Here is a 56,814-nt window from a genome sequence, read left to right on the forward strand (position 1 = left end):
GGCGCAGCAGCTCTTTGATGGTCATGCGCGTGCGACCCAGCTCCACGGTCAGCTTGACCGGAATATCCATGATTAAATCGATATCCTGTAGGTTTCCACTGACGTCGCCGCCGCCCAACTGCTGGAAGACGGCATCGGCCGCGCTTTTGCTGGTCGTTGTTTTTTGCTCGTTTAACGCGTCAGCCCACAGATCGTCCAATGCGCCGGTATTCTCATCGGACGGATTATTCATGTCACTCATTTGGGCTGTTCCTCATTCAGCGAATTCAAAATCGGGTTGATCAAATGCTCTACGCGCAACGCATACTGACCGTTCACGGTGCCATACTGGCTGGTCAGTACAGGTACGCCGTCCACATGAGCAATAATGCGGTCGGGTTTTTCAATCGGCAGCACGTCGCCGGGTTTCAGCTTTAATATCTGGGAAAGGCGCAGCGGGATGTCCGCAAAGTTCGCCACCAGCTCCAGCTCTGAATGCTGAACCTGACGCACCAGATTGTCGCGCCAGTTCTGATCTTCATGACGCGAGTTTTCCAGCGGCGGGTTCACCAACAGCTCCCGCAGCGGCTCAATCATGCTGAAAGGCAGGCAGATGTTGAACTCGCCTGTCAGGTTGCCAATTTCGACGTGGAACGGCGTGTTCACCACAATGTCGTTCGGAGAGGTGGTGATATTGGTGAATTTCACCTGCATCTCAGAGCGAACGTACTCCACTTCCAGCGGGTTGATCGCTTTCCACGCGTCGCTGTAGCTTTCAAGCGCCAGCTTCAGCATGCGGTTGATAACGCGCTGTTCGGTATGCGTAAACTCACGACCTTCCACTTTGGTCGGAAAACGCCCGTCGCCGCCAAACAGGTTATCCACGGCGATAAACACCAGACTCGGCGAGAACACCACCAGACCCGTACCGCGCAGCGGCTTCAGATGGATCAGGTTCAGGTTGGTCGGTACGGGTAAATTACGCGCAAATTCGTGATATGGCTGAATGCGGATCGCGCCCACGGTAATATCCGGGCTGCGACGCAGCAGGTTAAACAGCCCCATACGGAATTGACGCGCGAAACGTTCGTTAATGATCTCCAGCGCCTGTAGGCGCTCGCGCACCACGCGACGCTGTGTATTGGGATCATAAGGACGAATATCATTGTCGCCCACGCCGCCAGGGGTGGGTTCGTCTTTGGCCTCGCTGTCGCCGTTGAGCAGCGCATCGATTTCAGCCTGAGAAAGAATACTATCGCCCATGTCTTTACCGCAGAATGAAAGCTGTATAAAGAACGTCGGTGACTTCCTGTTTCGGTTGTCCAGCAACGAGCGGAGTAGAGAGCGTTTCTTTGATTGCCGCGATCAGCGTCTGCTTCCCGGCTTCCGTCGAAAGCACAGTGGCATCCTGACGCGAAAACAGCAGCAACAGACGGCTGCGCACTTCTGGCAGGTATTCGCTCAGACGCGCGCGCGTCACTTCGTCCTTCAGGCGCAGCGTAATCCCGATATACAGCACGCGATCGGCATCGCCCAGATTGACGGTAAACGTATCCAGCGCGAAAAATACGGGCGCTGGCGGCGGTGGCGGGGCCGCGCTAGCGCTGGCGGTCGGGTGCTCCTGCATCCGCCAGTAGCTATAGCCAGCGGTTGCGCAGGCGGCAAGAGTAATCAACACCAGCAAAGGGATCCAAATTGAGCGTTTGCTCTTTCTGTTAATCGCGGAGTCAGTCATCAGATACGGGCTTCCTGTTTCGGTACAGCTTATTGGCTGATTATCCCGTGTCCTGTCCACGGCAAAGCGTGGAAAAGACGCGGATAATCATGCTACCTCTGGCGTTAGGCGAAGATATCCACCGCGCCATCGCCACGAGCGGCAGCCTGGAGCGAGCCCGGCGTCGTCAGTGCGATGTCATCTTCGGCGGCAAAAGCCTCTTGTCCCTGTGCGCGGGAAGCGTGCTGTTGTTGGGATGACGACTGCTGCTGTCCGGCGAAACTTTCACTGCTGATACTGCTTTGTCCCAGCTGGATGCCGTTTTCCGCCAGTTGGGTACGCAGTACGGGTAACGCGGCTTCCAGCGCGGCGCGAACGTGGCTATGCGCTGACACCATTTGCAGTTGCGCCTGGTTATCATCCATTTTGAGGGAGATTTGAATCTGCCCCAGTTCCTCCGGGTGCAGACGCAGTTCCGCGCTCTGCTGCCCCTGGCGGGTAAACAGCGTCACATGCTGGCTTAATGACTGCTGCCACTCATGGCTGCCCAGCGGCGCGCTGAGCACCGGGGCGGCTGCGACAGGCGCGGGTTGCGTCTGCGTCGTCATACCGCCAGGCGTGGTCATGGCGCCAATGGTCGTGACCGGAGAAGGCGTGCTTTCCATGTCGGCTTTAGCGGCAGCGGCGGCGACCAGCGGCGTTACCGGCTGGTTGCTTGCTGAGTTTGCGGTGACGTCAGGCGCGGCATCGACTTTCCCTTTTTTCAGCTCGCCCGTCGTCAGCCCGGCAACCGCATCCTGCATAGCGGCGCGCGTATCGCCACGCAGCGATGCCGGGGCGGAGAGTGCGCCTTCAGCCGACGCGGTTCGCGTGGTTGGCGTCAGCGCCGGCTGGCCCGGTAACATGGCGAAGAGCGCGCTCAGATTCGCGAGGTCTTCATCGCTCAGCGCCGGTGCGTTGTCGTCCTGCCGGGCAGTCTTACTTAACGCGTTCAGGGCGTTGCTTTTCAGCGAAGGCGTCAGCGTGGACAGCAACTGCTGTGCCTCGGTCAGGTCTGCTGTGGCGTCATCCGTCAGCAGATCCTGGCGCGCCAGAAGATCGGCCAGCGCTGTCGTCTGCGGCGTATCGCCATTTTTTTGCAGCAATCCTTTTTGCAGTTTGCCGCCTGCCGCCTGGAGATCGGCAAGCGAAAGCGGGGCATCTTTACCCTGCGCGTCGCCTGCGCCCAAAGCACCGGCTAACAGCGCCAGAAAATCCTGGGCTGAATCGGCTGTTTTACTAGCCTGAAGGCCTGTCGTTACGTCTGTGTCGGTCGTGATCAGTTGGGGCAAGGTGATCATTCGGTTTTCCTCATTGCAGCACGCTGAGCAAATTCATCCATTTTTTTCTGATCCAGGCGGTTTTCAGCCAATAACGCTGCCGCACTTTGTCTGTCCTGTAAGGTCTGCCAGGCCTGAAGCCGTTGTTTCTTTTCACGCCAGCTGTTCAGCGCCACGTCCACTTTTTGTGTCCACTGCGTCAGCTGCTGGCGATGCTGCTCAATGGCCTTCTCCAGCGTCTGAATAAATTGCTGATAGTTAATCCAGCGGTTGCTGGCAATCCCCTGGCCCATATCGGCATTGAGATTGTTGCGATACTCATGCTGATAATCGATCAGCATTTTCAGTTGTTCTTCCGCCTGCTGGAATCCGCGTCGCATTTCCCCTAATAAGAGAGCGGCATCATCCACTTCTTTCTCGGCCAGATCTTTTAATGTTGCCAGCGCACCATGTTGTGCCATGACCTATGCCCTCCTGCTTCATCACACCGTCGGGAAAATCAGTTCCAGCGCCTGGAGAGAATCTTCCCAGTCGGCTCGTTCGAAAATACCTTGTTGCAAAAATGCCTCCAGTTGCGGCCACAGCGCGATGGCTTTATCCAGCATGGGATCGCTGCCTTTGGCATACGCGCCGACGCTCACCAAATCGCGGTTACGCTGGAAACTGGATAGCAACTGTTTGAAATTCCGTACGCGTGCATAGTGTTGCTCGGTGATCAGCGACGTCATTGCACGGCTGATCGACGCTTCAATATCAATGGCCGGGTAGTGACCGGCTTCGGCCAGACGACGGGATAACACAATGTGTCCATCCAGGATCGCACGCGCCGAGTCGGCGATTGGGTCCTGCTGATCGTCGCCTTCGGTCAATACCGTATAAAACGCGGTGATGGAGCCGCCGCCGTGAATGCCGTTCCCCGCACGTTCCACCAGCGCAGGTAATTTTGCGAAGACCGAAGGCGGATACCCCTTGGTCGCAGGCGGTTCGCCGATCGCCAGCGCAATCTCACGCTGCGCCATCGCGTAGCGGGTCAGGGAGTCCATGATCAGCAGTACGTGCTGCCCGCGATCGCGGAAATCCTCGGCAATACGCGTGGCATAGGCCGCTCCCTGCATTCGCAGCAGTGGCGAGACGTCCGCAGGCGCGGCAATCACTACCGAACGCGCGCGCCCGTCAGCGCCCAGAATGTTTTCGATAAAATCTTTAACTTCGCGGCCACGTTCGCCAATCAGCCCGACGACGATAACGTCCGCGCGGGTATAGCGCGCCATCATGCCGAGCAGAACGCTTTTACCCACGCCGGAACCGGCAAACAGCCCCATACGCTGTCCGCGTCCGACGGTAAGCAGCGCGTTGATGGGGCGGACGCCGGTATCCAGCACATGCTCAATAGGCGTTCGCTGCAAGGGGTTGAATGGTTGAGTGATTAACGCGCCGGTTTCCGTGGTGTCTGGCGCGGGAAGACCATCCAGCGGCTTGCCGCCGCCGTCCAGCACGCGCCCCAGCAGGGCAGGGCCGAGCGGCAGCTGTTTTCCGCTTTGCAGACCTTCCCCGGCAATATTTTTTGCGTAAACGCGTGCGCCGGGAAGAATGCCTTCGACCTCTTCCAGCGGCATTAAAAACAGACGCTGGCCATTAAAGCCGACGACTTCGCTTTCCACTTCGCGTGTTTCCGTCCCGTCCTGCCGTTCAATGACGCAGGTCGCGCCGAGCGGTAGCTGCAAGCCGGTGGCTTCCAGCACCAGACCGGTGGCGCGGGTCAGTCGCCCGTAGCGACGTACCGCCGGGAGCTGCGCCATTTTGGCTTCGAAGTTATCCAGCGTATTCAGCCAGCGGGTCAGGCGCGTAGTCATCAGACGACTCCGGGAGCCGCCAGGCGGCAGAGTTCTTGCCAACGCGTGGCGACGCTGGCGTCCAGATCGCCTTCATCGGCGGACACTTTACAGCCGCCATGATGCAGCGTGGGATCGCCGCGCAAACGCCAGCCGTGCAGGCTGAGCGTGGCCCCGAGCATCTCTTCGACGCGCTGTAAATCATCCGGGTGAACGCGCAATTGCGGTTTCCCGCTGAACAGCGGCTCCTGTTGCAACAATTGCTGGATCTGTTTAATGAGCGCGGAGTTGTCCACCGCTGGCGTCTGGCCGATCACCTGGCGAGCGGCTTCCAGCGCCATTTGCATCAGGCGCGAGGCAATCACGCTGTCCAGCGCGTCCAGCGTATTCTGAAACTCGCTGACCAGTTGCTGCATTCGGGCATTCAGCGGCGCCTGTTGAGCGCGCGCCTGCGTCTGGCCTTGCTCCAGCCCTTGCGCTAATCCTTCCTGATAGCCCTGTTCGTGGCCTTTCTGGCGACCTTCGGCGAGGCCCGCGTTATACCCTTGCTCGTGCGCCTGCATTTTCAACTGCGCCAGTTGCTGCTCAAGCTGCTGTTCGGCACTCAGCTCCGGTTCGTCATCGATGGCTATCGGTTCGTCGCGGTGCTCCATTGGCACAAACTCGGCCAGGGGAGGGACGAGATCGTCCGGTGTCCAGATCTGCCACGGCAATTCGTTAGACATAGGTATCCTCGCCGCTGCCGATTACCATTTCGCCGGTTTCCGCCAGACGACGCACAATAAGCAGAATGGCTTTCTGTTCGTTCTCCACCTGAGACAGACGTACCGGGCCACGGTTGGCGAGGTCGTCGCGCAGAATATCGGCAGCGCGCTGCGACATGTTGCGCAGGAATTTCTCGCGTAGCGGCGGCTCGGCGCCTTTCAGGGCGATCAGCAACGACTCGGAATCCACTTCCTGCAACAGACGCTGGATGCTGCGATCGTCGACTTCCACCAGATTTTCGAACAGGAACATTTCGTCGATAATTTTCTGCGCCAGCTCGCCGTCGAATTCGCGTACGGCGCTGATAACCGCCTCTTCCTGCTGGGTTTTCATCAGGTTGATGATTTCTGCCGCGGTTCTCACGCCGCCCATTTTGCTGCGCTTGAGGTTCTGACCGTCGAGCAGACCATTCAACACTTCGGTCAGTTCCGCCAGTGCGGCTGGCTGTACGCCGCCGAAGGTCGCGATACGCAGCATGACATCGTGGCGCAGACGTTCGTCGAACAGCGCCAGAATATCGGCGGCCTGGCCGCGTTTGAGATGCACCAGGATGGTGGCGATAATCTGCGGGTGTTCGTCGCGGATAAGGTCGGCGGCGCTTTGCGGCTCCATAAAGTTGAGCGTTTCAATACCGCTGGCGGTATCCCGCGTTTCGAGGATATCTTCCAGCAGACTGGCGGCACGTTCTTCACCCAGCGCTTTAACCAGCACGGACCGCAGGTATTCGTTGGCGTTGATGTTGAGTGCGGCAAACTGTTCGGCCTCTTGCTCAAATTCCGCCAGCACATCGGTCAGCTGTTTGTTGGAAATCTGGCGCACGTTCGCCATTGCCGAACTCAGGGTTTGCACTTCACGCGTGGAGAGGTGCTTAAACACCTCTGCCGCACGGTCTTCGCCAATGGTCATCAGCAGGATGACGCTTTTATCGGTGCCGGTAAGTTTATTGCTCATGATCGTTATTCATCCACTGGCGAATGACCAGCGCCACGACGCGCGGATCGTTATCTGACATTTCGCGAATACGCTGGCTCATCACTTCTGCGCCCAGACGCTGGTTCGCCCGGCGCTGCTGGGTCTGTTCGTCTTTGCTGAGGCGAACTTCTACCGCTTCTTCGGTTTCCTGACGAACCTGCGCCTGTTCCTGCGCGACTTTCGTCTCTTCAGCGCGGCGAGCAAGCTGCGGTCGAACCGCTTTGCGCCACAGAATCCAGGCAACCAGCAGAACCAGGAGCCAGCGACCTGCGGAGATCAACTGCTCAATAAAGGCTTGCTGTTTCCAGAATGGCAGCTCGCCGCCCAGGTCGTCCGTTGCGGTAAATGGTGAGTTCACCACGTTAAGGGTATCGCCGCGTTTGTCGGAGAAACCCATTGCTTCGCGGGTCAGATCTTCGATCTGCTTCATCTGTTCCGTGGTTAACGGTAGCGGTTTGCCGTCCGGCAGGGCGCGGTAGTTCACCACGACCGCCACGGAGAGTCGCTGCACATCGCCCACGTTCAGTTTGGTGTGGCGAATGGTGCGATCCACTTCATAGTTACTGGTTTCGTTGCGCTGCGTATTGCGCGGCACATTGCTGTTCGCATTGTTGGTCGTCTGCGTGTTCTGCGCGTTTTGCTGATTAGCAGGCGGTGTGCTGATCGGCGCAGCATTTGCCGGCGCAGGCTGATTCGACAGCGCACCCGGTACGCCGCCCGGATAGCCGGAGCCGATTTGCTCGCTTTCATTAAGCTGGCGTGAGCGCAGCACGGCCTGCGATGCGTCGCCGTTCGGACGGTATTGTTCTTCCGTTTGCTCTTTGTTGGCAAAATCCAGCTGCGCAGTAACCTGAGCATGGACGTTGCCGTTGCCGACGATTGGCGAAAGAATCGATTCGATACGGCGCTGAATGCGTCCTTCCACATCGCTGGCATATTTCAACTGCGCGTCGTTCAGATCGCGGCTGCTGGTATTGGACTGAGTCAACAGATGACCGCCCTGATCGACCAGCGTGACGTTACCTGGCGGCAGACCCGCAACGGCGCTGGATACCAGATGCACCACCGCGCTGATTTGCCCTTCATCCAGCGCGCGGCCTGGTTCAAGATTGACCGTCACGGAAGCGGAAGGGGATTTCTGCTCGCGCACGAACAGAGAAGGTTTCGGCATCGCCAGGTGGACACGGGCGCGTTTTACCGGCCCCAGGGTTTCGATAGTGCGGGCCAGCTCGCCTTCCAGCGCGCGCTGGTAATTGACCTGCTCACTGAACTGGCTAATGCCGAATTTTTCCTGGTCTAACAACTCGAAGCCGACAGCGCCGCCTTTTGGCAATCCCTGTTGCGCCAGGCGCAGGCGAAGCTCATGCACTTTATCGGCAGGCACTTCAATCGCACCGCTTCCTTCGGTGAAGCGGTAAGGGATGTTCATCTGGGTCAGCTGCGTGACAATGGCCCCGCCATCCTGATCGGAAAGGTTGCTGAACAGCGTGCGATAATCTGGCGCTTTCGCCCACAAAACCATAGCAACGATGATGGCAACGGCGGCTGATCCCGCCACAATCAGAGGAATTCTGGGATTCGCGCGCAGGCGATTAAGCCACTCGAGAGGTTTAGGTTGGGTTGCAGTCGATGCAGTCGCACTCATCTCGCACCTCGTGACTGATCGTGGACGGCGTTTTTTGCAAAGTGGAACAAGACTCACTCCCGGGTCAGCAAACTCGAAAAATTGACGGTCTCATTATTTGCGGTTTCGAATTTTTCTATGCGCCAAAAACCGAGGTTTTTTATCGCTATTTAGCGCCTTTATCTTATTGACAAACTGGTAATCTCTGCTGTGTAAAAAATCATCCAGGGGATTAGCATGTCAGCAATACAGGGGATTGAAGGGGTCATCAGCCAGCTACAGGCAACGGCGATGTCCGCACGGGCGCAAGACGCGCTGCCGCAACCAACCGTAAGTTTTGCCGGTCAACTGCATGCGGCACTGAATCGCATCAGTGACACGCAAACCACCGCGCGCGTACAGGCAGAAAAATTTACTCTGGGTGAGCCAGGCATTGCGCTTAATGATGTGATGACCGATATGCAAAAAGCGTCTGTCTCAATGCAGATGGGTATTCAGGTACGCAACAAACTGATGTCGGCGTACCAGGAAGTGATGTCCATGCAGGTGTAGCCAGACCTGCTGAATGCATCATACAGGCCGGATAAGGCGCTTGCGCCGTCATCCGGCAAATGATTACTTCTGAATCAGATAGCGAATCGTTGGGCCATCCTGCTGAATATCCAGCACCGTATAGCCGTGATTGCGCGCATCCAGCGGAATATTATTGATGGATTGCGGGCAGTCGCTCACCACTTCCAGAATTTCTCCCTTTTTTAACTGCGGCATCGCTTCCAGCGTGGCGACGGCCGGGTAAGGGCAGGGCTCGCCGACCATATCAAGACGGTAATCAGGAACGATATTTTTCATGCGGATTCCTTAGCAGGGGTTAACCCGGAGCGACGGAAGAAACGTTTTTCCCAACCGATTATCAGCATCAGCGCGGCAAACAGCAGCAGATAAGTGACCAGCAGGCCGCCCAGCGGGCCGAAGGTGTCGAGCAGATTCACTTTGTCCCAACGGGTTGCCAGCGCCGGGGCAAAATCATCCCAGTAATATGCCAGAATAGTGGAGCCGATAACGTTGCCGAGGCCCACCCACCAGTAGTGCACCTGACCTTCCACGGCGCGGTACATCCAGCCGGTTTCACACCCGCCCGCCAGCACGATGCCAAAACCAAACAGCAGACCGCCGATAACGGCGTTCGGGCCAGCCCACATAATCTTCGCTTCCACGCCTAACTGCACGTAGCTGAAAATTCCTATAGCGCTCACCGCCATCCCGAAGATGATGGCTTTCGCCATATGGGTGCGACCGGTGATCCACAGGTCACGGAAGGCCGAGGTGAAACAAATTTGCGCACGTTCAATCAGCAGACCAAAACCCACGCCGAACAGCATGGCCAGCCCCAGTTTTGGCTGGTTCATCGCCGTCAGCAGCGCCCAGCCGATCATGCCGATAAAGACCAGCATCCCCAGACGGAAACGGCGGCGCGCCTGATCCGGCTTCTGCGTCAGCGGCGAGGCAGCGGAGACTTTCTGCATTTTGACCGGGATACGGAATATGGGCAGTAGCGTGAAGCGTGCGCCGAACCAGGAGCCGATGGCGGTTGCCAGCGCAAAGAACCAGGCATGAAGAGAAAACTGCGGAATACCGGTGAAGAAGGCTGCCAGATTGCAGCCCATCGCCATGCGCGCGCCAAAACCGGCAATCATCCCGCCGATAATCGCCTGCATAATGCGGATACGGCTGCGCGGCATACGTAATTTAACGTTGTTGGCCCACAGTGCCGCGGCAAAGCAGCCGCCGAACATGCCGAGGATCATCATCCCGTCGATGCGGGTAAGAGGGGAACCTTCCAGATGGATCAGCTTGTAGTAACCCCACTCTTCAGCATGAACGCCAAACAGCTGGAGGATTTGTCCACCCCAGCGGGTGAATTCGCCCGTAACAGCCCAGAACGTACCGGTGATACCGAAATAATAAGTGGAGAGAATACCTGCTGCGATGACCGCAGGAACAGGCGCCCAGAATTTAACTAACCAGGCTTGTTTGAATTGTTGCCATGACATGCTTTCTTAGCCTCTGAACTCAGAAGGAAAATAAAAGAAGAGCGGATAGTACACCGATCAGATTTTTTGCCTACTACTAATAAGAAGTAATATCGACTGGATCAATATTACTTGTTGGCCCTGAAAGGCTGGCGACATCAGGGCTTTAATGCCACAATCCTGTTTTCTTCGCATGCAGGATGAATGATGAAAAAAATAGCGATCGTTGGCGCATTTCTGGTCCTTACTGGGTGTGCAGAGGTACAGAATTATAACGATGTGGTGAAGACGCCAGCGCCAGCCGGTCTGGAAGGATACTGGCAGTCAAAAGGCCCTCAGCGCAAACTGGTGAGCCCTGAGGCGATAGCCAGTCTGGTGGTGACCAAAGAGGGGGATACCCTGGATTGCCGTCAGTGGCAGCGGGTGATTGCCTTGCCGGGTAAACTGACGCTGCTTTCCGGTGATTTAACCAACGTTACGGTGAAGCGCGAACTCTATGAGATTGAGCGCGAAGGGAACACGCTGGAATATGATGGTATGACGCTGCAACGCGTGGACCGACCCACGACCGAATGCGCCGACTATTTATCGAAACATCCGCTCGCGAGTCAGTTACCGTAAACATTTTCGGTAAACGCTGGCGGTAATCATGTTGATGCCGGGGGCGCTAACGCTTACCCGGCCGGTGTTCTCTCCTGTACTTACAGTGCATCTTCAATGACCCATACGCTGACGCAGCCACCGTTGCAGGTAAACGTGGCCTCACCCTGTTCATCGGTGGTTACGCGCTCTTCCCGATTGCCTAAAAAATCACGCCAGGTCTTGTTGGCGTAATTTTCACCTAGCGTAATGGTCTTCTCGCCGTCATCGCCGTTGGAAAGTACGACCACGCAGCCAGGATCGTCGTCTGTACCGCTACGGCTAAAGGCAACGCAGTTGGGGTGGTCGAAAAAGAGCGTCTGGATGCCGTGGGCAAAACGCTGGCGCGCGAGAATCAGTTGATCGAGCTGTTCGATAACGGGCATATCAATGGTGTAGGTTTCGCCGTCGCCACCCGTATCTTCGTAATGTGCGCCGTAGAGATCAGGGTAGAACACTGACGGTACGCCGTTCTCACGCAACAGGATCAACGCATAGGCCAGCGGCTTAAACCAGGCTTCAACGGGCGCTTCAAGCGCCTGTAACGGTTGGGTATCGTGATTTGCCACGAGCGTTACGGCATGGAAAGGATCGGCTTCCACCAGCGTGTCGGTGAAAATCTGGCTCATATCGTAATCACGCCCCTGACGAGAGGCTTCGTGGAAGTTCATCTGTAGCGGCGCGTCGAACAGCATGGTTTTTCCATCCACCTGATCGATATAGGCTTGTAGCTTGTCCACTTCATGAGACCAGTACTCCGCCACAATGAACAGCGGCTTTGGCGCAACCTCCTGGACGTGTTCTATCCACTCTTTATAAAACCAGGCCGGAATGTGTTTGACCGCATCCAGGCGGAAGCCGTCGCAATGGGTTTGCGCCATTACCCAACGCGCCCAGTATTTGATCTCCTCGGTGACCGCATGGTTGCGAAAGTCGATGTTTTCGCCCATCAGATAGTCGAAATTACCCATCTCATCATCGACCTGGTCGTTCCAGCCGTCGCCAGTGTAGTCGTTGACGATCTTAAAGATGCCGTCTTCGTCCGGGTTTTCGATGTGATCAATACCGCTGAAACATTTGAAATCCCAGATAAACTGCGAATATTGACCGGCGCGGGCAGGGAAGATGTAACGCGTCCAGCCTTCACATTCGATGATCTCGTCATCGATTTGCGTGCGATTATCTTCATTGACCCGCTGTACGCGAATGGCCTCTTTTTCATCCGCGCCCATTTTGTGGTTGACGACCACGTCGAGCAAAACCGCAATGTCATTTTGCTTTAGCGCCTCAATGGCGGCCAGCAGCTGCGCCTTGTCGCCATATTTTGTGGCGACAGATCCTTTCTGATCAAACTCACCCAGATCAAACAGGTCATACGAGTCATAACCTACGGAATACCCGCCGGACGCGCCTTTATAGGCGGGCGGTAACCAGACCATATTAATGCCGATATCATTGAGGCCGCCAGCGCGCTCAGCCAGTTCTGGCCAGAGCTTGCCGCCGTCAGGGTAATACCAGTGGAAGTACTGCAATAGCGTGGGGTTTTTCATCTTCCGTGCTCCAGAAGCCGTCAGGCCAACTTCTGGAGTATGGATGATTTTTCACAGGTGGATAAAAATTATTGATTCAGGTTACTGGGGAACAGAATATTTCCCGCCAGGTTCCCGTATGTCGTGGAGACGGACTGCTGTTTTCCGGTCTGGTCTATAAGCTGACGTAGCTCTTCCATACGATGCTGCAACAGCGTTTTTAACTCAGCCTCGTTACGGAGTACGGCATTCAGGATCTCTTTTGCCTGGTTTATCAGAAATGTATTGCCGGGAGAGATGGGGTTACGTGCAATACCTTCTACCAGTTGCACATAATTCATCTCCTGCTCAATCAGTTCATCCCATTTCCCTGAATGAGCGAGATCCAACATTGTGATACTAAGGGCATGCAGGGCATGCCAGTCGGTAAGTGACGGGATGAAGTTAGTCATCAAAGGGTATCCTGAACGGGTGAAACCGGTGAGCCAATCTGTTTCCAGGCATCAGCGATATTGGTTAGCAATCCCTCTACTTCAATGATAGCTTCGACGTCGTTATGTAAGTTGGCCAGTAACAAACGACGTATCATGTAATCGTAAAGTGATGCCAGATTGCGGGAAAGGTCTCCTTCAACGTCCATGTTGAGTCCCGCCTTGAGGCCGTTATCAATAATATTGATCGCTTTTGACAGCGCTTCACCTTTCGATAACAGTTCTCCCTGCTCCAGGAATAGTCGTGCCCTGACGAGAGCGCTTAGTGCTCCGTCAAAAAGCATAACAATCAGTTGGTGTGGGTCGGCACTCATTACCGCACTTTCCACCCCGACTTTTTGGTAGGAAAGAACACCACTTTTACTATACATATCAGTTCCTTAACTGCTGGATGAGCTAAACTGCTGTGTCAGGTAGTTTGCAGTATTGTTCATCTGACTGATCAACTTATCCAGTGAGGTGAACTGTGCTTTGTAGCGCGCCATAGTTGCTTCTATGGAGGCTTCCATCGCGTCATAGCGCTGTTCTAATGTCTTGAGCGTTTTGTTGATGCCATCCTGCGCGTTTTTAATAACCCCAGATTGATCGATGGAGGTATCCAGCATTTTGGTCAACATATTGTTCATTTCTGTAGCAAAACCTGTCGTTTTGCCATCGCCGATAAAGTATTCCTGAACCGCCTGTGGGTTATCAGTTAATGCTTTCGTCAGCTTAGTGCTGTCTATTTTCAGGTTACCTGTCGAACCGTCGGCGCCGGTCACCGGATCCTGAGTAATACCCAGTTGAGATATAATGGCGTAAGCGCCGCCTTGTACATCCGTCAGCAGACTGCGTAATTGCGATTGAATGGAACGCACGTTGGTGTCGCCCATTAACGCACCGTTAGTTGCTGACTGATCTTTGCCCTGCTCAACTTTGACGTACTTCGTCACGCTGGCGATGGTTGACTGTAGCGCATTATAGGCTGTTACCCAGTCATTTATTGCTTTGCTGTTCTCTTCTGTTGCACGGGTTAATTCCAGCGTTTCGTCGGCGGTGCTTTTATTCTTCAACGTCAACGTGACGCCTGGCAGCGCATCAGAAATGATATTACTTGAACGTTCAAGTTCGACGCCGTTCACTGTCAGTTTTGCGTTCTGCGATGCGGTCTGCTCGGTTAGCGCATTTGTTGAAGCATCGTGACCGATAATCTGCTGGAGCGTGTCGTCACCGGTTACCGTTACGGTCATGTCTGAGTCCGTACCCGTCGTTTTTGATGTCAGCATCAGACGATAGTCGCCGTCAGAAGCCTTCATTACCGTGGCGGAGACGTTACCATTGGAATTATTAATGGCTTTCGCAATACCGTTCAGGCTGGTGTCGGAATCCGATAATGTAATTTCTAAAGGATCTTTGGTTCCCGGCTGCGTAATCGTAATCGTGCGCGTACCGTTCGTCGTTGTTTCGCCCAGTTTTGTTGTGTTGCTGTCAATCTTGCCGGACATCAATACCTGTGCTTTGGCAACCTGACTCACGTTGACTGTGTAGCTTCCGGCAGTAGCTTCACTGGTTGTTGTGGCAGTGAATGCCGTGTTAGTGCTGCTAACGGTTGTCGAGTTCCAGGTTGTTGTTTTACCCAATGCCGCAGTAGCAGTCTGCAGATTGGTTAATGCGCTTTGTAACTTACCGTACGCGCTCAACTGGGCGTTATAGTTTGTCTGCTGAGTTGTAATTGATGTTAATTTTGTTTTTTCAGCAGCTTCCAATTGGTTGTAGAGCGTCGTCAGATCCAGATTAGAGCCAACCCCCAGGTTACTAATAGTAGGCATGTCTTTTTTCCTTAAAGTCTTGGGTGTACAGCTCTCTGTATCGGCAACTTTTGGTGAAAGTTTACATTGACCGTAAAAAAATAATCGGCAGAAAAGGGCGGGGTGAGAAGGGCATATAGAGGGATTGTTTTTGTTTTATTTTTATACAAAACAATCGTGTTCTTGATTCTAAAAAATGTGAAAACTGCATTTAATTACCTTTAAAAATAATTAGTTAAAAGTTTTTGTCGTTTATTTCTAAAGTACTGTGAAGTTGCGCCGATACCCTTGTTGACGGTGAGAGACGCCGTGAGTGTTCGGCACCGAACTTAGAACCCATTTTTGAAGGAATTAAATTATGGCAGTTATCAATACTAACCTGATGTCACTGACCACTCAGAACAACCTGAACAAATCTCAGTCTGCTCTGGGCACGGCTATCGAGCGTCTGTCCTCTGGTCTGCGCATCAACAGCGCTAAAGACGATGCTGCTGGTCAGGCGATTTCTAACCGTTTCACTTCTAACATCAAAGGCCTGACTCAGGCTGCGCGTAACGCTAACGACGGTATCTCCATTGCTCAGACTGCTGAAGGTTCTCTGAACGAAATCAACAACAACCTGCAGCGTATCCGTGAGCTGGCTGTTCAGGCTCAGAACGGCACCAACTCTGGTTCTGACATCGACTCCATTCAGTCTGAAGTTAACCAGCGTCTGGACGAAATCAACCGTGTTGCCAGCCAGAGCCAGTTCAACGGCATTAAAATCCTGGCAGGTACTGACTCTGCTACAACTATCTCTATCCAGGTTGGCGCTAACGACACTCAGAAAATCGACATCACCATTAATGGCAACAGCGGTTGGAACAAATTTGATTCAACCGGTACTGCTGGTGTTACTACGGGTCTGGCTTCTGGTGAAACGCGTAGCGTTACCACCAAAGGTTTCGACGTTCTGGCTACTGACGTGCTGTCCTCTATCGATACTGCACTGAAAGCTGTTGATACTCAGCGTTCTGACCTGGGTGCGATTCAGAACCGTTTCGAATCCACCATCTCTAACCTGAACAACACCGTAACCAACCTGTCTGCTGCACAGTCTCGTATTCAGGATGCTGACTACGCCACTGAAGTTTCCAATATGAGCCGCGCGCAGATCCTGCAGCAGGCTGGTACTTCTGTACTGTCTCAGGCAAACCAGGTTCCGCAGACTGTTCTGTCCCTGCTGCGTTAATCGCACGGACCAGCCTCTTTATAAAACCAGTCTTCGGACTGGTTTTTTTATTCCCGCACAGATACCACGAATAAAGCAAAAATTAAGTCTCTTCTTACGCCATTAAAAATATCCCACTCCTGTACTGTAAATCTGGTCATTACTGTAAAGAGATTACCGGCGGGAGCATTAATTTTGGGATTGCCTACAGAGTCAGATAAGAGCTACAGCATTTGCTATTCCACCCCGGGCCATATCAGGGCTGTTAACCATTTGTATGGCGTGACAACGCCTGTCCTTGATACCGCCAGAGTGCTTGAACTGGGCGCAGGGGAAGGTTATACACTGTATTCGCAGGCGCTGATGTATCCCAACTCGCGCTTTGTCGGCGTGGAGCTTGAGAGCGAAAACTCTCTTTCGTCGCAACAGGCTCTACTGGGCAGTGCGCCGGATAACCTGGCACTTTTTTCACTTTCTCTTGATGACTTACTCAGCCAGGATATCGGTGAATATGATTATATTATTATTCATGGCAGCTTTAGTTGGTTGAGTAATGATATTCGCGACCAACTCCTTGCGTTTTGCCAACAGCATTTAAGCCCTCAGGGTTGTATTGCCATTGAATGGGAATGCCATCCTGGTGCAAAAATAAACGAGATTATTCGCGACGCGGTACAAATTCATAGCAGTCTGGCGAATGATATCGAAACGCAAATCGCCAGTTCCCGGGCAATGTTAAGCTGGTTAAAGCTAAACGGCGTCACCGGAGAGGCTGCGTTTTTAAAAAATAGCGATACATTATCAGATTTGCTGATTAGCCATAGCCTTTTGCAAACACCAAACGAGTACCGTTACTTGCTTGAGTTTGCGGGTGTGATCGAGACTTTTGGCCTGGCTTATGTCGGCGACTTACTACCATGGACAGAGCTTGCGGCGCATTATGATGAAAAGATCCAACATCTACACAATGTGCTCAGTCCACTCAATAACAAAATTCTGATCCAACAGTATCTTGATTTTGCAGTGAATCGCGGCACGCGTTTTAGCCTGTTGACCCATAGCGACAATGCGCAAACGGTGTCTGTGTTGCCGGACCTGACGAAACTGAAAGATCTGCGTTGGGCAGGAAGTTTTCGCCGTCAGTCTCTGCAAGGAAGGATTCTCAACACGTTAACCGCAAATAGCGAAACGCCTGTCTCTACGGATGATATCGCTACGCTGGCTCTCCTTGATGCTCTCGGCGACGGCTGGCCCTCAAGCCTCACTTTCGAACAGCTCGTTTATAACGTTCGTCAGCCCGACTTAGAGGATAAAGCATGGCGGGAGGATATCAGCCAGTCACTGTCGGCTCTTTTTTTGAAAGGGTTACCTGACTTACATTTCTCTCTGGATAAGAGCGTTTACGATACCTGCCAGGCGGCGCCGGCACAGTGGGTGGCGGCGACAAGAGGTAAATATGCCATTAACCGCTGGCATGAAACTGTAGAACTGAATGACGAAGAGCTGTCGGCGATGTCTGCTCCGACGCCGGTGGTAACGGCGCAGAATGCGCAAATCTTGTTTAGTCTGGTTAAGAAGGGGATGGTGGCGGCTGCTCCGAAAGCCTGGCGGGCTTTTTTGCAGCAGCTTATCGGCCATTTTCCGGCTGAAGAAACCTGGCCCCTTGTTTTCTCGCTGATTCTTTATTCCGGTACGGAGGCCAACGGCGGCTTTTTACCTTCCGCTATAGCAACGCCGGGCAAGAAAAAGACATCCATGCCGGCTTTGGCCCCGGTGGAAGAGGCTTTTCATCGACAGTTAGAAAAGTTAATGCAGGAAGGCAGATTCCAGCAGGCGCGTGCGAGCATTGAGCGGTTGGTTGCACAGAGACCAGATAATGTCCATGTGCACTATCTTCTGGCGAATTTTTATTTGCGTACTTCCGATTATGACGCCGGGCTGAAAGCCAGTATGTCGTTGCTTTCGTTGCAGTCGAGTAGCTGGCGTATTTTTTATGAGCTCTCCGCTATTTTTTATCGTAAAAACTGGCGTTGGCAAGCCGGGCGCCTGGCACGGGCGATCTTGCGCGCCGAACCTGGATATGCTGCGGCATGGGATCTTCTCAGTTCTCTTCATCGTGAAATGATGGAATATACGCTGGCGGAAATGTGTTCGCGTAAAGCAATAGAGATAGAACCGCGTTCTGCGGGCATTATTGAGAATCTGGGAACGATCCTTGGTGATCAGTCAAAAATGAGCGAGGCGATCCCTTATTTACGCCGTGTGGTCGAGCTGGAGCCGGGTAATTTTAATGCCTTCACCAACTTACTGTTTGGACTGACGCACAGCACAGAGCTTACAGCGCAGGATCTGCTGGAAGAACATAAGCAGTTTGGCCTGGCCGCTGAACGTTGGGCGAGTAAACAGCCGTTTACTATCACTCATACGCGCGAAGAGAAATCTCGCTTACGTATCGGATTTGTTTCTGGAGATTTTGGCCGCCACCCGGTGACGAATTTTCTCGCGCCGGTCTGGTATTCGCTGGATCGCGATCGCTTTGAAATATACGGTTACCAGAACTCTTCACTACAGGATGAGGTAACCGAGCGACTGATGGAGAGTGCCTGCGTATGGTCAAAAGTCACACATCTAAGCCACCTCGAATTTGCTGAGCAGGTTAAAAGGGATGGAATTGATATCCTTGTCGATCTCTCCGGGCACACTGGTTATAACCGTTTGCCGGCTTTTGCGTTAAAACCAGCACCTGTCCAACTTTCCTGGATCGGTTATCCCGGAACCACGGGAATGGCGACGGTAGATTATTACCTTATTGATAGTCGTTTTGCGGAACCGGGCGTTCTGGATCCTGCCTTTGTTGAAAAATTAATTTATCTTCCAGCGGTTCAGCAGTTCCATCCGAATAAAGAGAGCCCTGATGTTGGTCCATTGCCTGCGCTGAAAAATGGCTTTATCACTTTTGCCAGCTTTAACCGCCCGAAAAAAATCAATGATGAGGTTGTTCGCGTCTGGAGCAAGATCTTGCACAGCATACCTGAGGCTCGTTTGCTTATTGGCTATATGTCTGACAGCAATATGGTTAACCATTTCAGAATGTTGTTTAAGGAGCAGGGCATTAATGAGGAACGGTTGCTATTCAGGCAAAAGATGTCGCTGCATGAGTATCTGGCATTACATAACGACATTGATGTTTTGCTGGATACCTTTCCTTATACCGGGGGGACGACGACCTGGCATGCGATCTGGATGGGTGTTCCTACATTAACTATTGCCGGGGACACCATCGCTTCCAGGCAGTGCAGTGCCGGGCTGAATTTTTGTGGGCTGCAGGATTTTGTGGCCGTTGACAAAGAACAGTACATCGCTAAGGCGGTTTTGTTGTCTGAACAAACCCATGCGTTGGCTGAGTTGCGCCAGTCGCTGCGCTCTCGCCTGAAAGAGAAGAGTGTATCTCAGGTGCGAGAAGCCATTTATTTCGAGCGGGCGCTGGAGATTATCTGGCAGCGTTATTGTCAGGGGTTGCCGCCTGCGCCAGTGGTGATTAATAGCGATACATAATGGGCGAACTGGTGTGAGTGAGGCATTTACGGCGAAGAGGTTATGTAGGGCTGGTGGGGGAAGAGAGTGAATAACACATTGACTGATGCTATAGGTGGATATTTCCCCCTCGAAACGGCGTTAATAAGCCAGACGTTGTATTCTGATGCACAGTGTTTCAGTTCTGCGCGTGCGGCCTTTTATGCTCTATTGAAAAAAGGGCAACCTTCAGCACTCTGGATGCCGCGCTGGATCTGCAATGCAATGTTATCGCCTGCCGAAACGTTAGGTATTCCCGTACGTTTTTATTCTCTGGACGCCGCGTTTGCTCCTGCGGACGATCTTCAGCCAGAAAACGGTGACTGGGTGCTTGCGGTTAACTATTTTGGCCTCGTCGATAACCTGGCTCAGTCGCTCATGGAACGGTTTAATCCACAGCAGATCGTCTGGGATCACTCTCAGGCCTTTTTCTCCGCGCCGCAACCCGGTCTGGCAACGATCTACTCACCCAGGAAATTTTTCGGCGTTCCCGATGGCGGGATGCTGGCTGGTGCAATACCGGTGGATATCCCTCCGACAGGGGAATCAGGTTCTCTTCAGCGCACTGAGCATCTTCTTATTCGCCTGGCGCAGGGCGCAGAGGCTGGCTACACCGCCTACCGACAGGCAGAGCAAACGCTGGAGGAACTACCGGGGGAAGGCATGTCTATGCTGACTCATCGTTTATTAGCTGGGATCGATTATCAAGCCTGTGAGCAGCGACGCCTTGAAAATTACCAGTACCTGTATCAGCGTCTTGCCTGTATCAATGCGCTAAATTTACCTGCCAGGCCAGAATGCGGCCCGCTTTGCTACCCACTACTGACTGAAAATGAAAATCTGCGCGAAGCGCTTCGTCAGCGCCGAATTTTTATTCCTGTTTACTGGCTTGATGCCTTGCAAAGAGTGAGTGTCGATTCGATTGAACACCGTTACATCAGACACATCCTACCGTTGCCTGTGGACCATCGTTATGGGCTGGATGAAATGCAATCTCTTGCAGATTTTGTGATTGCGTATCTCTCATATACCGGGGAAGGTTCTGATGAAAAAAATTAATGTCCTTATTTTCCCTTGCGGTGCAGAGAATGCGGGTGAGATTTATAGCGCGCTGCGCTATTCCGTCCATATTGGTCTGCTGCTGGGGGCATCGAGCGTAAGCGATCACGGGGAGTTTCGTTTTCCCGATTATGCCGGTGATATGCCCAATATTCATGCTGACGACTTCGACGCGCAATTTCTGCGACTGGTGAAAGAGAAGCAGATTGATGTCGTTTTCGCTACGCATGATTCTGTCGCGTTAAAACTTGCACAACTTAATGAACCCCGGCAGCACTACTTTTTGGTTAATGGCGATCGTCAGGTAACGGAGACGCTACGTTATAAAAGCGCTACCTATGCCCTATTTGACGATTGCCACTGGGTCCCTCATCGATACTGCGATCTTGCAACAATTGACGACTGGCCGGCGATCGTAAAACCAGACTGTGGACAGGGGGGAAATGGTGTACAGCGAGTAAATAACCGCCTGTCTCTGGAACAGGCGATTGAATCCGTCGCGCAGGCGATCGTGGTGGAATATCTGCCGGGAGAGGAGATCACCGTCGACTGTTTCACTGACCGAAACCGCCGTTTGATTTGGGCTGGGCCTCGTACCCGTGAACGTGTTCGGGCGGGTATCAGCATGCGTTCACGAGAGGTCGTTCTTGACGATGAAATAACCGACATTGTCGAAACGATAAATGCGCGACTGGCGCTTCGTGGCCCTTGGTTTGTACAGCTAAAACGCGACAGAACAGGGAAATGGAAACTGCTGGAGGTGGCCTGCAGGATTGCTGGCGCAATGGTTTTTCAGCGTGCCAGAGGGGTGAATTTACCGCTTATGGCTATCCATGACTTTATGGGACGCGATGTTGTCGCTCTCCCGGAAATGAGTGTCGGTATCGTTGATCGGACCATTGTGTCCCGAACGCGAAGTGAACTCAACTATCAGCGAATCTATGTCGATCTTGACGACACCCTCATTATCGATGGTTTTGCGGTACCTGCCGTCATGGCGTTTTTATACCAGAGTCGGGCGCAGGGAAAAGTCATTACGCTGATTACTCGCCATGCGCAAAAACCTGAAGAAACCCTTATGTGCGCAGGGGTTGCGTTGAACCTTTTCGATGAGGTCATCCATCTGACTTCTGGAGAGCGAAAGTCAGAATATATACAGCCAAACAGTTTGTTTATTGATAACTATTTTCCTGAGCGGATGGATGTCCGAACGCTGAAAGATGTGCTCGTTCTGGATGTTGATGCCGTTGAGTTTTATTTGCGCTAAGAGAGCCTGTTATGTTGACTGACGAGCAAATTGCCGATTTTTGCCATGCGTTTATCGAGAAAGCCTCACCTCGTTATATCTTTGGACTGACGAGTTATGGTATTGAAATGGCAAAGGTATTCAACGTTGAGGGCATCATTGATAATAAAACAACGCAAACTCAGATTGACGGGTTTCCGATTATCTCTCTAAGTCAGGTTCCTTCGGACGCGTTGATTGTTTCTTCGATTATGGATGGCCGCCCGGTATCGGCATGGCGAACGCTGTCGGCAGCGGGACATAAACAGATCGATTACTTCAGCTTTTATCGCTATTTCAGCCACCTGTTAAGCAAGCCGACCTGGTATCATCAACCCGAATTTGTGCGCGACTACGCCGAGAACCGTGAAGCCTATGAGCGTATCCGTACGCTCCTTGCGGATGATATTTCAAAGCGCACTTTTGACGATATCATCAACTTCAGGCTTACCAACAAGCTACAGTTTCTTGCGCAGTATAATATTTGCCTGAACGATCAGTACTTCGATCTGCCATTTATTGGCGAATATGCCGAACATTTTATTGATTGCGGTAGTTTTGACGGCGCCACTTCCGTTGAGTTTATGCGTCGATTCCCCAGCTATAACACAGTATGTATCTTTGAACCAGAACCGCGCCAGGCGCAGAGTATTCAACAGGCGATGCAGGGCAGGGAAAATGTTTATGTTTATCCCTGTGGCGTCTCGCACAGCCAGCAGAAGCTGAGTTTTTCTTCCTCGGGGTCGACTTCGCATGCGAGCGAAGACGGGGGGATCGATGTTGAAATGGTGGCCCTTGACGATGTGTTAAAAGGGCGAGTGACGTTCATCAAAATGGATATCGAAGGTTTTGAGTCACAGGCTCTGGAGGGAGCAAAACGGATTATTCGTCAACAGCATCCACTGCTTGCCGTCTGTTGCTATCACAAACCTGATGATTTCAGAACCTTGCCTGAGCAGGTATTGGGTTATCGTGAGGACTACGACATCTACCTGCGTCACTATACGGAAGGGCTACTGGAAACCGTTTACTATTTTGTCCCCAGAAAAGGTGCACAATGAAAATCGGCATTATGCAGCCCTATTTATTCCCTTACCTGGGATATTTTCAACTGATTAATGCGGTCGATCAGTTTGTAATTTATGATGACGTAAATTATATCCGTCAGGGCTACATTAATCGTAATACCATTTTGATGGGGAACTCTCCTCAGCGCTTTACCGTTGCTGTGCCGGGCGCTTCATCTTTCAAAAAAATAAATACGTTAAGCTTTGACGTTAATGTTGCTAAGGTGCTGAAAACAGTTCATCAGGCTTATCATAAAAGGCCATATTTTGAACCAGTTTTTAGTATTGTTGAGAAGGTGTTGACCGCCGAGCAGCGCCAGATTCCCACGCTTTGCCAGTATGCGTTTAAAGAAATATTTGCCTGGCTTGGCATTGAAGTGTCACTTCACATGGCTAGTGATTTGAATTATTCATGTGATGAAACTGCAAGCGGGAAGGTGATGAACATTTGCCGAACTCTCGGTGGAGACCATTACATCAATAGTCCTGGTGGGCAACATCTTTATCATTCTGATGAATTTGTCGCTCAGGGGATGAAACTGTCATTTATTAAAATGGATGATGTCCATTACCCTCAGGGTGGGGGTAAATTCCATGCCGGATTGTCAATTATTGATGTGCTAATGAACTGCTCCCCCTCTGAGGTGAAAGTGTTATTGGGGCAGTATCAGTTAATTTAATGCGGTGCGATGCGCTTTCGTTTATCGGTGCGGGCGGAGAAATTATGGATAAGAACATTTTTGTTACCAGTCCTTTATTGCCACCTCTTGATGAGTTTATTCCTTATCTGGAAGAAATATGGCAAAACAAACAATTAACCAATGCAGGTCCATTTCACCAGCAACTTGAAGAGGCGCTGGCGGAATATCTCGGCGTTGAACATTTGTGCCTGTTTGCAAACGGTACGCTGGCGTTGCTAACTGCATTTCAGGCGTTACGCATCACAGGTGAAGTGATTACCACGCCGTATTCCTTTGTGGCAACGTCGCATTCGCTACTGTGGAATGGCTTAAAACCGGTTTTTGTCGATATTGACCCTGTCACCTGTAATATGGACCCACGGAAAATTGAAGAGGCAATCACGCCGCAAACTACCGCTATTTTGCCTGTCCATTGTTATGGCATCCCCTGTGACACAGCGCATATTCAGCAGATTGCTGATATTTATGGTCTGAAAGTGATTTACGATGCAGCGCACGCTTTTGGTGTTAAGCGGGAAGGGACAACTATTTTGCGCGAAGGCGACTTATCTGTCTTGAGTTTCCATGCCACAAAAGTATTCAATACGATAGAAGGCGGAGCGATTATCTGCCATGATAAAAAAACGAAACAACGCATTGATTATTTGAAAAACTTTGGTTTTGCCGGGGAAACCACCGTTGTGGCGCCTGGCATAAATGGCAAAATGAATGAAGTTCAGTCAGCGTTTGGTTTATTGCAACTTCGCCATATCGATAAAGCATTAGCTGAGCGCGCGGCGCTGTTTGATAACTATAAAACACTCCTGGCTGATATTCCTGGTATCTCACTGCTGATCCCGCCGGATAATATTGCATGGAATCATGCTTATTGCCCAATTATGGTTTCGGATGCGTTTCCTGTTTCGCGAGATGGGGTCTATGATTTATTAAAGTCCCACAATATTATGCCCCGCCGTTATTTCTACCCATTAATTAGTAGCTTCCCAATGTATCGTGCGCTGGAGAGCGCCAGACAAGATAAACTTAAAATTGCGCAATTACGTGCAGATGAAGTCCTTTGTTTGCCTCTCTATCCTGGCCTTGAGAAAGAGGTACAGGTAGAAATTGCTTCATTGTTAAAAGGAGTGAGCGAAAATGTGAGTAGTGACTCATCAGCGTTGAAAACTGATGAGATTTTTGCCGAGCGCGTTGCCTGATTTTTAGATCCCCTGGGGGGAATTGGGGGTTATAAATAACGGTAACCCCCAAATAACCCCTCATTTCACCCACTATTCACCCGATTAAAACCCCTGCAGAATCGGATAATCATGCCGATAACTCAACTAACGCAGGGCTGTTTATCGTGAATTCACTGTATACCGCTGAAGGTGTAATGGATAAACACTCGCTGTGGCAGCGTTATGTACCGCTGGTGCGTCACGAAGCATTGCGCCTGCAGGTGCGTTTGCCGGCGAGCGTGGAACTGGACGATCTGCTACAAGCGGGCGGTATCGGGTTATTGAATGCAGTTGACCGATATGACGCTCTGCAAGGAACGGCATTTACCACTTACGCAGTGCAGCGTATTCGTGGAGCGATGCTGGATGAACTACGCAGCCGTGACTGGGTGCCGCGTAGCGTCCGGCGCAATGCTCGCGAAGTGGCGCAGGCGATGGGGCAGCTGGAGCAGGAATTAGGGCGCAACGCGACGGAAACTGAGGTGGCGGAGCGGCTGGCTATTCCTGTGGAAGAGTATCGTCAGATGTTGCTTGATACCAATAACAGCCAACTCTTCTCTTATGACGAGTGGCGGGAAGAGCATGGCGATAGCATTGAGCTGGTGACGGAAGAACACCAGCAGGAAAACCCGTTACAACAGCTCCTTGAGAGCAATTTACGCCAGCGTGTGATGGATGCGATTGAATCGTTGCCAGAACGCGAACAGCTGGTGTTGACGCTGTATTACCAGGAAGAGCTCAATCTGAAGGAGATTGGCGCGGTGCTGGAAGTCGGCGAGTCACGGGTAAGCCAGTTGCACAGCCAGGCCATCAAGCGTCTACGCACCAAGCTGGGTAAGTTATAAAGGGCGATCGTCGTCGCCCCTTAATAGTGCCGCACAACGTATTGACTACCAGGAGTTCTCATGACGGTGCAGCAATCTAAAAGACGGCCACTAAGCCGCTACCTCAAAGACTTTAAACACAGCCAGACGCATTGCGCTCATTGCCATAAATTGCTCGACAGGATCACGTTGGTTCGCCGGGGGCAGATTGTCAATAAAATCGCGATTTCCCGCCTGGATACGCTGATGGACGACGTACAATGGCAGGAGGAGCAGAAGGAGTGGTCGGCGCTGTGCCGTTTCTGCGGCGATCTGCACTGCAAAGAGCAGAGTGACTTCTTTGACATCATCGGTTTTAAACAATTCTTGTTTGAGCAAACCGAAATGAGCCACGGCACCGTGCGTGAATATGTCGTGCGCCTGCGTCGCCTGGGCAACCATCTCACCGAACAGAACATTTCTCACGACCTGCTACAGGAAGGTTTTCTTGATGAAAACCTGGCCCCGTGGTTACCCGAAACCAGCACCAATAACTATCGGATCGCGCTGCGTAAGTACGAACAGTATAAAACGCATACGCATGCCGGACAGATGCAGAAATCATCCCGGATGGCTACTTCTGATATATATTAAAAATGAATAACATGTAGCGGAGTCGTGTTTGTGATTAGCAGCAAACCCTCTACACTACGGTCATTAATGACAACATTCGGGGTAACTATGAAATTAGCACTTCTGGGACGTCAGGCTCTGATGGGTGTGATGGCAGTTGCACTTGTCGCCGGGATGAGCGTGAAGAGTTATGCAGATGAAGGTCTGTTAAACAAAGTAAAAGAGCGCGGCACGCTGCTGGTAGGCCTGGAAGGGACTTACCCGCCGTTCAGTTTTCAGGGTGATGACGGCAAACTGACCGGGTTTGAAGTGGAGTTCGCAGAAGAACTGGCGAAACACCTCGGCGTAAAAGCCTCGCTGAAACCGACCAAATGGGACGGTATGCTGGCGTCGCTGGATTCCAAACGTATTGATGTGGTTATCAACCAGGTCACCATCTCCGACGAACGTAAGAAAAAATACGATTTCTCAACACCTTATACCATTTCTGGTATTCAGGCGCTGGTGAAAAAAGGCAATGAAGGCAGCATCAACACGGCGGCTGACCTGAAAGGTAAGAAGGTCGGCGTCGGTCTGGGAACAAACTACGAAGAGTGGTTGCGCCAGAACGTACAGGGTGTAGACATTCGCACCTATGATGACGATCCGACGAAATACCAGGATCTGCGCGTAGGCCGTATTGACGCTATTCTGGTGGATCGCCTGGCCGCATTGGATCTGGTGAAGAAAACCAAAGACACGCTGGCCGTTACCGGCGAAGCGTTCTCCCGTCAGGAAGCCGGTGTGGCGCTGCGTAAAGGCAATGAAGATCTGCTGAAAGCGGTAGATGGCGCCATTGCCGATATGCAGAAAGACGGCACGCTGAAAGCGCTGTCTGAGAAATGGTTTGGCGCAGATGTGACTAAATAATCGTCATAATTGCAAAAAAAGGCGCTTTAATACGGCGCCTTTTTTATTTCATCCGTTTGAACGTGCATAATAAAAAGAACATCACAACAATGAATACCGGAGGCTTTATGCCACTGCATAATTTAACGCGGTTCCCACGCCTGGAATTTATTGGCGCGCCAACGCCACTCGAATACCTGCCGCGTTTATCTGATTATCTGGGTCGCGACATTTTCATTAAACGCGATGACGTAACGCCGATGGCGATGGGCGGGAATAAACTGCGCAAGCTTGAATTTCTGGCTGCCGATGCGCTGCGTGAAGGCGCGGATACGCTGATTACGGCGGGCGCCATCCAGTCGAACCATGTTCGCCAGACGGCGGCGGTAGCGGCAAAACTGGGATTACACTGCGTTGCGTTACTGGAAAATCCCATCGGTACGACGGCGGAAAACTACCTGACCAACGGCAATCGTCTGCTGCTGGATCTTTTTAACACGCAAATTGAGATGTGCAACGCGCTGACCGATCCTGACGCCCAGCTACAGGAACTGGCGACCCGTATTGAGGCGCAGGGGTTCAGGCCGTATGTGATTCCGGTCGGCGGCTCCAGCCCATTAGGCGCGATGGGATATGTGGAAAGCGCGCTGGAAATCGCCCAGCAGTGCGAGGGCGCGGTACAGCTGTCCTCCGTGGTGGTGGCGTCGGGAAGCGCCGGTACGCACGCCGGGCTGGCGGTAGGTCTGGAACAACTGATGCCAGATGTTGAGTTGATCGGCGTGACCGTGTCGCGCAAGGTTATCGATCAGAAGCCCAAAGTGGTTACGCTGCAACAAGCGATTGCTAAAGAGCTGGAACTGACCGCCTCGGCGGACATCCTGCTGTGGGACGACTATTTCGCGCCGGGATACGGAACGCCGAATGAAGAGGGGATGGAGGCCGTGAAGCTGCTGGCGCGCCTGGAAGGCATTCTGCTTGACCCGGTCTATACGGGGAAAGCGATGGCGGGCCTGATCGATGGCATCAGCCAGAAGCGCTTCAAAGATGAAGGCCCGATTCTCTTTATTCATACCGGTGGGGCGCCAGCGCTGTTTGCCTACCATCCTCACGTGTAACTTCCGGGTAGAAAAACACTCATGCAAGAAAGTATCCAACTGGTGATTGACTCGCTGCCGTATCTGCTTAAAGGTGCGGTGTTTACGCTACAGCTGAGTATTGGCGGGATGTTTTTCGGCCTGCTGCTGGGCTTCATTCTCGCGCTGATGCGTATGTCGCCCCTGCTGCCTGTCCGCTGGCTGGCGCGTTTTTATATCTCCATTTTTCGCGGTACGCCGCTGATTGCCCAGCTTTTTATGATCTACTACGGCCTGCCGCAGTTTGGCATTGAGCTGGACCCGATCCCGGCGGCGATGATTGGCCTGTCGCTGAATACCGCGGCCTACACTTCGGAAACGCTGCGTGCGGCGATCTCTTTTATCGACAGAGGTCAGTGGGAAGCCGCGGCAAGTATCGGTATGACGCCGTGGCAGACGCTGCGTCGCGCGATTTTGCCGCAGGCCGCCCGCGTGGCGTTGCCGCCGCTGAGCAACAGTTTCATCAGCCTGGTGAAAGATACCTCCCTGGCCGCGACGATTCAGGTGCCGGAACTGTTCCGTCAGGCGCAGCTGATTACCTCGCGTACGCTGGAAGTCTTCACCATGTATCTGGCGGCATCGCTGATCTACTGGGTGATGGCGACGGTACTTTCCGCGCTGCAAAACTATTTTGAAGAGCAGCTTAACCGCCAGGAGAGAGATCCAAAATGAGTGCGATTGAAGTTAAAAACCTGGTGAAAAAGTTCCACGGTCAGACGGTGTTGCACGGCATCGACCTGGAGGTGAAACCTGGTGAGGTGGTGGCGATTATCGGCCCCAGCGGTTCCGGTAAAACAACGCTGCTGCGCAGCATTAATTTGCTGGAGCAGCCTGAGGCGGGCACCATCAAAGTGGGCGACATTACCATTGATACCGCAAGCTCGTTAAACAAGCAAAAAGGGCTAATTCGCCAGTTGCGTCAGCATGTGGGGTTCGTATTCCAGAACTTTAATCTGTTTCCGCACCGTACCGTACTGGAGAACATCATTGAAGGGCCGGTGATTGTGAAAGGCGAGCCCAAAGCCGAAGCAACGGCATTAGCGCGGGAACTGCTGGCGAAGGTAGGACTGGCCGGGAAAGAGACCAGCTATCCGCGTCGCCTGTCCGGCGGGCAGCAGCAGCGTGTGGCGATAGCCCGCGCGCTGGCGATGCGCCCGGAGGTGATTTTGTTTGATGAACCGACTTCCGCGCTCGACCCTGAGCTGGTGGGGGAGGTGCTTAGTACGATACGCCAGCTGGCGCAGGAAAAGCGCACGATGGTCATCGTGACGCATGAAATGAGCTTTGCGCGCGACGTGGCTGACCGGGTGATATTTATGGATCAGGGGCGCATTGTGGAGCAGGGCGCGGCCAAACCGTTATTTGCCAATCCTCAGCAACCACGTACGCGTCAGTTTCTTGAGAAGTTCCTGATGCAATAAATGTTTTCGCGCACTTGCCTGAAATAATCTCGTTTCAGGCGAGTGCATTTGAATAAATATCAATAATACCCGCCTGATTATAGCCGTAATCCCTTTGTGTTCTCCCGCCGGGTGAAACACACCTCAAGTAATTCGCCATCTGACCGATATTTTCTACATATAAACTTCATTTATGTGTTAGCTTGTTTTAAACATTATAATGATTATCAATCTCAGGGGTGTTACCGTTTAGTATGCAGGAAAATGATTTCTTCACCTGGCGACGGAGTATGCTGGTACGCTTTCAGGAAATGGCGACGGCAGAAGATGTCTACACTGAATTACAACATCAGACACAGCAGCTTGAATATGATTATTATGCGCTGTGCGTTCGCCATCCCGTCCCGTTTACGCGGCCAAAAATCTCCGTTCACACCACGTACCCGCAAGCGTGGGTGGCGCATTATCAGTCTGAAAACTATTTCTCTATTGATCCGGTATTAAAGCCGGAAAATTTCCGCCAGGGGCATCTGGCATGGAATGATGCCTTATTTAGCGAAGCGCAGTCGCTATGGGACGCGGCGCGCGCGCACGGTCTACGCCGGGGGGCGACGCAATGCCTGATGCTGCCGAATCGGGCGCTGGGCTTCCTCTCTGTCTCCCGGGCGAGCGCCCGCCATGCGCCGTTTGCACATGATGAAATTGAACTCCGGTTGCAACTGCTGGTGCGTGAGAGCCTGTCGGCGCTGACGCGGCTGGAGGATGAAATGGTGATGACGCCAGAAATGCGCTTCAGTAAGCGAGAGAAAGAGATCCTGAAGTGGACGGCGGAAGGAAAGACGTCATCAGAGATCGCGATGATTCTGTCCATCTCAGAGAACACCGTTAACTTTCATCAGAAAAACATGCAGAAAAAGTTTAACGCGCCGAATAAAACGCAGATTGCCTGCTATGCGGCCGCGACGGGCCTGATCTGAAAAAACGAATGTTCTGCGTGCCAGACGCAAAACCGGCTGAAAGTTTCACTCTCAGCCGGTTTCCTGTTACTGGCGGTAAGCTTGTTTAATTTGCTTAACAGTGCTGGAAAATACCGCGGCCTGCGTTTCATCTTCAATCTGCGCGATCTGTTTTTCCATCTTAAGAATCACGCGCCCTGCGTCGGCTTGCCCCATTGCCTGTAGCATCAGGGTCAACATGGCTTTCAGGCAGGTGACTTCATTGGCCAGTTCTTGATTATTCTCGGCAGTGGAAAAATCAGGCGTACTCATTTATTTTCCTCGTTATGTTTCAGTGAAAAAGTGCGATGGCAAATGTTAAGGCGGCGGAGTATACCATAAGCTGCGCCAAAAATAGCAGTGGTTGTTTTTTGATCGCAAATCAAACCAGCGCCATTAAAATAAACAACGCCTTGCGAGGCATATATTTTCCTCATTTTTTTGTTTACCTCGCGTATTTCGCGCGTTAATTATTGTTACAAACTTGCTTGCCTATTTAGCATTTCGACGGAAGTGAGTGAATTTTTTGTCACTATTCTGAAACTATTATGCAGAAATAGAGGGTAAAAAAAGGCCGTTAGCTGTGGGAGTTTCCACGAAGCGTACAATCTAATTTCCAAAAACGAGAGCAAAATCGAATGCCCCACGTTTTTTACGTTTCAAAGTTGAGATAAAACCCGCTAATATAGGGTCGATTAACTATCAGTAGCGTTATCCCTATTCTGGAGATATTCCTTTGATCAACGTTCTTCTTGTTGATGACCACGAACTGGTGCGCGCAGGGATACGACGCATTCTGGAAGATATAAAGGGCATAAAGGTTGTCGGTGAAGCCTGTTGTGGCGAGGACGCCGTAAAGTGGTGCCGCGCGAACGCCGTCGACGTTGTGCTGATGGACATGAACATGCCCGGAATCGGCGGTCTTGAGGCGACGCGCAAAATTGCCCGCTCAAGCGCTGATATTAAAGTGATCATGCTGACGATCCATACGGAAAACCCGCTACCGGCGAAAGTCATGCAGGCCGGAGCCGCAGGGTATCTGAGTAAAGGCGCTGCGCCTCAGGAAGTGGTCAGCGCGATTCGTTCGGTTTTTTCCGGGCAGCGTTATATTGCTTCAGATATCGCTCAACAGATGGCGCTGAGCCAGATTGAGCCTGAGAAAACAGAAACGCCTTTTGCCAGTTTGTCTGAACGCGAGTTGCAGATTATGCTGATGATCACCAGGGGCCAGAAGGTTAATGAGATCTCAGAACAACTGAATCTCAGTCCTAAAACGGTGAACAGCTATCGCTACAGAATGTTCAGTAAACTAAACATTCATGGTGATGTTGAGTTGACTCACCTGGCAATTCGCCACGGCCTGTGTAATGCGGAGACGTTAACAAGCTAGTGAGTGTTCTGTTTGATGCGAAAGCATTTTTAAAAACCGTGACCAGCCAACCCGGCGTTTATCGTATGTATGATGCCGGTGGTACGGTTATTTATGTCGGTAAAGCGAAAGACCTGAAAAAACGGCTTTCCAGCTATTTCCGCAGCAACCTTGCTTCGCGAAAAACCGAAGCATTGGTTGCGCAAATTCAGCAAATTGATGTCACGGTGACGCATACCGAGACCGAAGCGCTATTGCTCGAACACAACTACATCAAATTGTATCAACCGCGCTATAACGTGTTATTGCGCGATGATAAATCCTATCCTTTCATCTTTCTCAGCGGTGACACCCATCCACGCCTGGCAATGCATCGCGGGGCGAAACATGCCAAAGGTGAATACTTTGGCCCGTTCCCGAACGGGTATGCCGTGCGTGAAACCCTGGCCCTGCTGCAAAAAGTCTTTCCCATTCGTCAGTGCGAAAACAGCGTCTACCGCAACCGCTCGCGTCCTTGTCTGCAATATCAGATTGGCCGCTGCCTCGGGCCGTGCGTAGAAGGACTGGTGAGTGAAGATGAGTATGCGCAGCAGGTGGAGTACGTTCGGCTGTTTTTATCCGGGAAAGACGATCAGGTTCTGACCCAATTGATCGCCCGAATGGAAAAAGCCAGCCAGAATCTGGAATTTGAAGAGGCCGCGCGCATACGCGACCAAATTCAGGCTGTGCGCCGCGTTACTGAGAAACAGTTTGTCTCCAATACTGGCGACGATCTGGACGTTATCGGCGTGGCGTTCGATGCGGGTATGGCCTGTGTGCATGTGCTTTTTATCCGCCAGGGCAAGGTGCTGGGCAGCCGTAGCTATTTCCCGAAAGTGCCGAACGGGACGGAACTGGGCGAAGTGGTGGAAACGTTCGTCGGCCAGTTCTATCTGCAAGGCAGCCAGATGCGCACGCTGCCAGGAGAGATCCTGCTGGATTTCAACCTGAGCGATAAAACGCTGCTGGCGGATTCTTTGTCCGAACTGGCCGGGCGGCGCATTAATGTGCAGACCAAACCGCGCGGCGATCGCGCTCGTTACCTGAAGCTGGCGCGAACCAATGCCGCGACGGCGCTGATCAGCAAACTGTCGCAGCAATCGACGATCACACAGCGTCTGACCGCGCTGGCAAGCGTGCTGAAGCTGCCTGCGGTGAAGCGGATGGAGTGTTTTGACATCAGCCACACGATGGGAGAACAGACGGTGGCCTCCTGCGTGGTTTTTGACGCTAACGGGCCGCTGCGTGCGGAGTATCGTCGCTACAACATTACCGGAATTACGCCGGGCGATGATTATGCGGCGATGAATCAGGTTCTGCGCCGACGCTATGGCAAGGCGATTGAAGAAAGTAAGATTCCTGACGTTATTCTGATTGATGGCGGTAAAGGCCAGCTTGGTCAGGCGAAGACCGTTTTTGCTGAACTGGATGTGCCGTGGGATAAAAATCATCCTTTATTGCTGGGCGTTGCTAAAGGCGCCGATCGTAAAGCCGGTCTGGAGACGTTGTTCTTTGAACCCGAAGGGGAGGGCTTTAGCCTGCCGCCGGATTCGCCTGCGCTGCACGTTATTCAGCATATCCGCGATGAATCGCACGATCACGCCATCAGCGGGCACCGCAAAAAACGGGCGAAGGTGAAAAACACCAGCACGCTGGAAACTATCGAAGGCGTCGGGCCAAAACGTCGACAAATGCTGTTGAAATATATGGGCGGTTTGCAAGGACTACGTAACGCGAGTGTTGAGGAAATTGCAAAAGTGCCGGGTATTTCGCAAGGTCTGGCAGAAAAGATCTTCTACTCGTTGAAACATTGAGGTCTCTGTAGCAACATAGGGGTAATTTCTCTGACAACAGATAGTTACCCGTCACTATGCAATTTAATATCCCTACGTTGCTCACGCTGTTTCGCGTCATTCTGATCCCATTCTTTGTATTGGTGTTTTATCTGCCATTTACATGGGCTCCCTTCGTTACCGCGCTAATCTTCTGTATCGCCGCCGTGACCGACTGGTTCGACGGTTTCCTGGCGCGTCGCTGGAACCAGAGTACGCGTTTTGGCGCGTTCCTTGATCCGGTGGCGGATAAGGTGCTGGTGGCGATCGCCATGGTGCTGGTGACGGAGCATTATCACAGCTGGTGGGTGACGCTGCCTGCCGCGACCATGATTGCGCGTGAAATTATTATTTCCGCGCTGCGTGAATGGATGGCCGAGCTGGGCAAACGCAGCAGCGTGGCGGTCTCCTGGATCGGCAAAGTGAAAACCACCTCGCAAATGGCGGCGCTGGCGTGGCTGCTGTGGCGTCCAAACATTTGGGTGGAATATGCCGGGATCGCGCTTTTCTTCGTTGCTGCCGTGCTGACGCTGTGGTCTATGTTCCAGTATTTGAGCGCTGCTCGCGGGGATTTGCTTGATCAGTGATCGTTTCGCCGCAAATTTCAGCAAACGATCGTGGGTGGCGAAAAATATCGTTGACTCGTTGCGTCAGGTAAGTAGAATGCAACGCATCGAACGGCGGCGCAGGTTGCCAGACGATAACAAAATCAAGTGATTAACAAAGTTACTTGATGATGCGGGAATAGCTCAGTTGGTAGAGCACGACCTTGCCAAGGTCGGGGTCGCGAGTTCGAGTCTCGTTTCCCGCTCCAGTTTAAAGACATCGGCAATAGCGGGTGTCCGGCTGAAAAGCCTGAAGAATATGGCGCGTTAGCAAAGCGGTTATGTAGCGGATTGCAAATCCGTCTAGTCCGGTTCGACTCCGGAACGCGCCTCCACTTTCTTCCCGAGCCCGGATGGTGGAATCGGTAGACACAAGGGATTTAAAATCCCTCGGCGTTCGCGCTGTGTGGGTTCAAGTCCCACTCCGGGTACCATGGGAAAGACAAGAATAATCAAAGCAATAAGCAGTGTCGTAAAACCACCTCCGGGTGGTTTTTTTGTGTCTGTCATCTGTTCGCTGATGATCTTGTCTGCCATTCCTTCCCCAATAAGTATCCCTTACTTCGTCAGCCATGTAAGATAATTGCGGGCGAGAGTATTTCACTGAGGAAAAGCGTTATGAAAACAGGACCGTTAAACGAAAGCGAGCTGGAATGGCTGGATGATGTACTGACAAAGTACAATACCGATCACGCGATTCTGGATGTGTCAGAGTTGGATGGTTTACTGACGGCTGTACTCAGTTCGCCGTATGAGATTGAGCCAGAGCAATGGCTGGTCGCGGTATGGGGTGGGGCGCAGTATGTTCCGCGCTGGTCCTCTGAAAAGGAGATGACGCGTTTTATGGAACTGGCGTTTCAGCATATGGCGGATACGGCAGACAGGCTTAATGAGTTCCCGGAACAGTTTGAACCGCTGTTCGGTCTGCGTGAAGTCGAAGGTCATGAGCTGACCATCGTGGAAGAGTGGTGCTTTGGCTATATGCGCGGGGTCACACTCTCTGACTGGTCCACCTTACCGGATACGCTACAACCCGCGCTGAAAGCCATTGCGCTGCACGGTACGGAAGAGAACTTCGCCGTGGTTGAAAAAATGTCACCAGAAGCGTTTGAAGAGAGCGTTAACGCGATTCGTCTGGCGGCCCTGGATTTACACGCGTACTGGATGGCGCACCCGCAGGAAACGCCGGTGCAGGTGCCGGTAAGAGCGGAAGTAAAGGTAGGGCGCAACGATCCTTGCCCCTGCGGCAGCGGTAAAAAATATAAACAGTGCTGTCTGCACTAAACACAAAAAAGGGGCTTAGGCCCCTTTTGTTTTATCCCACTTCAGGCAGTAGCCCGGCGGCGATACAGAACTGTACGCCGATCACCACTATCCCACAGGTGAAGACGAGGGCTAATGCCGGAACGCCGCCCGCGACGCGATACGTTGCCTGCGGATTATGCTTCCTGCTTTGCCACGCGAGCAGGGAAGGGATCAGCAACGCCAGCACCGCCAGCGCGACGCCAGCGTACCCCAGCGCCATCACAAAGCCGCGTGGGTAAAAGAGTGCGAACGCCAGTGGCGGCAGGAAGGTAATCGCGCCGGTTTGCAGACGCCCGGCAACGGTGTTACGTCGCTGGAACAGGTCTGCCAGATAATCAAACAATCCCAGCGCCACACCCAAAAACGATGTCGCCAGCGCCAGGTCGGCAAACAGATGCACCGCCAGTTCAACGTGCGGCGAGGCAACCACCTCACGCAAGGCCTGCAACAGGCCATTTAACCCGGCATGATCGGCCAGCAAGCCCATAAAGGTAGAGGAGTTGATACTGCCGAGCGTGGCAAGCTGCCAGAAAATGTATGCCACCAGCGGGATTGCGCTACCGGTGATAAATACCCATCGCAGTTTGCGAATATTACCGTTCATATAGCTGACGATGCTGGGTACGCTGCCGTGAAAACCGAACGACGTAAAAATGACCGGAATTGCTGATAACGCCAGACCCTGTTGCAGCGGCAGCGTAAGCAGATTCACTTTATGAATATGCGGCATCAGCAGCGCCAGCATGGCGATCAGGAAGATAATTTTGGCGCTGAAGAGAAAGCGGTTGAACAGATCGACCAGCGAGGTTCCGACGCACACGACGCCGCCGGCAACCACGGTGAACAGCAAAACGCCCATCGCCGGAGACATATCGGCGCCCGTCCAGTCGCTGATGCTTGAGGCCAGCAGTTCGCCGGCCCCGCTGATATAGGCCGCTGTGAGCGCATACATCAGAAACATCATGCTAAAGCCGGTGATCCATTGCCCATAACGTCCGAGGTAGCGTTTTGCCAACGTTCCTAACCCGGTATCTGCCGGAACGTGCTGATATACTTCCAGAAGCAACAGCGCGGTGTAGCACATCAATGCCCATAACCCAATCAATAACGCCAGTGTGACGCTGAAACCAACGCCAGCGGCGGCCAACGGCATCGCCAGCATACCGGCGCCGATAGTGGTGCCCGCCACGATAAAAACACTACCCAGAGTTCTATTTTTCACGCTTTCCTCTGTCCCAGAGATAATCAACGGTTATATCTGCGGCGCAGGGTAAGGCATAACATTATTTTCGTCAAATGACCGTTACAACATGTGTATACCATTGTTTACGAAAATTGGCATGAAGGCGTGCGCCACCACGATTGCATCGGCTGTGCATGTAAACCTGCGTTAGCGCAAAGCGCTATTCACTGGCTCCCGGTAGGCTACAGGCTTTATTGAGGAGGATGTATGGATTCTATTCACGGCCACGAAGTGCTGAATATGATGATTGAGTCAGGCGAGCAGTATTCGAATGCCAGCCTGGAAGCGGCGATTACGGCGCGTTTTGGTGAACAGGCGCGTTTTCATACCTGTTCGGCTGCTGATATGACGGCGGCGGAGCTGGTGGCGTTTCTGGCGGCGAAGGGTAAGTTTATTGCGAAGGATGACGGCTTCTCTACGCATGAAAGCAAGATCTGCCGCCATTGAGCCTAAACGGTGAGGGGGCCTCACCGTTTAATTTTAGTTTTGGGTATCAAGCGTAGACAGTTCTTTATCGATGAAGTACAGACCTTCACCGCTTTTCCCTGCCAGCGTTAATTTATCAATAATAGATTTAAATAACTTCTCTTCTTCATGCTGTTCAGCGACATACCATTGCAGGAAGTTGAATGTCGGATAATCCTGGTTGGTCATCGCGGCATGCGCCAGTTCATTAATTTTCTGCGTAATTAATTGTTCGTGTTCGTAGGTGGCGCGGAACAGTTCATCCAGTGAAGCATATTCGGCAGCAGGCGAAGAGATCGTATTGATGCACGGTAAGCTACCGGTATCGGTCAGATAATCGAACAGGCGCTGCATATGCGTCATCTCTTCCTGCGCGTGACGACGCAGGAACGCTGCCGCCCCTTCAAAGCTATGGTAGCTGCACCATGCGCTCATCTGTTGGTAGAGCAGAGAAGAATATAATTCAAGGTTCATTTGCTCATTCAGTTTGTCGATCATTTCTGTTTTCAGCATGGTTCCGCTCCACAAAGAATCATTATACGTTGATGTGGCGTCACTATAATTTGTTATTTAATTATTTGCAAAAGGTAAAATAATAAATTTAATTATTAAAAATGCGAATGGGAATAAAACGCATTAACGCTATTAAATATAAAAATATGCAATGAGAATAATTAAAGCCAGCAGCGTCATGCTGGCTAAAGATATTAATACCCGCCAGCGGATATTGGCTGGATGGCTACGCCCTGACACTGATAAGACAGCGTGATTCTGGTGTTCATGCACAGCGAACCGGCATAAACGCTACAGGTTGACACTGGCTGACCGAATGCGATGGCGTTGGCGTATCCCATCTGCTGACATTCGCGTGTCGCCGTACCGTGCGCAACATAATCATCTGCGCGCGCCGTTTGCATCATCGCCTGGTTATAACTGAGGCGGACAATCCCGCTTGTCGGGTTGGTTTCACTGACCTGCGCTTGCTTGGTGAGGGTACATCCCGTCAGGGCTATGAGTGAGAGGCCAAGGATAAAGGTTTTCATAATATCGCTCTGAGAATCCGGTGACAGCACATCCTATCTTGAACAGTAGACATTCAATGGCCTGAATAGCTTAAGAATTGTCCATGATTAATCCCAACGACACCGGCTCTTTGTGCGATACGGGAAAAGTGTGAGCACATCTTAATTTTTTAAAACCATTTTTCACTAAATTTGAAAGTATGTTTGCGAGATAGTAATGTGACGTATACGTCAACGACTCACGGCGGGGGTTCCCGCGACGCATTCAGGAGAAGACAGAATGAAAATTGCACTGATGATGGAAAACAGCCAGGCAGCTAAAAATGCCACCATTCATCGCGAGCTTAAAGCGGTAGCGGATGAAAAGGGATTCCCTGTTTTCAACGTCGGGATGAGCGATGAAAACGACCATCATCTGACTTATATCCACCTTGGTATTATGGCCAGCATTCTGCTTAACGCCAAAGCGGTGGATTTTGTTGTGACGGGTTGCGGCACCGGGCAGGGCGCGCTGATGTCGCTGAACATTCATCCGGGCGTGGTGTGCGGCTACTGCATCGACCCGGCGGATGCGTTCCTGTTTGCGCAGATTAACAACGGTAATGCGCTTTCTCTGCCATTCGCAAAAGGCTTTGGCTGGGGTGCGGAGTTGAATGTGCGTTTCATCTTTGAAAAAGCATTCACCGGCCGTAACGGGGAAGGGTATCCACCAGAACGTAAAGAACCGCAGGTACGTAACGCGGGCATTCTGAACCAGGTGAAAGCGGCGGTGGTGAAAGAAAACTATCTGGATACACTGCGCGCCATCGATCCTGAACTGGTGAAAACGGCGGTCTCCGGCCCACGTTTCCAGCAGTGTTTCTTTGACAATTGCCAGGATAAAGAGATCGAAGCGTTCGTTCGCGACATTCTCGGTTAATGTGTCATGCCAGCCGGATAACGTGGCGTTTATCCGGCTTACCGCGTTTGCTTTGCTACCGTTTCTTCTCCTGAATGGGTACTATGGCGGCCTTTCTATAAGGAGCTTACTATGTCCCAACCACTGAACGCCGATCAGGAACTGGTCTCTGACGTTGTTGCCTGCCAGTTAGTTATCAAACAGATTCTGGATGTTATTGACGTTATTGCCCCGGTTGAAGTTCGGGAAAAGATGTCCAGCCAGTTGAAAAACATCGATTTTACCAGCCACCCTGCCGCAGCGGACCCGGTTACTATGCGGGCCATTCAAAAGGCGATTGCGTTGATTGAGCTGAAATTCACACCGCAGGACGAAGCGCACTAAAGTAAAGCGACTGCGTAACAGCCTCCCGGCACGGGAGGCGTAACGTCGTGGCAATATAGCGGTTAGTGGTGTTGATAGTTGACGACGTTGAGTAAGTGTTTGTCCGTTTGCACCATACACAATCCCGCGCGTTTTGCGCTGCGAACTTCATCGAGAATCGTCTGTAACAGAACGCCATCCTGCTGCTGATCTTTTTCCAGGTCGTGGAGAAAGTTGAGCGTTGGCGCGTCATTCATTGCTTTGGCTTCGTCGGTTAAGCGTGAGAGCGTACTGGCGCGTTGCTGATACTCATCCAGCGTTTTTTGAAATAACTCTTCAAGACAGGTTAATTCTTCGCCGGGAACATCAATGGCTCTCACGATGGGGTTGGCGCCTGCGTTCTTCATAAAATTGAACATGCGCATCATTTGGGTCACGTTTCCCTGCGCCTGGGTACGAAGAAAGGTCGCCGTGCCGGTCAGACTGTGGTCAAAACACCAGTCGCTCAGGTGGAGGTAGAGGTTAGATGCGTAAAACTCAAGGTTCATTTGGGTGTTGAGCTTATGAACCATTCCAGCTGTCGCCATATCAATATCCTTATTTCCAGAAAGGGTGATGCGCGTTACTCATGTATGCGCAATGAATACTGTTAGCAGAATAAATCCGTTCTGCCGGTCCTTTATGTGATCAAAAAGCTGATTCCGTTGCCGATCGAAAATAAGCATAGCGCCAGTACGGCTATAAGAAAATCCTTAAATCCCAATGTTTATATTTTTTTACAGTTTGCTGAAGGTATATCGCTGACGGAGAATGAAAGAATATAACGAGTGTTTATGTATATGATTGATTTTACGTGATTTTAAGTTGATATTTATTTTTGAAATGATGTTTCATATCACAAAAGAAAATACACCGGCGTGTTAGGATCGAATAATTAGCGGGCGAAACAGTTCTGGCCGAAATTATCGACAACGTTTTTTGCGCCAGATCATTTTTGCCCATTTTTTAAATATAACCGAATGAACAATTCGTCATTTCGGTGTGATTAACACGAGTAAAGCGAGGAGTCGTAAATGAAAAAGGTCGCTGTCCTGCTGGCGCCAGGATTCGAAGAAGCAGAAGCCGTGGTCACTATTGATATTCTGCGTCGCCTGAATATTGATGTTGAAACGCTGGCCTGCGCGGAATCTCGCGCGGTAGTGAGTTATCACGATATTCCAATGGTTGCGGACAACACCCTCGCCGGGCGTCTGGACACGTTGTATGACGCCATCGTCTTGCCCGGCGGCCCGCAGGGGAGCGCTAATCTGGCCGCCAGCGCGCAGGTGATCGACTTCGTTTCCCGCCATGACGCTGCGGGTAAACTGATCTGTCCGGTCTGCTCCGCCGCAGCGCGTGTGCTGGGGGGCAATGGTCTGCTGAAAGGACGCCGTTACGTCTGCTCTGGCGACCTATGGGAAAATGTGACTGACGGTGAATATGTTGATGCGCCGGTCGTGGAAGATGGCAATCTCTTGAGCGGCAAAGGGTTAGGGCATATTTTTGATTTTGCGCTGACGCTGGCTGCTCGTCTGTCAGGGGATGACGCTTCTGTTCGCGATCATGCCGATCATATTTACTATGCCTGGTAAAGCATATTTCCCCGGATGCGCCTGCATTCGGGGACAAGGATTTGCTGGCTGATGTTATGGACTAATCTGCTACCTCTTTTTTATTTGTCTGACAAAACCTTTTTTTTTTATGTCATTTTCCGCTGAATTTATGTACGCAATTACTGTAATTCTGCGGTGTGATGCCGCTCTCCTATGGAGAATCAATTTCCCGCTACAACTAACACCAGCACGGGTATCAATCCTTGGCTTTTAAGGTAATACCTTGTTTTACGGCTAAATTACAAAGAATCGTTCGATTTTACCCTACATAAAAGAACGCTAAAGCTGGAGTTAACCATGCACAAATTTACTAAAGCGCTGGCAGCCATCGGTCTGGCTGCCGTTATGTCACAATCCGCTATCGCTGAAACCATGAAGCTCGGTTTTCTGGTGAAACAACCGGAGGAACCCTGGTTCCAGACAGAATGGAAATTTGCCGATAAAGCCGGGAAAGATCTGGGTTTTGAGGTCATTAAAATTGCGGTGCCGGACGGTGAGAAAACCCTGAACGCCATCGACAGCCTGGCGGCGAGTGGGGCAAAAGGCTTCGTTATTTGTACCCCGGACCCGAAACTGGGTTCAGCGATCGTTGCGAAGGCGCGTGGGTATGACATGAAGGTGATCGCCGTGGACGATCAGTTCGTCAACGCGAAAGGTAAGCCAATGGACACCGTACCGCTGGTGATGATGGCGGCCACGAAAATTGGCGAGCGCCAGGGGCAGGAGCTGTATAAGGAGATGCAAAACCGCGGCTGGGATGTGAAGGAAACGGCGGTGATGGCGATTACCGCTAATGAACTGGATACCGCGCGTCGCCGCACATCCGGCTCGATGGAAGCGCTGAAAGCTGCGGGCTTCCCGGAAAAACAGATCTATCAGGTTCCAACGAAATCCAATGATATTCCCGGCGCATTCGATGCCGCTAACTCTATGCTGGTTCAACACCCTGAAGTGAAACACTGGCTGATTGTCGGCATGAATGACAACACCGTGCTGGGCGGCGTGCGCGCCACCGAAGGTCAGGGCTTTAAGGCGGCGGACGTTATCGGCATCGGCATTAACGGTGTGGATGCGATCAGCGAACTGTCAAAAGCGCAGGCGACAGGATTCTACGGCTCGTTGCTGCCCAGCCCGGACGTACACGGCTATAAATCCAGTGAAATGCTCTACAACTGGGTAACCAAAGATGCGGAACCGCCAAAATTCACTGAAGTGACCGACGTGGTGCTGATCACCCGTGACAACTTCAAAGAAGAACTGGCGAAAAAAGGTTTAGGCGGCAAGTAACACAAATGCCGGATGGCGACGCGAAAACGGCTTATCCGGCCTGCGAATTGCGTATTCAGTAGGCCGGATAAGGCAACGCCGTCATCCGGCAAAATCCTGACTCACGGAGACGTTATGCAACAGCCCACCCCATATCTCTCATTTCGCGGCATCGGGAAAACGTTCCCTGGCGTTAAGGCGCTGACGGATATCAGTTTTGACTGTTATGCCGGTCAGGTGCATGCGCTGATGGGCGAAAATGGCGCCGGGAAGTCCACACTCTTAAAAATTCTCAGCGGCAACTATGCGCCAACCACGGGATCGCTGGCGATCCGTGGGCAAGAGATGACCTTTGCCGACACCACGGCTGCACTGAATGCCGGTGTCGCCATTATTTACCAGGAACTGCACCTCGTGCCGGAAATGACCGTTGCGGAGAATATCTATCTCGGCCAGCTCCCGCATAAAGGGGGGATTGTTAACCGGACGCTGCTCAACTACGAAGCCGGTCTTCAGTTACAACATCTGGGGATGGATATCTCCCCGGATACCCCGCTGAAATACCTCTCGATTGGCCAGTGGCAAATGGTGGAGATTGCGAAAGCGTTAGCGCGTAACGCCAAAATTATCGCTTTCGATGAACCGACCAGCTCGCTCTCCGCCAGGGAGATCGAGAACCTGTTCCGGGTGATTCGCGAACTGCGCAAAGAAGGGCGCGTCATTCTGTATGTGTCGCACCGTATGGAAGAGATCTTTGCACTGAGCGATGCCATTACCGTGTTTAAAGATGGCCGCTACGTTAAAACGTTTACCGATATGCAGCAGGTTAACCATGACGCGCTGGTTCAGGCGATGGTTGGGCGCGATCTCGGCGATATCTACGGCTGGCAGCCTCGCGCCTGTGGCGCAGAGCGGCTGCGGCTGCAAGAGGTGAAAGCGCCTGGCGTTCGCGCGCCTGTCAGCTTATCCGTACGCAGCGGCGAAATTGTCGGCCTGTTTGGTCTGGTTGGCGCCGGGCGCAGTGAATTAATGAAAGGGCTGTTCGGCGGAACGCGCATCACCGAAGGACAGGTGTTCATTGATGAGCAGCCCATTGATATCCGCAAACCGGCGCACGCGATTGCGGCAGGCATGATGCTGTGCCCGGAAGATCGCAAAGCGGAGGGGATCATTCCTGTGCATTCGGTTCGCGACAATATCAACATCAGCGCCCGGCGTAAGCATGTGCTGGGCGGGTGCCTGATCAATAACGGTTGGGAAGAGAGCAATGCCGAACACCATATTCGCTCCCTCAATATAAAAACGCCAGGTGCTGAGCAACTCATTATGAATCTCTCCGGGGGGAATCAACAGAAGGCGATTCTGGGACGCTGGTTATCGGAAGAGATGAAGGTCATTTTGCTTGATGAGCCGACGCGCGGTATCGATGTCGGCGCAAAACACGAGATCTACAACGTTATTTACGCGCTGGCGGCGCGCGGTGTGGCCGTGCTGTTTGCCTCCAGCGATCTGCCGGAAGTTCTTGGTGTTGCCGACCGTATTGTGGTGATGCGTGAAGGTGAGATCGCCGGTGAATTACTTCACGAACAGGCGGATGAACGGCAGGCCCTGAGCCTTGCTATGCCTAAAGTCAGCCAGGCTGTCGCCTGAGTAAAGGAGAGTAAGATGTCTTCTGTAACTACATCCGGTTCTGGCGCACCTAAGTCGCCGTTTAGCTTCGGGCGTATCTGGGATCAATACGGCATGCTGGTGGTGTTCGCCGTCCTGTTCCTGGCGTGTGCGATCTTTGTGCCTAACTTTGCCACGTTCATCAACATGAAGGGGCTGGGGCTGGCGATTTCGATGTCGGGTATGGTGGCGTGCGGGATGCTGTTTTGTCTGGCGTCCGGCGATTTTGACCTCTCCGTCGCCTCGGTGATTGCCTGTGCCGGCGTCACCACCGCCGTGGTCATCAATATGACCGAAAGCCTGTGGATTGGCGTGGCTGCCGGGCTGCTGCTGGGCATACTTTGCGGACTGGTGAACGGTTTTGTTATCGCGCGTTTAAAGATCAACGCCCTGATTACCACGCTCGCCACGATGCAGATTGTTCGTGGTCTGGCCTATATCATCTCTGACGGTAAAGCGGTAGGGATTGAAGATGAGCGCTTCTTCACCCTCGGGTACGCCAACTGGTTTGGGCTACCTGCACCGATCTGGTTAACGGTAGGGTGCCTGGTTATCTTTGGTTTATTGCTGAATAAAACCACGTTTGGCCGCAATACGCTGGCGATTGGCGGGAATGAAGAAGCGGCGCGTCTGGCCGGGGTGCCGGTAGTACGCACGAAGATCATTATCTTCGTTCTCTCCGGGCTGGTGTCGGCGGCGGCGGGGATTATCCTGGCGTCGCGTATGACCAGCGGCCAGCCAATGACCTCCATTGGTTATGAACTGATTGTGATTTCAGCCTGCGTATTAGGCGGTGTCTCCCTCAAGGGCGGCATCGGAAAAATCTCATATGTGGTCGCGGGGGTGTTGATTCTGGGGACGGTGGAAAACGCCATGAACCTGCTGAACATTTCCCCCTTTGCGCAGTACGTCGTGCGCGGCTTAATCCTGCTGGCAGCGGTAATCTTCGACCGTTACAAACAAAAGGCGAAGCGCACCGTTTAATGAAATAAACCGTAACTATTTAGTTTAGCTCCTCCCGATAGCCAGCCGCTACCCCGGCTGGCTATTGTCTTTCTAAATGGCGAGCAGCGTCACACTGTCTATACTTACATGGCTAATGGGGCCGATCCGCGCGCCTCAAAAACGATGATTAAGGAGGAGAACAGGGTGGCAGAACCGTTAACCGTATCCCCCGAACTGTCCGCAAAATATGCTTATTTTTTCGATCTTGATGGGACGCTGGCGGAGATTAAACCACACCCGGATCAGGTGGTGGTGCCGCACAATATTCTCCAGCTGTTACACCGCCTCTCGACGCATAACGCAGGGGCGCTGGCATTGATTTCAGGGCGCTCAATGGCTGAGCTTGATGCGCTCTCAGCCCCCTTTTGCTTTCCCCTCGCCGGGGTGCATGGGGCGGAACGCCGTGACATCAATGGTAATACCCATATCGTGCGCCTTCCGCAGGCGATAGCACGCGATGTCAGCGCGCAGCTGCACGCCGCGCTGGGAAATCTTCCAGGGGCGGAACTGGAAGCGAAAGGCATGGCCTTTGCGCTGCATTACCGGCAGGCGCCGCAGCATGAGGCGACGTTGCTGGCGCTGGCGCAGCACATTACGCAGAAATGGCCGCAGCTTGCGCTTCAGCCGGGTAAATGCGTGGTGGAAATTAAACCGAAAGGCGCGAACAAAGGGGAGGCCATTGCCGCGTTTATGCAAGAAGCGCCATTTGCAGGGCGTATCCCTGTCTTTGTGGGCGATGACTTGACGGATGAGGCGGGCTTTGACGTCGTCAATAATTTGGGAGGGATTTCAGTCAAAGTGGGTGCCGGGGCGACCCGGGCAACAGGACGTCTGGCAGGCGTTCCTGAGGTCTGGCGCTGGCTGGAAGAAATTAACAATCCACAACAAGAAAAAAAATTAATGAATGACAGGAGAGATGGCTATGGGTCGTTTAGTCGTAGTATCTAATCGAATTGCTCCCCCGGATAATAAAGGCGGCGCGGGTGGCCTGGCAGTTGGCGTACTGGGCGCGTTGAAAGCGGCGGGCGGATTGTGGTTCGGCTGGAGTGGCGAGACGGGCAACGAGGATAAGCCGTTAAAAAAGGTCACACGAGGCAATATGACCTGGGCGTCTTTTAATCTGAGCGAGCAGGACTACGAGGAATATTATTGCCAGTTTTCGAATGCGGTCTTATGGCCTGCCTTCCATTATCGACTCGATCTGGTGCAGTTCCAGCGCCCCGCGTGGGAAGGGTATTCACGGGTGAATGCGCTGCTGGCGGATAAGCTGCTGCCCTTACTGAAAGATGACGATATTATCTGGGTTCATGACTATCATTTATTGCCGTTTGCCAGTGAATTGCGCAAGCGGGGCGTGAATAATCGCATCGGCTTTTTCTTGCATATTCCTTTCCCGACGCCGGAAATTTTCAATGCCTTGCCGCCGCACGATACGCTGCTGGAACAACTGTGTGATTTTGACTTACTGGGATTCCAGACGGAAAACGACCGCCTGGCATTTCTGGACAGTCTGTCAAGCCAGACCAGAGTAACCACGCGCGGCAGTAAGAGCCACTCGGCATGGGGGAAATCCTTCCGCACTGAGGTCTATCCTATTGGCATTGAACCTGACGAGATCGCACAACAGGCTTCCGGGCCGTTGCCGCCGAAACTGGCGCAGCTAAAAGCGGAGCTGAAAAATGTGCAAAACATTTTTTCCGTCGAGCGTCTGGATTACTCCAAAGGATTACCGGAGCGTTTCCAGGCGTATGAAGCGCTGCTGGAGAAATACCCCCAGCACCACGGGAAAATTCGCTATACGCAAATAGCGCCGACCTCGCGTGGTGAAGTGCAGGCTTATCAGGATATCCGCCACCAACTGGAGACGGAAGCAGGGCGTATCAACGGTAAATATGGACAGCTTGGCTGGACGCCGCTCTACTATCTTAACCAGCACTTTGATCGCAAGCTGCTGATGAAGGTGTTCCGCTACTCGGATGTCGGGTTAGTGACCCCGCTGCGGGATGGCATGAATCTGGTCGCGAAAGAGTTTGTCGCCGCGCAGGACCCGGCAAATCCCGGCGTTCTCGTTTTGTCGCAGTTTGCCGGTGCGGCAAATGAGTTGACGTCCGCGCTCATTGTTAACCCTTATGATCGGGATGATGTGGCCGTAGCGCTCCACCGCGCGTTGACCATGCCGCTTGCCGAACGCATTTCACGCCACGCGGAAATGCTTGAGACGATTATTAAAAATGATATTAATCACTGGCAGCAACGGTTTATTCGCGACCTAAAGGATGTCGCGCCACGTAGCGCTGAAACGCTGCATCGCAATAAGGTCGCCACCTTCCCAAAGCTTGCCTGACGCCCGCTAATCACCGGCAAGCGGAACCAGCAATACATCAACTTCACTGGCGCTAACGACACTTTTCGCTGAGCAGGACGCTCGCGAAAAGAAGCTGTGATTATGATTGCCGCAAATGACCAAATCCACCTGCTGCTTACGACACACATCCAGAATATGCGCGCTTAACTCCCCGTAAGTAATGAACGTTTGTTCAATCGGGTAGTCTGCCTTCGCACTCAGTTTGTCGAGAAAATCCTGCGTCTCTTCATGCATCACCTCCCGCAAATCTTCCAGCATGGGGGCGGCGAATTGATTATACAGCTCGGGATCAGAGGCGAGGGTAATCAGGCTAATGCGGGCATTGACGGGACGAGCAATGGAGACAGCTTTCGCTAACAGCTGCTGACTTTCGGGGGTAACGGCGACGGCGACAAGAATATGCGTATAGCTCATAACTCGCTCCTTATTGCAAGAATATGAGGTTTCTTCTTCAGCTTTACTCTGTTTAGTCGAATTCTGCAATGTTTTCCTGTGACGATAGTGTGAAGGTTATCATAATAATTCATTAATTATTCTTATAAATGGAATAGTGGCATAACGCACATTGTAAACGTTATTGCGCGCTTTAACTTAAATCGACCAATTATGAAAACAAAATGTTAATTACGATGTAACAAAAATTAACTTGTTATGCATCATAGATACCGTCTATTGGTTAACCCTGCTTAATATTTAAGTGGTTGTTTAGAAACGATTAAATTATTTTATGTCCCCGACAGGAATATTCAGGAGGGGGGATATTTTCAGATGTTATTTTAACGGTGCTAAACATAACGCATGAGTGATTATTTACGCACATATTCGTGTATCTGGAATAGAAAAACTGAACGAAAGGCTAAAAAATAATCAAAATAAAAGTTCAACTGATGGATTTATGTTAAGTATTTGGATGATTTATGTGATCTGGATCACATATTTCTCAAATTCGCAGCCCGGCTCCGTTGTATGTGTTCGTGCTGACGAGTAGAGTTGCGTCGAATTAGGAAAAATCTTAGGCATTTTGTAATAAATCATGTAAACGTGTAAAAACCTGACACCCCATTAAGGGGGGTTTTACTGTATGCATCGGTGCCTGGGCGTGGCTATGCATTTGACCTTTTTGCTTTTTTTACCGGGGATTCCCGGCGACATCACGGGGTGCGGTTACACCGCATAAAAATAAAGTTGGTTATTCTGGATGGGAACAATGCATACATCCGAGTTGCTGAAACACATTTATGACATCAATCTGTCATATTTACTCCTTGCACAGCGTCTGATCGTTCAGGACAAAGCATCCGCGATGTTCCGCCTTGGTATCAGTGAAGAGATGGCGAACACGTTGGGTACTCTGACTCTTCCACAAATGGTTAAATTGGCCGAAACAAACCAGTTGGTATGTCATTTCCGTTTTGACAACCACCAGACAGTTACCCAGCTGACCCAGGATTCTCGCGTTGACGATCTTCAGCAAATTCATACCGGTATCATGCTTTCAACACGCCTGTTACACGATGTGAATCAGGCCGATGATGCGGCGCGTAAGAAAAGGGCTTGATGATGAGTGAAAAAAGCATTGTTCAGGAAGCTCGCGATATCCAGTTAGCGATGGAATTGATCTCTTTGGGCGCCCGTTTGCAAATGCTGGAAAGCGAAACGCAGTTAAGTCGTGGTCGCCTCATCAAATTATACAAAGAGTTACGCGGCAGTCCTCCGCCAAAAGGTATGCTTCCTTTTTCAACGGACTGGTTTATGACATGGGAGCAAAACATTCATGCCTCCATGTTTTGCAACGCCTGGCAGTTCTTACTCAAAACCGGTCTGTGCAGCGGCGTGGATGCGGTCATTAAAGCGTACCGTCTGTATCTGGAACAGTGCCCGCAGGCGGAAGACGGGCCATTGTTGGCGTTAACACGCGCATGGACGCTGGTGCGTTTCGTGGAAAGCGGGCTGCTTGAATTATCGACCTGTAATCGCTGTGGCGGGAATTTTATTACCCATGCGCATCAGCCTGCGGGGAGTTTTGCCTGTAGTTTGTGCCAGCCGCCGTCCCGCGCAGTAAAAAGACGTAAACTTTCCCAAAATGCTGCCGATATTATTCCACAACTGCTGGATGAACAGATCGAACAGGCTGTTTAACCGATACGGTGTGGACAAACACTCCAGCAGCGGTAAGTAATTACCGCTGCTTTTTTTTGCCTTGCCGACGTGTTATTCGCCCGACTGTACATCCTGTTTTAGTCAACAGCGGAAGGATGATGTCGTGCTTATCTTATTAGGTTACCTGGTAGTTCTCGGTACAGTTTTCGGTGGTTACATGATGACCGGCGGACACCTTGGAGCACTCTATCAACCGGCTGAATTCGTCATCATCGGTGGTGCGGGGATCGGGGCATTCATTGTCGGTAACAACGGCAAAGCGATCAAAGGGACGTTAAAGGCGATCCCGTTACTGTTTCGTCGTTCGAAATACACAAAAGCGATGTACATGGATTTGCTGGCGTTGCTCTATCGCCTGATGGCCAAATCGCGCCAGCAGGGGATGTTCTCGCTGGAACGTGACATTGAAAACCCGAAAGAGAGTGAAATTTTTGCCAGCTATCCGCGTATTCTGGCCGACGCGGTCATGCTTGATTTTATCGTCGATTATCTGCGCCTGATCATCAGCGGCAACATGAATACCTTTGAAATTGAGGCGCTGATGGATGAGGAAATTGAAACCCACGAAAGCGAGGCGGAAGTTCCTGCCAACAGCCTGGCGCTGATGGGCGATTCATTACCGGCATTTGGTATCGTTGCGGCGGTCATGGGGGTTGTCCATGCGCTGGCTTCCGCCGATCGTCCGGCGGCTGAACTGGGGGCGCTGATCGCCCATGCGATGGTGGGGACATTCCTCGGGATTTTATTGGCCTATGGGTTTATCTCGCCACTCGCCAGCGTGCTGCGTCAAAAGAGCGCTGAAACCACCAAAATGATGCAGTGCGTAAAAATCACACTGCTTTCTAACCTGAACGGTTATGCGCCGCCGATCGCCGTCGAATTTGGTCGTAAAACATTGTATTCCAGCGAACGTCCTTCGTTCATTGAGCTGGAAGAGCACGTACGCGCAGTGAGAAACCCGAACCAGCAGCAGACGACGACCGAGGAAGCATGAAGAATCAGCCCCATCCAATTATCGTCGTAAAACGGCGGAAACATAAGGGTCACGGCGGGGCGCATGGCTCCTGGAAAATTGCTTACGCCGACTTTATGACGGCGATGATGGCTTTTTTCCTCGTCATGTGGCTGATTTCTATCTCCAGTCCTAAAGAATTGATTCAAATTGCCGAATATTTCCGTACGCCGCTGGCGACAGCGATAACGGGCGGACATCGCATCGCGAACAGTGAAAGTCCGATCCCCGGCGGCGGCGAGGACTACACCCAGCAGCAGGGTGAAGTGAACAAGCAACCCAATATTGATGAACTGAAAAGGCGTATGGAGCAGAGCCGTCTGAGCAAATTGCGCGGCGACCTGGATCAGCTGATTGAGTCCGATCCCAAACTGCGCGCATTGCGGCCGCACCTGAAGATTGACCTGGTTCAGGAAGGGCTGCGCATTCAGATTATCGACAGCCAGAATCGCCCGATGTTTAAGACGGGCAGCGCGGAGGTTGAACCTTACATGCGTGACATTCTGCGTGGTATTGCGCCGGTGTTGAACGGTATTCCTAACCGCATCAGCCTTTCCGGTCATACGGATGATTTCCCGTACGCCAGCGGCGAACGGGGATACAGCAACTGGGAATTGTCGGCCGACCGCGCCAATGCTTCGCGTCGCGAGCTGGTGGTTGGCGGTCTGGATGATGGAAAAGTATTACGGGTGGTAGGCATGGCCGCCACGATGCGTCTGAGCGATCGCGGTCCTGATGACGCCATCAACCGCCGTATAAGTCTGCTGGTGTTGAACAAGCAGGCAGAAGAGGCCATTTTGCATGAAAACGCTGAAAGCCAGAATGAGCCGGTAAGTGTCTTACAACAGCCAGCGGCACTCCCGCCGGTAAGCGTTCCCACATCGCCACCAGCCAATCCGAGGTGATAGCGTGAGCATGGATATTAGCGATTTTTATCAGACATTTTTTGATGAAGCTGACGAGCTGTTGGCTGACATGGAGCAGCACCTGCTTGATTTGGCGCCTGAAGCCCCGGACTCTGAGCAACTGAATGCCATTTTTCGTGCGGCGCACTCCATTAAAGGCGGCGCAGGTACTTTCGGCTTTACCGTTTTGCAGGAAACAACCCACTTGATGGAAAACCTGCTGGATGAAGCCCGGCGCGGTGAGATGCAGCTCAATACCGACATTATCAACCTGTTTTTGGAAACGAAAGATATTATGCAGGAACAGCTCGACGCCTATAAAAGCTCGGAAGAGCCGGATGCCGCAAGCTTCGAATATATCTGCAACGCGTTACGTCAGTTAGCGCTCGAGGCGAAAGGGGAAACCGCTCCGGCGGTGGTTAACGCTGCCAAACTGAGCGTCGTCGACGGTACGGCGATACAGGAAGAGGCAGTCGCACAGGAAAACAGCGCGGAAGAGAGCAAACTGCGCGTGGTTCTTTCGCGCCTGAAAGCCAATGAAGTCGATCTGCTTGAAGAAGAGTTGGGCAACCTGGCCACCTTAACGGATGTGGTGAAAGGCGAGGATTCGCTGTCCGCGACCCTCGACGGCACGATTGCGGAAGATGACATCATTGCGGTGCTCTGCTTTGTGATTGAAGCCGATCAGATAGCCTTTGAGACGGTCTCCTCAGCCCCGGTCGCGCAGGTCGAAGAGCCGGTTGCTGTGGCAACTACGCCGCAACCGACCGCAGTGGTACCTGTTGCCAAAGCCGCCGCCAGCGAACCGCAGTCCGGGCGCGCCGAGCGTGAAAAGCCGGCCCGTGAGCGAGAGTCAACCAGTATTCGCGTGGCGGTTGAGAAAGTAGACCAGTTGATCAACCTGGTCGGCGAACTGGTGATTACTCAGTCAATGCTGGCCCAGCGTTCTAATGAACTGGACCCGGTTAATCATGGCGATCTCATCACCAGCATGGGTCAGTTACAACGTAACGCCCGCGATCTGCAAGAGTCGGTGATGTCGATTCGTATGATGCCGATGGAGTACGTCTTCAGCCGCTTCCCGCGTCTGGTGCGCGACCTGGCGGGTAAACTGGGCAAACAGGTTGAACTGACCCTTGTCGGCAGCTCGACGGAACTGGATAAAAGTCTGATTGAACGCATTATCGACCCATTAACCCACCTGGTGCGCAACAGCCTCGATCACGGTATCGAGATGCCGGAAACACGCCTTGAAGCCGGTAAGAATGCGATCGGTAATCTGATCCTCTCCGCTGAACACCAGGGCGGCAATATCTGCATTGAAGTGACCGATGACGGTGCGGGGCTGAACCGCGAGCGCATTCTGGCGAAAGCTGTCTCTCAGGGGATGGCGGTCAACGAAAACATGACCGATGAAGAAGTGGGCATGTTGATTTTTGCGCCGGGCTTCTCCACCGCCGAGCAGGTGACGGATGTTTCCGGTCGCGGCGTGGGCATGGACGTGGTGAAACGTAACATCCAGGAGATGGGCGGCCACGTTGAAATCCAGTCGAAGCAGGGGACGGGCACCACCATTCGCATTCTGCTGCCGCTAACGCTGGCTATTCTGGACGGGATGTCCGTCCGCGTGGCGGGCGAAGTGTTCATTCTGCCGCTGAATGCGGTAATGGAATCGCTGCAACCGCGTGAAGACGATCTGCACCCGCTGGCCGGAGGCGAGCGCGTACTGGAAGTGCGCGGCGAGTATCTGCCGCTGGTGGAACTGTGGAAAGTCTTTGATGTCGTTGGCGCCAAAACTGAAGCCACGCAGGGCATTGTGGTGATCCTGCAAAGCGGCGGTCGCCGTTACGCACTGCTGGTTGATCAGCTTATTGGACAGCACCAGGTGGTAGTGAAAAACCTGGAAAGCAACTATCGCAAGGTGCCTGGCATTTCTGCGGCGACGATTCTGGGTGACGGCAGCGTGGCGCTGATCGTTGATGTCTCCGCATTGCAGGGTTTAAACCGTGAACAACGTATGGCGATCACAGCCGCCTGATTGAGTGAGAAAGGTAATTATATGACCGGTATGAGTAATGTAACCAAACTGGCCGGCGAGCCGTCAGGTCAGGAATTCCTGGTATTTACACTGGGAGATGAAGAGTACGGTATCGACATCCTGAAAGTGCAGGAGATCCGTGGCTACGATCAGGTCACGCGCATCGCTAACACGCCTTCTTTTATTAAAGGGGTGACGAACCTGCGCGGCGTGATTGTGCCGATTGTCGATCTGCGCGTGAAGTTTTGCCAGGGCGACGTTGAGTATAACGATAACACGGTGGTCATCGTGTTGAATCTGGGACAACGCGTGGTAGGGATTGTGGTGGACGGCGTGTCTGACGTGCTGTCGCTGACGGCGGAGCAAATTCGCCCGGCGCCGGAGTTTGCCGTTACCCTGTCTACGGAATATCTGACCGGTCTGGGCGCGCTTGGCGAACGTATGTTGATCCTGGTGAATATTGAGAAACTGCTGAACAGCGATGAGATGGCGCTGCTTGATATCGCCGCTTCCCACGTTGCATAACCGTTGACTGCCCGTGCCGGATGGCGCTTTGCTTATCCGGCCTACATACGGCGATGAGTCATGTGTAGGCCGGATAAGCAAAGCGCCATCCGGCAAATACATTACCCCACTAACTGCTGCGGAACGCGTTCTTCCGCGTCCTCTTCCAGCAAACCTTCATTCTGCGCCAGCATCGCGGTGGCAATCCCGTTTCCTAACACGTTAATGGCGGAACGTCCCATATCAAGAAAATGGTCAATCCCCATCAGCAACAAAATGCCCGCCACCGGAATATTGAAGCTCGGAATCGTGGCGGCCAGCACCACCAGCGCAGAACGCGGCACGCCTGCAATTCCTTTTGACGCCAGCATCAGCGTCAGCATCAGCACCGTAATTTCCGCAAAAGAGAGATGAATATTATAAGCCTGCGCGATAAACATCGACGCGAAAGAGCAGTACACCATTGAGCCGACGAGGTTAAAGGAGTAACCAATAGGCAGCACAAACGACACGATGTTACGTGAGCAGCCAAACTTCGTCAGTTGTTCCAGCGTTTTCGGGTAAGCGGCTTCAGAGCTGCTGGTAGTAAAGGCGACCAGCACCGGATCTTTCAACATGCTGACTAACCGGAACACCTCTTTTTTCAGCACCATATAGCCCACGGCCAGCAGCACCAGGCAGGTCAGCAGAATCGCCACATAGTAGCCGCCGATAAACGACGCGTAGTTAAGCAGAATCCCCAGCCCCTGGGTGGCGATCACCGAGGAGATCGCGGCAAAAATGGCCAACGGCGCAACGTACATCACGTAGCCGGTCACCTTCAGCATAATATGTGAAACCACATCCAGGGCGGCGACCAGCGGCGCGTTGAATTTCTCGCCAAGCGACGCGCCGCCAATACCGAAGAACATGGAAAACACGACGATCTGCAAAATTTCGTTATTGGCCATCGCCCCGGCAATGCTGGTCGGAATGGTGTGCGACAGGAATCCTTTTAAGCTCATGCCGCCCACCGCAAGTCCGGTGTCGACCGATTCTGCCGGAATTGCCAGATTCAGACCGCTGCCCGGATGCTCAATCGTCACGATAAACAGCCCCACCAGAATGGACAACACGGAAGAACTGATAAACCAGACCATCGCTTTACCGCCAACGCGGCCGATAGTGGCGGTTTCGCCCAGACGCATGATGCCCACGGTCAGTGTGCTGAAGACCAGCGGGGCAATCACCATTTTAATGAGCCGTAAGAAAATATCGGTGAGGAGCGTGATGTTATCGGACCAGGCGGCGATCGCCTCCTGTGACGCGTAAGAGTGAATCACCGCGCCTGACAGGATGCCTGCCAGCATGAAGATCACGATAAATAACGTGAGTTTGTTTGCACTTGCCACTGAAAAGCCCTCTGGCTGGATTTAACATGTTGTTGTCAGTAACGCTTTTGTTTTATTTATTGAGTCGCACTGAAATATTCATCATATAAATTGAATTAAAGCGCAGGGGGATACAACTATTTTTTATTATTTATTCATTTTGTTGTGTTCTGACGGTTGTGCTTATGTGATCAGAGTCACATAAGAATCGTTTTTGTCGGCAAAATGCAAACTGTCCAGGAAGGTGATGAATGTTAATATAATGATAATAATGATGTTTTTCTGTCAATGTCTGGTTGCCGCCCCAAAACCGCCAGCCGCGATCCGTCGATCGGCGCTTCCTGCTTCTATTTCCTTTTCGCAAATGTAAAGTTCTCTTCTCTGGTGCCGATAACGTTGATAACTCGTTTTCAGGAAGGTGCCTTATGTTTAACCGTATCCGCGTTGTCACAATGCTGATGATGGTGCTGGGGGTTTTCGCACTGCTACAGCTTGTTTCCGGTGGTCTGTTGTTTTCGTCATTACAGCAGAACCAGCAAAGTTTTGTTATTTCAAATGATTTACGCCAGCAGCAGAGCGAACTGACCTCGACATGGGATCTCATGCTGCAAACGCGTATTAACCTGAGCCGTTCTTCGGCCCGCATGATGATGGATGCCTCTAATCAGCAGAGCAGCGCGAAAAACGACCTGCTGAAAAACGCTAAAAGCACGCTGGAGCAGGCGGCAACGCATTATGCCAACTTCAAAAATATCAATCCGCTGCCGGAGATGGCGGAAGCCAGCGGCAATGTGGATGAAAAATACCAGCAATACCATGCGGCGCTGGCGGAACTGGTTCAGTTCCTCGAAAACGGCAACATGGATGCCTACTTCGCGCAGCCAACCCAGGGGATGCAGAACGCACTTGGCGAAGCGCTGGGCAAATACGCTGGCGTGAGCGAAAAACTGTACAGCAAGGCGTTTGATGAGAGCGCGCGTGACTACCATTTTGCCCAGTGGCAATTGGGTATTCTGGCGGTTGTCCTGGTGCTGATTCTGGTTGTGGTGTGGTACGGCATTCGTCATACCTTGCTGAATCCGC

Annotated in this window: 59 protein-coding genes and 3 tRNA genes (2 of these 62 only partly in view); 39 read left to right on the top strand and 23 right to left on the bottom strand. The window is 52.2% G+C overall.

What is annotated here, in order from left to right; translation table 11 throughout:
- The 9 genes from fliN to fliF all read right to left on the bottom strand — a co-directional run.
- A protein-coding gene (gene fliN / locus OGX81_RS18615) for a flagellar motor switch protein FliN (RefSeq protein ID WP_012131900.1) crosses the window boundary here: on the bottom strand, positions 1–241 show its 5' portion. Its footprint begins 173 nt before the window's first position; the window shows 241 of its 414 coding nt (coding positions 1–241); its start codon is at positions 239–241; its stop codon lies off the left edge, out of view.
- Positions 238–1,242: a flagellar motor switch protein FliM gene (gene fliM, locus OGX81_RS18620; protein WP_012131901.1), complete on the bottom strand. Its 1,005-nt coding sequence runs from the start codon at positions 1,240–1,242 to the stop codon at positions 238–240. Before fliM ends, fliN begins: the two co-directional genes overlap by 4 nt.
- Before the next feature lie 4 nt (positions 1,243–1,246).
- Positions 1,247–1,714, bottom strand: a complete 468-nt coding sequence (gene fliL, locus OGX81_RS18625; RefSeq protein ID WP_104868519.1) for a flagellar basal body-associated protein FliL — start codon at positions 1,712–1,714, stop codon at positions 1,247–1,249.
- Between the two features lie 104 nt (positions 1,715–1,818).
- Positions 1,819–3,033 (bottom strand): flagellar hook length control protein FliK, encoded by a 1,215-nt coding sequence (gene fliK, locus OGX81_RS18630; RefSeq protein WP_104868520.1) that lies wholly within the window; start codon positions 3,031–3,033, stop codon positions 1,819–1,821.
- Entirely contained in the window at positions 3,030–3,473 is a 444-nt protein-coding gene (gene fliJ, locus OGX81_RS18635; protein WP_012131904.1) for a flagellar export protein FliJ, read from the bottom strand. The genes fliK and fliJ overlap by 4 nt, the downstream gene beginning before the upstream one ends.
- A gap of 21 nt (positions 3,474–3,494) precedes the next feature.
- Positions 3,495–4,865, bottom strand: coding sequence for a flagellar protein export ATPase FliI (fliI, locus tag OGX81_RS18640; protein ID WP_012131905.1), 1,371 nt, complete (start codon positions 4,863–4,865; stop codon positions 3,495–3,497).
- On the bottom strand, positions 4,865–5,569 hold the full coding sequence (fliH, locus tag OGX81_RS18645; protein ID WP_071258771.1) for a flagellar assembly protein FliH: 705 nt from the start codon (positions 5,567–5,569) through the stop codon (positions 4,865–4,867). Before fliH ends, fliI begins: the two co-directional genes overlap by 1 nt.
- A complete protein-coding gene (gene fliG, locus OGX81_RS18650) occupies positions 5,562–6,560 on the bottom strand; it encodes a flagellar motor switch protein FliG (protein ID WP_012131907.1) in 999 nt (332 codons plus the stop codon). Before fliG ends, fliH begins: the two co-directional genes overlap by 8 nt.
- Positions 6,550–8,226 (bottom strand): flagellar basal-body MS-ring/collar protein FliF, encoded by a 1,677-nt coding sequence (gene fliF, locus OGX81_RS18655; RefSeq protein ID WP_047462912.1) that lies wholly within the window; start codon positions 8,224–8,226, stop codon positions 6,550–6,552. The genes fliG and fliF overlap by 11 nt, the downstream gene beginning before the upstream one ends.
- 216 nt (positions 8,227–8,442) lie before the next feature.
- Here fliF and fliE point away from each other — a divergent pair, with 216 nt between their 5' ends.
- Positions 8,443–8,757 carry a flagellar hook-basal body complex protein FliE gene (gene fliE, locus OGX81_RS18660; protein ID WP_012131910.1) on the top strand — a complete coding sequence of 105 codons (315 nt, stop codon included), beginning with the start codon at positions 8,443–8,445 and terminating at the stop codon, positions 8,755–8,757.
- Between the two features lie 63 nt (positions 8,758–8,820).
- Here the strand turns inward: fliE and yedF are convergent, their stop codons facing one another.
- Both yedF and yedE read right to left on the bottom strand, forming a co-directional pair.
- Positions 8,821–9,054 carry a sulfurtransferase-like selenium metabolism protein YedF gene (yedF, locus tag OGX81_RS18665; protein ID WP_000790504.1) on the bottom strand — a complete coding sequence of 78 codons (234 nt, stop codon included), beginning with the start codon at positions 9,052–9,054 and terminating at the stop codon, positions 8,821–8,823.
- The gene (yedE, locus tag OGX81_RS18670) at positions 9,051–10,256 is read right to left on the bottom strand and encodes a selenium metabolism membrane protein YedE/FdhT (protein ID WP_012131911.1); all 1,206 of its coding nucleotides are present in this window, start codon (positions 10,254–10,256) and stop codon (positions 9,051–9,053) included. Before yedE ends, yedF begins: the two co-directional genes overlap by 4 nt.
- Positions 10,257–10,442: 186 nt before the next feature.
- Here yedE and yedD point away from each other — a divergent pair, with 186 nt between their 5' ends.
- Positions 10,443–10,856: a lipoprotein YedD gene (yedD, locus tag OGX81_RS18675; protein ID WP_047463076.1), complete on the top strand. Its 414-nt coding sequence runs from the start codon at positions 10,443–10,445 to the stop codon at positions 10,854–10,856.
- An 80-nt stretch (positions 10,857–10,936) separates the two neighbouring features.
- Here the strand turns inward: yedD and amyA are convergent, their stop codons facing one another.
- The 4 genes from amyA to fliD all read right to left on the bottom strand — a co-directional run bounded on the left by amyA (position 10,937) and on the right by fliD (position 14,702).
- Positions 10,937–12,424, bottom strand: coding sequence for an alpha-amylase (amyA, locus tag OGX81_RS18680; protein ID WP_286487627.1), 1,488 nt, complete (start codon positions 12,422–12,424; stop codon positions 10,937–10,939).
- A 68-nt stretch (positions 12,425–12,492) separates the two neighbouring features.
- Positions 12,493–12,855: a flagella biosynthesis regulatory protein FliT gene (gene fliT, locus OGX81_RS18685; RefSeq protein ID WP_012131914.1), complete on the bottom strand. Its 363-nt coding sequence runs from the start codon at positions 12,853–12,855 to the stop codon at positions 12,493–12,495.
- On the bottom strand, positions 12,855–13,265 hold the full coding sequence (gene fliS / locus OGX81_RS18690; protein WP_012131915.1) for a flagellar export chaperone FliS: 411 nt from the start codon (positions 13,263–13,265) through the stop codon (positions 12,855–12,857). The genes fliT and fliS overlap by 1 nt, the downstream gene beginning before the upstream one ends.
- Before the next feature lie 9 nt (positions 13,266–13,274).
- Positions 13,275–14,702, bottom strand: a complete 1,428-nt coding sequence (gene fliD / locus OGX81_RS18695) for a flagellar filament capping protein FliD (protein WP_158661217.1) — start codon at positions 14,700–14,702, stop codon at positions 13,275–13,277.
- Between the two features lie 337 nt (positions 14,703–15,039).
- Here fliD and OGX81_RS18700 point away from each other — a divergent pair, with 337 nt between their 5' ends.
- From OGX81_RS18700 to sdiA, 14 genes are all read left to right on the top strand, one after another.
- Entirely contained in the window at positions 15,040–15,912 is an 873-nt protein-coding gene (locus OGX81_RS18700) for a flagellin N-terminal helical domain-containing protein (protein ID WP_012131917.1), read from the top strand.
- 174 nt (positions 15,913–16,086) lie between these two features.
- The gene (locus OGX81_RS18705) at positions 16,087–19,446 is read left to right on the top strand and encodes an O-linked N-acetylglucosamine transferase family protein (protein ID WP_110123735.1); all 3,360 of its coding nucleotides are present in this window, start codon (positions 16,087–16,089) and stop codon (positions 19,444–19,446) included.
- A gap of 66 nt (positions 19,447–19,512) precedes the next feature.
- Complete coding sequence (locus tag OGX81_RS18710; RefSeq protein WP_146209164.1) at positions 19,513–20,523, top strand: hypothetical protein; 1,011 nt, start codon at positions 19,513–19,515, stop codon at positions 20,521–20,523.
- Positions 20,510–21,790: an ATP-grasp domain-containing protein gene (locus OGX81_RS18715; protein ID WP_104868525.1), complete on the top strand. Its 1,281-nt coding sequence runs from the start codon at positions 20,510–20,512 to the stop codon at positions 21,788–21,790. Before OGX81_RS18710 ends, OGX81_RS18715 begins: the two co-directional genes overlap by 14 nt.
- A gap of 11 nt (positions 21,791–21,801) precedes the next feature.
- Positions 21,802–22,869, top strand: coding sequence for an FkbM family methyltransferase (locus tag OGX81_RS18720; protein ID WP_104868526.1), 1,068 nt, complete (start codon positions 21,802–21,804; stop codon positions 22,867–22,869).
- A complete protein-coding gene (locus OGX81_RS18725; protein ID WP_012131922.1) occupies positions 22,866–23,555 on the top strand; it encodes a WbqC family protein in 690 nt (229 codons plus the stop codon). Before OGX81_RS18720 ends, OGX81_RS18725 begins: the two co-directional genes overlap by 4 nt.
- A 44-nt stretch (positions 23,556–23,599) precedes the next feature.
- Entirely contained in the window at positions 23,600–24,772 is a 1,173-nt protein-coding gene (locus tag OGX81_RS18730; protein ID WP_052194516.1) for a DegT/DnrJ/EryC1/StrS family aminotransferase, read from the top strand.
- Positions 24,773–24,918: 146 nt separating this feature from the next.
- Entirely contained in the window at positions 24,919–25,638 is a 720-nt protein-coding gene (gene fliA, locus OGX81_RS18735; protein ID WP_024130237.1) for an RNA polymerase sigma factor FliA, read from the top strand.
- A gap of 60 nt (positions 25,639–25,698) precedes the next feature.
- Positions 25,699–26,250 carry a flagella biosynthesis regulatory protein FliZ gene (fliZ, locus tag OGX81_RS18740; RefSeq protein WP_104868527.1) on the top strand — a complete coding sequence of 184 codons (552 nt, stop codon included), beginning with the start codon at positions 25,699–25,701 and terminating at the stop codon, positions 26,248–26,250.
- Positions 26,251–26,337: 87 nt separating this feature from the next.
- Positions 26,338–27,138: a cystine ABC transporter substrate-binding protein gene (tcyJ, locus tag OGX81_RS18745; RefSeq protein WP_024130238.1), complete on the top strand. Its 801-nt coding sequence runs from the start codon at positions 26,338–26,340 to the stop codon at positions 27,136–27,138.
- A gap of 107 nt (positions 27,139–27,245) precedes the next feature.
- The gene (gene dcyD, locus OGX81_RS18750; protein ID WP_104868528.1) at positions 27,246–28,232 is read left to right on the top strand and encodes a D-cysteine desulfhydrase; all 987 of its coding nucleotides are present in this window, start codon (positions 27,246–27,248) and stop codon (positions 28,230–28,232) included.
- Positions 28,233–28,253: 21 nt separating this feature from the next.
- The gene (tcyL, locus tag OGX81_RS18755; RefSeq protein ID WP_286487628.1) at positions 28,254–28,922 is read left to right on the top strand and encodes a cystine ABC transporter permease; all 669 of its coding nucleotides are present in this window, start codon (positions 28,254–28,256) and stop codon (positions 28,920–28,922) included.
- Positions 28,919–29,671: an L-cystine ABC transporter ATP-binding protein TcyN gene (gene tcyN / locus OGX81_RS18760; RefSeq protein ID WP_012131929.1), complete on the top strand. Its 753-nt coding sequence runs from the start codon at positions 28,919–28,921 to the stop codon at positions 29,669–29,671. Before tcyL ends, tcyN begins: the two co-directional genes overlap by 4 nt.
- A gap of 233 nt (positions 29,672–29,904) precedes the next feature.
- On the top strand, positions 29,905–30,627 hold the full coding sequence (sdiA, locus tag OGX81_RS18765; protein ID WP_012131930.1) for a quorum-sensing transcriptional regulator SdiA: 723 nt from the start codon (positions 29,905–29,907) through the stop codon (positions 30,625–30,627).
- A 66-nt stretch (positions 30,628–30,693) separates the two neighbouring features.
- On the opposite strand, the gene OGX81_RS18770 is transcribed toward sdiA, so the two are convergent.
- Together OGX81_RS18770 and OGX81_RS22160 are read right to left on the bottom strand one after the other, a co-directional pair.
- Complete coding sequence (locus tag OGX81_RS18770) at positions 30,694–30,918, bottom strand: DUF2594 family protein (protein ID WP_012131931.1); 225 nt, start codon at positions 30,916–30,918, stop codon at positions 30,694–30,696.
- 19 nt (positions 30,919–30,937) lie between these two features.
- Positions 30,938–30,985 carry a hypothetical protein gene (locus OGX81_RS22160; RefSeq protein WP_418222342.1) on the bottom strand — a complete coding sequence of 16 codons (48 nt, stop codon included), beginning with the start codon at positions 30,983–30,985 and terminating at the stop codon, positions 30,938–30,940.
- Between the two features lie 396 nt (positions 30,986–31,381).
- Between OGX81_RS22160 and uvrY the strand changes: the two genes are divergently transcribed.
- From uvrY to OGX81_RS18810, 7 genes are all read left to right on the top strand, one after another.
- Positions 31,382–32,035, top strand: coding sequence for a UvrY/SirA/GacA family response regulator transcription factor (gene uvrY, locus OGX81_RS18780; protein WP_012131932.1), 654 nt, complete (start codon positions 31,382–31,384; stop codon positions 32,033–32,035).
- On the top strand, positions 32,035–33,867 hold the full coding sequence (gene uvrC, locus OGX81_RS18785) for an excinuclease ABC subunit UvrC (RefSeq protein WP_049011661.1): 1,833 nt from the start codon (positions 32,035–32,037) through the stop codon (positions 33,865–33,867). The genes uvrY and uvrC overlap by 1 nt, the downstream gene beginning before the upstream one ends.
- Before the next feature lie 56 nt (positions 33,868–33,923).
- On the top strand, positions 33,924–34,472 hold the full coding sequence (gene pgsA, locus OGX81_RS18790; protein WP_012131934.1) for a CDP-diacylglycerol--glycerol-3-phosphate 3-phosphatidyltransferase: 549 nt from the start codon (positions 33,924–33,926) through the stop codon (positions 34,470–34,472).
- Between the two features lie 151 nt (positions 34,473–34,623).
- A tRNA-Gly gene (locus tag OGX81_RS18795) sits at positions 34,624–34,699 on the top strand.
- A gap of 52 nt (positions 34,700–34,751) precedes the next feature.
- A tRNA-Cys gene (locus OGX81_RS18800) sits at positions 34,752–34,825 on the top strand.
- Between the two features lie 12 nt (positions 34,826–34,837).
- Positions 34,838–34,924, top strand: a tRNA-Leu gene (locus tag OGX81_RS18805).
- A gap of 184 nt (positions 34,925–35,108) precedes the next feature.
- The gene (locus tag OGX81_RS18810; protein WP_104868530.1) at positions 35,109–35,774 is read left to right on the top strand and encodes a YecA/YgfB family protein; all 666 of its coding nucleotides are present in this window, start codon (positions 35,109–35,111) and stop codon (positions 35,772–35,774) included.
- Between the two features lie 31 nt (positions 35,775–35,805).
- Here OGX81_RS18810 and tyrP read toward each other — a convergent pair whose 3' ends face one another.
- Positions 35,806–37,017: a tyrosine transporter TyrP gene (gene tyrP / locus OGX81_RS18815; protein WP_024130240.1), complete on the bottom strand. Its 1,212-nt coding sequence runs from the start codon at positions 37,015–37,017 to the stop codon at positions 35,806–35,808.
- 228 nt (positions 37,018–37,245) lie between these two features.
- On the opposite strand from tyrP, the gene OGX81_RS18820 reads away from it, so the two are divergent.
- The gene (locus OGX81_RS18820) at positions 37,246–37,485 is read left to right on the top strand and encodes a YecH family metal-binding protein (RefSeq protein ID WP_012131938.1); all 240 of its coding nucleotides are present in this window, start codon (positions 37,246–37,248) and stop codon (positions 37,483–37,485) included.
- 33 nt (positions 37,486–37,518) lie between these two features.
- On the opposite strand, the gene ftnA is transcribed toward OGX81_RS18820, so the two are convergent.
- Together ftnA and OGX81_RS18830 are read right to left on the bottom strand one after the other, a co-directional pair.
- Positions 37,519–38,016: a non-heme ferritin gene (gene ftnA / locus OGX81_RS18825; protein ID WP_012131939.1), complete on the bottom strand. Its 498-nt coding sequence runs from the start codon at positions 38,014–38,016 to the stop codon at positions 37,519–37,521.
- 194 nt (positions 38,017–38,210) lie between these two features.
- Positions 38,211–38,546, bottom strand: a complete 336-nt coding sequence (locus OGX81_RS18830) for a YecR-like family lipoprotein (RefSeq protein ID WP_047464021.1) — start codon at positions 38,544–38,546, stop codon at positions 38,211–38,213.
- Between the two features lie 259 nt (positions 38,547–38,805).
- On the opposite strand from OGX81_RS18830, the gene OGX81_RS18835 reads away from it, so the two are divergent.
- Positions 38,806–39,444 carry an RpiB/LacA/LacB family sugar-phosphate isomerase gene (locus tag OGX81_RS18835; protein ID WP_047463111.1) on the top strand — a complete coding sequence of 213 codons (639 nt, stop codon included), beginning with the start codon at positions 38,806–38,808 and terminating at the stop codon, positions 39,442–39,444.
- A gap of 111 nt (positions 39,445–39,555) precedes the next feature.
- Positions 39,556–39,807, top strand: a complete 252-nt coding sequence (gene yecJ / locus OGX81_RS18840; protein ID WP_012131942.1) for a DUF2766 family protein YecJ — start codon at positions 39,556–39,558, stop codon at positions 39,805–39,807.
- Between the two features lie 62 nt (positions 39,808–39,869).
- Here the strand turns inward: yecJ and OGX81_RS18845 are convergent, their stop codons facing one another.
- The gene (locus tag OGX81_RS18845) at positions 39,870–40,373 is read right to left on the bottom strand and encodes a non-heme ferritin-like protein (protein ID WP_012131943.1); all 504 of its coding nucleotides are present in this window, start codon (positions 40,371–40,373) and stop codon (positions 39,870–39,872) included.
- Between the two features lie 486 nt (positions 40,374–40,859).
- Between OGX81_RS18845 and OGX81_RS18850 the strand changes: the two genes are divergently transcribed.
- The 6 genes from OGX81_RS18850 to otsA all read left to right on the top strand — a co-directional run bounded on the left by OGX81_RS18850 (position 40,860) and on the right by otsA (position 47,721).
- Positions 40,860–41,417: a DJ-1 family glyoxalase III gene (locus OGX81_RS18850; RefSeq protein WP_047463114.1), complete on the top strand. Its 558-nt coding sequence runs from the start codon at positions 40,860–40,862 to the stop codon at positions 41,415–41,417.
- Between the two features lie 318 nt (positions 41,418–41,735).
- The gene (gene araF, locus OGX81_RS18855; protein ID WP_012131947.1) at positions 41,736–42,725 is read left to right on the top strand and encodes an arabinose ABC transporter substrate-binding protein AraF; all 990 of its coding nucleotides are present in this window, start codon (positions 41,736–41,738) and stop codon (positions 42,723–42,725) included.
- Positions 42,726–42,839: 114 nt separating this feature from the next.
- Complete coding sequence (gene araG / locus OGX81_RS18860) at positions 42,840–44,354, top strand: arabinose ABC transporter ATP-binding protein AraG (RefSeq protein WP_071258743.1); 1,515 nt, start codon at positions 42,840–42,842, stop codon at positions 44,352–44,354.
- 15 nt (positions 44,355–44,369) lie between these two features.
- Entirely contained in the window at positions 44,370–45,356 is a 987-nt protein-coding gene (araH, locus tag OGX81_RS18865) for an arabinose ABC transporter permease AraH (RefSeq protein WP_024130242.1), read from the top strand.
- A gap of 165 nt (positions 45,357–45,521) precedes the next feature.
- Positions 45,522–46,325 (top strand): trehalose-phosphatase, encoded by an 804-nt coding sequence (otsB, locus tag OGX81_RS18870; protein ID WP_104869123.1) that lies wholly within the window; start codon positions 45,522–45,524, stop codon positions 46,323–46,325.
- Positions 46,300–47,721, top strand: coding sequence for an alpha,alpha-trehalose-phosphate synthase (otsA, locus tag OGX81_RS18875; RefSeq protein WP_024130244.1), 1,422 nt, complete (start codon positions 46,300–46,302; stop codon positions 47,719–47,721). The genes otsB and otsA overlap by 26 nt, the downstream gene beginning before the upstream one ends.
- Positions 47,722–47,727: 6 nt before the next feature.
- On the opposite strand, the gene uspC is transcribed toward otsA, so the two are convergent.
- The gene (uspC, locus tag OGX81_RS18880; protein WP_012131952.1) at positions 47,728–48,156 is read right to left on the bottom strand and encodes a universal stress protein UspC; all 429 of its coding nucleotides are present in this window, start codon (positions 48,154–48,156) and stop codon (positions 47,728–47,730) included.
- A gap of 793 nt (positions 48,157–48,949) precedes the next feature.
- Between uspC and flhD the strand changes: the two genes are divergently transcribed.
- From flhD to cheW, 6 genes are all read left to right on the top strand, one after another.
- Positions 48,950–49,300 (top strand): flagellar transcriptional regulator FlhD, encoded by a 351-nt coding sequence (gene flhD / locus OGX81_RS18885; RefSeq protein WP_024130245.1) that lies wholly within the window; start codon positions 48,950–48,952, stop codon positions 49,298–49,300.
- Positions 49,301–49,302: 2 nt separating this feature from the next.
- A complete protein-coding gene (gene flhC / locus OGX81_RS18890) occupies positions 49,303–49,881 on the top strand; it encodes a flagellar transcriptional regulator FlhC (RefSeq protein ID WP_286487637.1) in 579 nt (192 codons plus the stop codon).
- Between the two features lie 124 nt (positions 49,882–50,005).
- Positions 50,006–50,896, top strand: coding sequence for a flagellar motor stator protein MotA (motA, locus tag OGX81_RS18895; protein ID WP_047463125.1), 891 nt, complete (start codon positions 50,006–50,008; stop codon positions 50,894–50,896).
- Complete coding sequence (gene motB / locus OGX81_RS18900; RefSeq protein ID WP_047463128.1) at positions 50,893–51,819, top strand: flagellar motor protein MotB; 927 nt, start codon at positions 50,893–50,895, stop codon at positions 51,817–51,819. Before motA ends, motB begins: the two co-directional genes overlap by 4 nt.
- Positions 51,820–51,823: 4 nt before the next feature.
- Positions 51,824–53,857 (top strand): chemotaxis protein CheA, encoded by a 2,034-nt coding sequence (cheA, locus tag OGX81_RS18905; RefSeq protein ID WP_047463131.1) that lies wholly within the window; start codon positions 51,824–51,826, stop codon positions 53,855–53,857.
- A gap of 21 nt (positions 53,858–53,878) precedes the next feature.
- Positions 53,879–54,382, top strand: a complete 504-nt coding sequence (gene cheW / locus OGX81_RS18910) for a chemotaxis protein CheW (protein WP_024130249.1) — start codon at positions 53,879–53,881, stop codon at positions 54,380–54,382.
- Between the two features lie 101 nt (positions 54,383–54,483).
- On the opposite strand, the gene OGX81_RS18915 is transcribed toward cheW, so the two are convergent.
- The gene (locus OGX81_RS18915; protein WP_047463133.1) at positions 54,484–55,752 is read right to left on the bottom strand and encodes a dicarboxylate/amino acid:cation symporter; all 1,269 of its coding nucleotides are present in this window, start codon (positions 55,750–55,752) and stop codon (positions 54,484–54,486) included.
- A 404-nt stretch (positions 55,753–56,156) separates the two neighbouring features.
- Between OGX81_RS18915 and tar the strand changes: the two genes are divergently transcribed.
- Positions 56,157–56,814, top strand: partial view of a methyl-accepting chemotaxis protein II gene (gene tar / locus OGX81_RS18920; protein WP_104868531.1) — the 5' end (the start) only. It continues 1,001 nt past the right edge of the window; 658 of the gene's 1,659 nt are visible here — the first part of the coding sequence; the start codon lies at positions 56,157–56,159; the stop codon falls past the right edge of the window.

Origin of the sequence: Citrobacter sp. CK206 (assembly GCF_030333125.1) — a bacterium.
Lineage (GTDB): Bacteria > Pseudomonadota > Gammaproteobacteria > Enterobacterales > Enterobacteriaceae > Citrobacter_B > Citrobacter_B koseri.

What these genes read in the sequence shown, in the direction of transcription:
- fliM (WP_012131901.1), bottom strand. Translation starts at nt 1,242, where the DNA reads ATGGGCGATAGTATTCTTTCTCAGGCTGAAATCGATGCGCTGCTCAAC.
- fliL (WP_104868519.1), bottom strand. Translation starts at nt 1,714, where the DNA reads ATGACTGACTCCGCGATTAACAGAAAGAGCAAACGCTCAATTTGGATC.
- fliK (WP_104868520.1), bottom strand. Translation starts at nt 3,033, where the DNA reads ATGATCACCTTGCCCCAACTGATCACGACCGACACAGACGTAACGACA.
- fliJ (WP_012131904.1), bottom strand. Translation starts at nt 3,473, where the DNA reads ATGGCACAACATGGTGCGCTGGCAACATTAAAAGATCTGGCCGAGAAA.
- fliI (WP_012131905.1), bottom strand. Translation starts at nt 4,865, where the DNA reads ATGACTACGCGCCTGACCCGCTGGCTGAATACGCTGGATAACTTCGAA.
- fliH (WP_071258771.1), bottom strand. Translation starts at nt 5,569, where the DNA reads ATGTCTAACGAATTGCCGTGGCAGATCTGGACACCGGACGATCTCGTC.
- fliG (WP_012131907.1), bottom strand. Translation starts at nt 6,560, where the DNA reads ATGAGCAATAAACTTACCGGCACCGATAAAAGCGTCATCCTGCTGATG.
- fliF (WP_047462912.1), bottom strand. Translation starts at nt 8,226, where the DNA reads ATGAGTGCGACTGCATCGACTGCAACCCAACCTAAACCTCTCGAGTGG.
- fliE (WP_012131910.1), top strand. Translation starts at nt 8,443, where the DNA reads ATGTCAGCAATACAGGGGATTGAAGGGGTCATCAGCCAGCTACAGGCA.
- yedF (WP_000790504.1), bottom strand. Translation starts at nt 9,054, where the DNA reads ATGAAAAATATCGTTCCTGATTACCGTCTTGATATGGTCGGCGAGCCC.
- yedE (WP_012131911.1), bottom strand. Translation starts at nt 10,256, where the DNA reads ATGTCATGGCAACAATTCAAACAAGCCTGGTTAGTTAAATTCTGGGCG.
- yedD (WP_047463076.1), top strand. Translation starts at nt 10,443, where the DNA reads ATGAAAAAAATAGCGATCGTTGGCGCATTTCTGGTCCTTACTGGGTGT.
- amyA (WP_286487627.1), bottom strand. Translation starts at nt 12,424, where the DNA reads ATGAAAAACCCCACGCTATTGCAGTACTTCCACTGGTATTACCCTGAC.
- fliT (WP_012131914.1), bottom strand. Translation starts at nt 12,855, where the DNA reads ATGACTAACTTCATCCCGTCACTTACCGACTGGCATGCCCTGCATGCC.
- fliS (WP_012131915.1), bottom strand. Translation starts at nt 13,265, where the DNA reads ATGTATAGTAAAAGTGGTGTTCTTTCCTACCAAAAAGTCGGGGTGGAA.
- fliD (WP_158661217.1), bottom strand. Translation starts at nt 14,702, where the DNA reads ATGCCTACTATTAGTAACCTGGGGGTTGGCTCTAATCTGGATCTGACG.
- OGX81_RS18700 (WP_012131917.1), top strand. Translation starts at nt 15,040, where the DNA reads ATGGCAGTTATCAATACTAACCTGATGTCACTGACCACTCAGAACAAC.
- OGX81_RS18715 (WP_104868525.1), top strand. Translation starts at nt 20,510, where the DNA reads ATGAAAAAAATTAATGTCCTTATTTTCCCTTGCGGTGCAGAGAATGCG.
- OGX81_RS18720 (WP_104868526.1), top strand. Translation starts at nt 21,802, where the DNA reads ATGTTGACTGACGAGCAAATTGCCGATTTTTGCCATGCGTTTATCGAG.
- OGX81_RS18725 (WP_012131922.1), top strand. Translation starts at nt 22,866, where the DNA reads ATGAAAATCGGCATTATGCAGCCCTATTTATTCCCTTACCTGGGATAT.
- OGX81_RS18730 (WP_052194516.1), top strand. Translation starts at nt 23,600, where the DNA reads ATGGATAAGAACATTTTTGTTACCAGTCCTTTATTGCCACCTCTTGAT.
- fliZ (WP_104868527.1), top strand. Translation starts at nt 25,699, where the DNA reads ATGACGGTGCAGCAATCTAAAAGACGGCCACTAAGCCGCTACCTCAAA.
- tcyJ (WP_024130238.1), top strand. Translation starts at nt 26,338, where the DNA reads ATGAAATTAGCACTTCTGGGACGTCAGGCTCTGATGGGTGTGATGGCA.
- dcyD (WP_104868528.1), top strand. Translation starts at nt 27,246, where the DNA reads ATGCCACTGCATAATTTAACGCGGTTCCCACGCCTGGAATTTATTGGC.
- tcyL (WP_286487628.1), top strand. Translation starts at nt 28,254, where the DNA reads ATGCAAGAAAGTATCCAACTGGTGATTGACTCGCTGCCGTATCTGCTT.
- tcyN (WP_012131929.1), top strand. Translation starts at nt 28,919, where the DNA reads ATGAGTGCGATTGAAGTTAAAAACCTGGTGAAAAAGTTCCACGGTCAG.
- sdiA (WP_012131930.1), top strand. Translation starts at nt 29,905, where the DNA reads ATGCAGGAAAATGATTTCTTCACCTGGCGACGGAGTATGCTGGTACGC.
- OGX81_RS18770 (WP_012131931.1), bottom strand. Translation starts at nt 30,918, where the DNA reads ATGAGTACGCCTGATTTTTCCACTGCCGAGAATAATCAAGAACTGGCC.
- pgsA (WP_012131934.1), top strand. Translation starts at nt 33,924, where the DNA reads ATGCAATTTAATATCCCTACGTTGCTCACGCTGTTTCGCGTCATTCTG.
- OGX81_RS18810 (WP_104868530.1), top strand. Translation starts at nt 35,109, where the DNA reads ATGAAAACAGGACCGTTAAACGAAAGCGAGCTGGAATGGCTGGATGAT.
- OGX81_RS18820 (WP_012131938.1), top strand. Translation starts at nt 37,246, where the DNA reads ATGGATTCTATTCACGGCCACGAAGTGCTGAATATGATGATTGAGTCA.
- ftnA (WP_012131939.1), bottom strand. Translation starts at nt 38,016, where the DNA reads ATGCTGAAAACAGAAATGATCGACAAACTGAATGAGCAAATGAACCTT.
- OGX81_RS18830 (WP_047464021.1), bottom strand. Translation starts at nt 38,546, where the DNA reads ATGAAAACCTTTATCCTTGGCCTCTCACTCATAGCCCTGACGGGATGT.
- OGX81_RS18835 (WP_047463111.1), top strand. Translation starts at nt 38,806, where the DNA reads ATGAAAATTGCACTGATGATGGAAAACAGCCAGGCAGCTAAAAATGCC.
- yecJ (WP_012131942.1), top strand. Translation starts at nt 39,556, where the DNA reads ATGTCCCAACCACTGAACGCCGATCAGGAACTGGTCTCTGACGTTGTT.
- OGX81_RS18845 (WP_012131943.1), bottom strand. Translation starts at nt 40,373, where the DNA reads ATGGCGACAGCTGGAATGGTTCATAAGCTCAACACCCAAATGAACCTT.
- OGX81_RS18850 (WP_047463114.1), top strand. Translation starts at nt 40,860, where the DNA reads ATGAAAAAGGTCGCTGTCCTGCTGGCGCCAGGATTCGAAGAAGCAGAA.
- araF (WP_012131947.1), top strand. Translation starts at nt 41,736, where the DNA reads ATGCACAAATTTACTAAAGCGCTGGCAGCCATCGGTCTGGCTGCCGTT.
- araG (WP_071258743.1), top strand. Translation starts at nt 42,840, where the DNA reads ATGCAACAGCCCACCCCATATCTCTCATTTCGCGGCATCGGGAAAACG.
- araH (WP_024130242.1), top strand. Translation starts at nt 44,370, where the DNA reads ATGTCTTCTGTAACTACATCCGGTTCTGGCGCACCTAAGTCGCCGTTT.
- otsA (WP_024130244.1), top strand. Translation starts at nt 46,300, where the DNA reads ATGGGTCGTTTAGTCGTAGTATCTAATCGAATTGCTCCCCCGGATAAT.
- uspC (WP_012131952.1), bottom strand. Translation starts at nt 48,156, where the DNA reads ATGAGCTATACGCATATTCTTGTCGCCGTCGCCGTTACCCCCGAAAGT.
- flhD (WP_024130245.1), top strand. Translation starts at nt 48,950, where the DNA reads ATGCATACATCCGAGTTGCTGAAACACATTTATGACATCAATCTGTCA.
- flhC (WP_286487637.1), top strand. Translation starts at nt 49,303, where the DNA reads ATGAGTGAAAAAAGCATTGTTCAGGAAGCTCGCGATATCCAGTTAGCG.
- motB (WP_047463128.1), top strand. Translation starts at nt 50,893, where the DNA reads ATGAAGAATCAGCCCCATCCAATTATCGTCGTAAAACGGCGGAAACAT.
- cheW (WP_024130249.1), top strand. Translation starts at nt 53,879, where the DNA reads ATGACCGGTATGAGTAATGTAACCAAACTGGCCGGCGAGCCGTCAGGT.